Here is a 56985-nt window from a genome sequence, read left to right on the forward strand (position 1 = left end):
CCAGTTGGACGGCTTGGGGGCCGCGGCCACGTCCCACTGGTCCTTGCCGGCGGCACCCGCCTTGTCCTGGATGTAGCCGAGCATCCACGCCGGGCAGGACACGGTGGCGAAGGAGGCGTTGGCGAAGCCCTGGTCCCAGGTCGGCTGGAACTGCTGGAGCTTGGCGGTGAGCCCGCCGGCCGCGAACGCGCTCGCGATGTCCCAGGCCTGCTTCACCGCCGGGTTGTCCTTGTAGACGACCTTGCCGGAGGCGTCGTAATAGCGGGTGGCGCTGGACCCGGTGATCGAGTTCAGCACTCCGGAGGCGGAGTCCACGAACGCGGTGCCCGCCGGGGCCTTCGCCTTGTACTGCCGCCCCGCCTCCAGATACCTGTTCCAGTCGCCCGCCCACAGCTTGCCCACGGCATCCCGGTCGGTGGGCAGACCGGCCTTGGCGAACAGGTCCTTGCGGTAGCAGATGCCGGTCGGCCCGGTGTCGGTGCCGAGCCCCACCGTCTTGTTGTCCTTGGCGGTTCCCTCGGCCCACTTCCACGGCAGGAAGTCGGCCTTGTTCACGCCGGGCGCCCTGGACAGGTCCTCCAGCTTGCCGCTCTGGGTGGCGGTGACCTCGGCGATGTTGCTGACCTCGACGGCCTGGATGTCGGCGAGCCCGCTGCCCGAGCCGAGGTGGGTCAGGAGCTGCGGGTAGTAGTTCTCGTTCCGCTCGATCGAGGTCTGTTTGATCTCGATGTCCGGGTGGAGCTTCATGTACGCGTCGTAGAGCCCGGCCTCCTTCAGGCCGAACGCGCCGAAGACGCCGACGGTGAGGGTGGTCTTCGCGCCGCCCCCACCGCCTCCTCCCGCCGTCGAGCCGTCGGCCGCCGAGGTGCCGTCGTCGGCGCAACCGGCGAGCACCCCGGTGCCGAGCGCGGCCACGGCCGCGAGGGCCGCGAGCCGCCTGGACATACGTGTACGCGTGCGCATGGCTTCCTCCAACTGTCGTCCGGGCCACGCCGGTTGAGGCGCGTCGGCGCGGGCGGAAGGGATGCGAAAGGTGTAGGGACATACTAGGGTGGGAGCGCTCCCAGCCGTGATGTGTTGAAGGGTTGCGGCTCCCTGTTGGACTGTCAAGGGACCGCGCAATGGCAGAGGATGACGTTCCCCGCCCGGCCGGGGCTGTTACTTTCACCGGAGTTGCGCGAGTTGGGGAGGCAGACGTGACAGCAGCCCGCACGGCCAAGGGGCGCGGCGCCGGACGGCCCACGCTCGAAGAAGTGGCGGCCAGGGCCGGAGTCGGCCGGGGCACCGTGTCCCGGGTGGTCAACGGCTCGCCCCGGGTCAGCGACGAGACCCGGGCCGCCGTCGAAGCCGCCGTCGCCGAACTCGGCTACGTACCCAACCGGGCCGCCCGCGCCCTCGCCGCCAACCGCACCGACGCCATAGCCCTGGTCGTCCCCGAGCCCGAGGCCCGCTTCTTCGCCGAGCCGTACTTCTCCGACATCGTGCGCGGGGTGGGCGCGGCCCTGGCCGACACCGAGATGCAGCTCCTGCTGACCCTGGTCAGCGGCGACCGCGAGCGGCGCAGGCTCGCCCAGTACCTCGCCTCGCACCGCGTCGACGGCGTCCTGCTCGTCTCCGTGCACGCCGACGACCCGCTGCCCGAGCTGCTCGAACAGCTCGGCATCCCCGTCGTCATCAGCGGCCGCCGCCGCGAGGACGAGCCGCTCGCCTCGGTCGACTCCGACAATTACGAGGGCGCCCGCGCCGCCGTCGCCCACCTCGTCGCCCGGGGCCGGCGCTCCATAGCGACGATCACCGGACCGCTCGACGTGTACGGAGCCCGCCGCCGCCTCGACGGCTACCGGGCGGCCCTGGCGGAGGCGGGCCTCGGCGAACTGGCCGCGCACGGCGACTTCACCGAGGAGGGCGGCCGCCGCGCGATGACCGAGCTCCTGCAACGCGCCCCGCACCTCGACGCCGTCTTCGCCGCATCCGACGTCATGGCCTCCGGCGCCCGCCAGATCCTGCGCGAGGACGGCCGCCGCATCCCCGAGGACACGGCCCTGGTCGGCTTCGACGACTCGGTGATAGCCCGCCACATGGACCCGCCGCTGACCAGCGTGCGCCAGCCGATAGAGGAGATGGGCCGCGCGATGGCCGAACTGCTCCTCGCCGAGATCACCGCCACCGAACCGGCCCGCCCGAGCCTGGTCCTGCCCACGGAACTCGTCGTACGGGCCTCGTCGTGAAAAGGGGTGCCGAAAAAAGAAGCGTCGAAGGGCCGGAACATGCAGACCGGAACATGAAAGAAGGCCCGAACCGCTTGCGCGGCCCGGGCCTTCTTTCATCAGGGTGAGTAACGGGACTCGAACCCGCGACATCCTGGACCACAACCAGGTGCTCTACCAGCTGAGCTATACCCACCATGCATGACCGGACTGTTGTGGTCTTGGGAAGTCCCTGGGGGCTTCCCTACCGGCCGAGAAAAAGTGTACAGGGTCCGGGAGGGTGCTCGCGCACATGTTTCGGGGCACCCTCCCGGACCCCCTGCGAAGGGCTACTCCGCAGGCAGGACGTACTTCGCCGCGATGGCCTTCGCGGTGTCCGAATCCGGGCCCGGCTGCGGCACGAAGACCGCCTCCCGGTAGTAGCGGAGCTCCGCGATGGATTCACGGATGTCCGCGAGCGCCCGGTGGTTCCCGTTCTTGTCCGGGCTGTTGAAGTACGCCCGCGGATACCAGCGGCGGGCGAGCTCCTTCACGGAGGAGACGTCCACGATCCGGTAGTGGAGGTGCGACTCCAGCTTCGGCATGTCCCGCAGCAGGAATCCGCGGTCGGTGCCGACCGAGTTTCCGCACAGCGGCGCCTTGCCCGGCTCCTTGACGTGCTCACGTACGTACGCGAGGACCTGCTCCTCGGCGTCGGCCAGCGTGGTGCCGCCGGCCAGCTCGTCGAGGAGCCCGGAGGCGGTGTGCATGGTGCGCACCACCTCCGGCATGGTCTCCAGCGCGGCGTCCGGGGGACGGATCACGATGTCCACCCCTTCGCCGAGTACGTTCAGCTCCGAGTCGGTGACCAGTGCGGCCACCTCGATGAGTGCGTCGTCCGTCAGCGAGAGCCCGGTCATCTCGCAGTCGATCCACACCATGCGGTCGTTCATGTGTCTTACCCTACGGGGCGCTCCGCTGACCGGGCAGACTCGGACGGCCACCGGTGTAGCCGGAGGCGTACAGATCGGAGCTGGGTTTTCCCGGCTCCGCCGTGGTGTGCGAGGTCGCACCCGGCCCCAGCACCGCGCTGGCCGCCGCCGTCCGCCGGGCCTGGGGGAGCGCCTGGGGCGGAACGGTTTCCGGCACCGGAGCCGGCATGGGCACCGCGATGGGGCCCGCGCTGGGTTCCGGTTGCGGCCGCCGTGCCCGGTAGGCCGCCCGGTAGGACGCCGGGGACGAGCCGAGCTGGCGGCGGAAGTGCCCGCGCAGCGCGACCGGGGAGCGGAAGCCGCAGCGGCCCGCCACCTCGTCCACGGAGTAGTCGGACGTCTCCAGCAGGCGCTGGGCCTGCAGGACCCGCTGGGTGATCAGCCACTGGAGGGGGGCCGATCCGGTCAGCGAGCGGAAACGACGGTCGAAGGTGCGGCGGCTCATGTACGCCCGCGCGGCCAGGGTCTCCACGTCGAACTGCTCGTGGAGGTGCTCCAGCGCCCAGGCGACGACCTCGGCCAGCGGGTCGGAGCCGATCTCCTCAGGTAAAGACCTGTCGAGATAGCGCTCCTGCCCGCCGCTGCGGCGCGGCGGCACGACCAGCCGGCGGGCCAGCGCGCCGGCCGCCTCACTGCCGTGGTCCGTCCGCACGATGTGGAGACAGAGATCGATTCCGGCCGCGGTTCCGGCCGAGGTGAGGACGTCCCCGTCGTCGACGAAGAGCTCCCTCGGGTCCACATGTACTGATGGATAGCGTTTGGCCAGTGTCGGCGCGTACATCCAGTGCGTCGTCGCCGGACGGCCGTCCAGAAGACCGGCCGCGGCGAGCACGAACGCGCCGGTGCACAGCCCGACGATCCTTGCCCCTTCCTCGTGTGCCCGGCGCAGCGCCTCAAGCGCGGCTGCCGGGGGCGGCGAGGTGATGGAACGCCACGCGGGCACCACCACTGTTCCCGCCCTGCTGATTGCTTCCAGACCGTAGGGCGCGGTGAGTTCGAGTCCCCCTGTGGTCCGCAGGGGTCCTTCCTCACCGGCACACACCAGCAGTCTGTAACGCGGAACTCCCGCGTCCTGACGGTCGATTCCGAACACGGAGAGCGGAATGGAACTTTCGAAGATGGGGCCGCCACTGAACAGCAGTACGGCGACGACTTCCCGGCGTCGGCGGCCGGCCAGCTTCCTTGCGGTCTCCGGTGATGCGGCAGCGGAGTCCTGGCTCATGGCGCTAAGCCCCCCTCGGTGTTCGCGGCTCCCCGTTCTTGTCGGGCCTGTCGCTCCTGCACTTTTCCCCTCGGTTTTGCACGAGTCCCCAGCCTTCGATACGCATGATCGAATCTACTGCGTCCCGTGGCGCCGGCGTGACAAGTCCGGCACCCAGCGCTATGTCGACAAGGCAACTTGGCGCGAAGCTTTCGATCACGAAGCGTTTCACCCGCGGGCCCCGCAGGGGAAGTGCGCCTCATGGGGATGGCCCGTACCCGTATGGTGCCAGAGGCCGCAATGGTCCTTTCTTCCCTGGTGGCAAGGGGGTTGGCAGGCCATTTGGCCAAGGAATCCGCCACCGGGGGAAGTTGGCCGAAAACATACGGGTCCTGGTGTGCGAACGACTCACCCCTCGGGTGTACATCCCCCTCGGTGACGCCCGCCGCGATGCGGCGCGGGAGCCGGCCGGGCGTGCCGTCCGGACGGCGGAAGCGGCGGCCGCGCCCGTTCCTCGGCGGCCGCCCGCTCGGACTGGCGGAGCAGCAGCCGGCACACCGCGGTCACGGCCGTCAGGCCCAGGGCGGAGCCCGCCGCCCCCGCGAACGAGGACCCGTACACGATGAGCACCACGGGTACGAGGACACAGCTGAAGGCGGCCCAGCGGACGACGTCGCCCGCCGGGTCGGCCGGGGGCCGGGCGGCGGCCCAGAGTGGTTCGGTGTTCACGGACCGGTTGGTACGTACGGATTCAGCCGGGGACGATACTCCGGGCGGGCGGTGACGGGGGCCGGGCGGCGCGGCCGGGGGAGCGGGCACGAGGGGGTGCTTCCTGATCGGGGTCGGGCGAGATCACGCCTCTAACGCGGAAGCGGTCGGTCCAGTAACTGAAAGATCATCGGTGCGGCGGCGGAGACCGGCCGCGGGGACCGCTGTAGAGGGCACCGGGCATTGCCATCCGGGGCGGGCTCGTGCATGCTCCGGGGAACGCCGAGTAGGTTCGGCGGCTCTGGGCAGGAGAGGAGTGTCGCCGTACCCTTGGGGGTATGGGGTTGGGAAGATGATTCCCGGACACAGCTCCGCCGCCGACTCGTTGTTGCTCACTTGTCCCCGCTGTCCCCCGACTGAGGACCTCCTTCGCCGAGACACCCATGGCCGGTCACGAATTCTCCGAACCCGCGGACCGCAAGCAGGTAGCCGACCCCACGTCGGACCTCCAAGCGGCGACAGAACCACGACACTCCTGCGATCCCGCATTCCGGCACGGCGTCGTCGTCGGCTTCGACGGCTCGACGTCCAGTGAACGGGCTCTCGCCTACGCCATCGGCATGGCCAAGCGGTCCGGCTCAGGGCTGATCATCGTCCATGTCGCCAACCGGCTCCCCACCACGGTGTGGGCGGGCTGTGAGCCGCCGGTCTTCGTCGATGTCCCCGACCACCGCACCGAGGTGCTCGGGCTCGAACTCGCCTGTGCCGACTATCTCGCCGAGGTCCCCTGGATCCTCGTCGAGCGCGGTGGCGACATCTGCCACGAACTGGAAGAAGTCGGGCGCGAGTATGCAGCGGACGCCATCGTCGTCGGCTCCACGCACGGCATCGTCGGGCGGATCTTCGGCTCGGTCGCCGGCCGCCTCGCGCGGCGTGCGCAGCGCCCCGTCGTCGTCATCCCGTAATCGGGCGTTGTCCCAGTTGAGACCGGCGTGATGTTTCGCTGATGAAGCGTCAACTCCCTTTGTGCGCAGGCGAATCTACCGATGCGTAGGGGTGGATTGTGCCCTTGTGAAGGGTAGATAAAGGTCGCTGGGAAGCAGCACAACTGCACATGAAGGGAGCCCGCCGTGGACAACGAAGTTCCCGCGGGAAGCACCACCTCCACTCTCGGTCACCTCGCACTCGGACTCACTCTGCTGGCCTTCGGCCTCGGCAACACCCGTGTGATCGACGGCGTGACGGTGGCCGACTCGGTCTCGATCGCGACCTACGTCGGCGGCATCGGCCTGTTCGTCCTCGGCGTCCTCGCCTTCCGCGATCAGGACGCGTTCACCGGCACCGCCTTCGCCGGCCTGGGCGCCTTCTGGTTCACCTGGGCCGCGGGCGCGAACACCAAGTTCTCGGCCAACGCGGCCGGCCTCTTCCTGGTCCTCTTCGCACTCCTGGCGCTGAGCCTGGCGGCGGGTTCGGCAGGCACCGGACTCTTCAGGCAGGGCACGTACGGACTGCTCTTCCTCGCCCTGGTGCTCATGGCCATCGGCCAGTTCGCCGACAGCTCCTCGCTCGGCAAGGTGGCCGGCTGGGTGGCCACGGTCGCGGGCGCCGCGGCCTGGTACGGGGCGACGGCCTCGCTCGCCAAATGGCCCACCGCCCTGCCCCGACGCGCTGCCGGCCGGGGGGTGACGGCCACCGGCTGAACGGCAGCCGCAGGCCGGTGCCTGGGCAGCACCGGCACGCAGAAGGGCGACCCCCGCCGATGAGCAGGGGTCGCCCTTTTCTGTGCGCAGGGACTACTCGACCGTGACCGACTTGGCCAGGTTGCGCGGCTTGTCGATGTCGCGGCCCATCGCCAACGCCGTGTGGTAGGCGAAGAGTTGGAGCGGGATGCCCATGAGGATCGGGTCCAGCTCGTTCTCGTTCTTCGGTACGACGATGGTGTGGTCGGCCTTCTCCTGGTTCTGGTGCGCGACCGCGAGGATGCGGCCGCTGCGGGCCTTGATCTCCTCCAGGGCGGCGCGGTTCTTCTCCAGGAGGTCGTCGTCCGGGACGATGGCGACCGTCGGCAGCGCGGGCTCGATCAGCGCGAGCGGGCCGTGCTTCAGCTCGGAGGCGGGGTAGGCCTCGGCGTGGATGTAGGAGATCTCCTTGAGCTTCAGGGAGGCCTCCAGGGCGACCGGGTAGCCGCGCACGCGCCCGATGAACATCATCGACTGGGCGCCCGCGTACTCCTTGGCCAGCTTCTCGATCTCCGGCTCCATGGCCAGGATCTCCTCGATCTGGCCGGGCAGCTTGCGCAGGCCCTCGATGATCCGCTTGCCGTCGGCCACCGACAGGTCGCGGATCCGGCCGAGGTGCAGCGCGAGCAGCGCGAACGCGACGACCGTGTTGGTGAAGCACTTGGTGGAGACGACGCAGACCTCGGGCCCGGCGTGCACGTAGGTGCCGCCGTCCGCCTCGCGGGCGATCGCCGAACCGACCACGTTCACGACGCCGAGCACGCGGGCGCCCTTGCGCTTGAGCTCCTGCACCGCCGCGAGCACGTCGTACGTCTCACCGGACTGGGAGACCGCGATGTACAGGGTGTCGGGGTCCACGACCGGGTTGCGGTAGCGGAACTCGGAGGCCGGCTCGGCGTCCGCGGGGATGCGGGCCAGCTCCTCGATGAGGCCGGCGCCGATCAGACCCGCGTGGTACGAGGTGCCACAGCCGAGGATCTTGATGCGGCGCACACCGCGCGCCTCGCGGGCGTCCAGGTTCAGGCCACCGAGGTGAACGGTGGAGAACCGGTCGTCGATGCGGCCGCGAAGGACGCGGTCGACGGCCTCGGCCTGCTCGCTCATCTCCTTGTGCATGTACGTGTCGTGGCCGCCCATGTCGTAGGAGGCGGCCTCCCACTCGACGGTCTCGGGGGTGGTGTTGGTGAGCGTGCCCGAGGTCGTGTACGTCCGGAAGTCGTCGGCCTTCAGGGTCGCCATCTCGCCGTCGTTGAGGGTGACGACCTGGCGGGTATGGGCGATCAGCGCGGCGACGTCGGAGGCGACGAGCATCTCCTTCTCGCCAATGCCGAGGATGACCGGGGAGCCGTTGCGGGCGACCACGATGCGGTCGGCGAAGTCGGCGTGCATCACGGCGATGCCGTAGGTGCCCTCGATGACCTTGAGCGCCTCGCGGACCTTCTCCTCCAGGGAGTCGGCCTGGGAGCGGGCGATCAGGTGGGTGATGACCTCGGTGTCGGTCTCGGAGGCGAAGACGACGCCCTCGGCCTCCAGCTTGGCGCGCAGCTCGGCGGCGTTGTCGACGATGCCGTTGTGGACGACCGCGACCTTGTTCTCGGGGTCGAGGTGCGGGTGCGAGTTCAGGTCGGAGGGGGCGCCGTGGGTGGCCCAGCGGGTGTGGGCGATGCCCGTGGTGCCGGCGAAGCGCTTGGGGACGCGGGCCTCCAGGTCGCGGACGCGGCCCTTGGCCTTGACCATCTTCAGGGCCCCGGACTTGGGGGTGTTGACGACCATGCCCGCGGAGTCGTAACCCCGGTACTCCAGTCGCTGCAGGCCTTCCAGCAGCAGCGGAGCCACGTCACGCTTGCCGATATAACCAACGATTCCGCACATAGAGTCTCTGCCCCTCCATCAATGTACAAAAGTTTCCGCGGTGCTGCGAAGCCTGCTCAGCCGTAGACGATGCGGCGCAGCTGCCGGAGCGAGAGCTCCGGTGGCGCCACGGCGCGGTGCGGCAGCTCTGCCGCGATCCGCTCGAAGATCTCCGCGTTCACCGCGCCCCCGGACTGCAGTTCACGGTGGCGCCGGCGGACGAATTCCTCGCACGTCTCGTCGAAGTACGCCAGCACCTCAAGAACCACCCGGGCCGCTTCACCGCGCTGGAGCGCGGTGCTGCGCACCAGATGATCTACGAGGTCGTCGTGGGACGACGGGTTGCGGCGTTCGAGCACCCGTCGATATTGCGGGCTATCGGAGCCGTACGCAAGAATCCTGCCCGATTCCGGGCAGGATTCTCATGATCACGCGCCTGGTCTGGACCAGAAGGAGCCAATCCCGGTCACCGCGTGGGCTTCACAGGCGCTTGAGGACCGCCTGCTTGGCCGCCGAGAACTCCTCGTCCGTCAGGATGCCGCCCTGGTGCAGCTCGCCGAGCTCGCGCAGGCGGCGCAGCAGTACGTCATGGTCCTCGGCCGGCGCGGCCTCCAGGGACTTGGGGGAGGCGGGCGCCGGTTCCCGGTGCGGGGCGTGCGGGTGCGGCATCCGCACCACCACCGCCGAGGCGAGCAGCGCCATCAGCGGATCCTTCTTGAAACCGTTCAGCTCGACCGCCATCGGGTCGTGCTTGGGGTCGAGCCGCGGGGCGTTCGGGCTGGTGACGAAGCGCAGATAGCCGTCGCTCAGGCCACGCGCGGGCTGCCAGGACACCCCCGTCAGCTCGTCGAGGGGCAGGCTGACCGGCCCGGCCGCCGTCTTCCGGTCGTCGGTGTGCCAGGTCCACTCCAGGTGCACGGTGCGCCCGTCGAAGGTGACCGTGGCGTCGCCCGCGCCCACCGTCATCGGCAGCGAGGGCCCCGGCAGCAGATAGGTGTCGACGGGACCGTCCGGCACCTCGTCGAGCAGCAGGGCGTTGCGCACCTCGTCCACCATGTATTCGGCCACGCCCGCCGTCCGGGTCTCCACGGTCAGGGCGTACGGGTCCGCGGCGTCCGGCAGCTTTCCGCCGGTGACCTGGAGCAGCGGATCCGCCCCGTCCCGCAGCCGCAGCCTGAGCCGCCCCGTCTTGCGCCCCGGCTCGTACGCGATGCCCGCCACCGCCCGCAGCGGCACCGCTATCTCCCCGAGCGTCCGCTGGAGCAGGCCGACCGACTTGTCGCTGCCCGGCACGATCCGCAGGGTCTCGCCGTCGAAGACCCAGGTGCCGTCCTTCTGGATGATTTCCGCCATACGGGGATTGTTTCATCGGCCTCCGCCGTGATGATCGACTTGCGGACACCGGGCGGTTCCGGTACTCCCCGCGGTGCCGCTCTTCACCTTGACCCCGGATGGGATCCCCGGTCCCATGGGAGGTGTTCGGTTGCTCAGCCCCCACAGTTGCGCGACCCCTTGGAAGGGAACCGCTTGTGAGACAGAGACAGCGCAGGACACTCGCCCGGCTCCTCGGCTCCCTGGTCCTCGTGGCGGCCGCCGGGTTCGCCGGCATCGGAGCCTCCGCGGCCCCCGCGGCGGCGGGCGCACCCCGCCCGCTCGGCCAGATCGTGCCGGCCCCCGCCTCCGTATCCGCCGGCGGCACCGCGTACACCATCGGCTCGGCCACCAGGATCAGGGTCGCCCCCGGCTCGCCCGACGCCCAGCGCATCGGCGACTACCTGGCAGGCGTGCTCCGCCCCTCCACCGGGTATGGGCTGCCCGTCACCAGCGACGCGGGCAGCGACGGGATCCGGCTGCTGCTCGGCGCCGGTGACCAGAGCCTCGGTGACGAGGGCTACCGGCTCGTCTCGGGCGGCGGCTCGCTCACCATCACCGCCAACAAACCCGCCGGGCTCTTCCATGGTGTGCAGACGCTGCGGCAGCTGCTGCCCGCGGCCGTGGAGAAGCGGACGAAGCAGACCGGCCCCTGGAAGATCGCGGGTGGCACCGTCATCGACTCCCCGCGCTATGCCTACCGGGGCGCGATGATCGACGTCTCGCGGCACTTCTTCACCGTCGACCAGGTCAAGCGGTACATCGACCAGCTCGCCCTCTACAAGATCAATGAGCTGCATCTGCACCTCAGCGACGACCAGGGCTGGCGCATCGCCGTCGACTCCTGGCCCAGGCTCGCCACGTACGGCGGCCAGACGCAGGTCGGCGGCGGCAAGGGCGGCTACTACACCAAGGCCGACTACCAGGCGATCGTCGCCTACGCCTCCTCCCGCTATCTGGAGGTCGTCCCCGAGATCGACACCCCGGGACACACCAACGCGGCCCTCGCCTCCTACGCCGAGCTCAACTGCAACGGCGTCGCGCCCCCGCTGTACACCGGCACCAACGTGGGCTTCAGCTCGCTGTGCGTGCCCAAGGACGTGACGTACAAGTTCCTCGACGACGTGGTGCGCGAGGTCGCCGCCCTCACGCCCGGGCGGTACGTCCACATCGGCGGCGACGAGGCGCACTCCACCTCGCACGCCGACTACGTCACCTTCATGGACAAGGCCCAGCCGGTCGTCGGCAAGTACGGCAAGACCGTGATGGCCTGGCACCAGATCGCCGGGGCCACACCGGTGAAGGGAGCCGTCGCCCAGTACTGGGGCACGCTCGGCAACGAGACGGACGTCGCCGCGGCGGCGCAGGCCGGCACCCGCCTTGTCATGTCCCCCGCCAACCACGCCTACCTCGACATGAAGTACGACGCCAAGTCTCCGCTCGGGACCAGCTGGGCCGGGTACGTCGACGTCGACAAGTCGTACGCGTGGGATCCGGACACCTTCATCGCGGGGGTGCCGGCGAAGGCCGTGCTGGGAGTCGAGGCGCCGATCTGGTCGGAGACGCTGACGAATTCCTCGCAGATCGAGTACATGGCGTTCCCCCGGCTGCAGGGGATCGCGGAGATCGGGTGGTCGCCGGCGGTCACGCACGACTGGGCGTCGTACAAGACCCGGCTCGCACAGCAGGGGCCGCGGATGGCGGCGCTGGGGATCAACTTCTACCGGTCGCCTGTGGTGCCCTGGGTCTGAGTCTCCTGAGACGGAGGGGCCGGATCGTGGCCGAGCCACCGTCCGGCCCCTGCGTCGCGCGGCGCGTCAGGCGACCTTCTTCGCCTTCTCGACGGCCTGGGCGAGCGCGTCGACGATGGGTGCGACGCGCGCGTAGGAGTAGATCGGCTCGGTCAGGCGCGGCACGACCTGGCCGGCCTTGACCGCGGGCAGCTGCCCCCAGGTCGGCTTGTTGCCGAGGTCGCCGGGCTGAAGCGTGCCGGTGCGGTTGTCCATGAGGATCAGGTCGGCCGGGTACTTGGCGACGTTCTCCCAGCTGAGCGACTCGAAGAAGCCCTGCGAGTCGACCTTCGGGGTGACGAACTCGACGCCCAGCTCCTGGAAGTACCGGGTGTCGCAGCTGCGCTTGGCCTCGGAGACGTAGAACAGGTCCGGGCTCGCCGAGCCGAGCAGCACTCGGATCCCGGGGTTGGCCTTCGCGGCGGCGCGCAGCCGGGCGGAGGCCTTCTCGAAGGCGGCCTTCGTGTCGGTGACCTTCTTCGCGTTCACGTCGGCGCCCAGGGACTTGGCGAGGTCCACGCGGCGCTGAAGGGCCGCGGGCATGCTCTGGTCGGCCGCCCACAGGGCCACGCTCGGCGCCAGCTTGAGGATCTTGTCCTTGCTGTTGTCCGGCACGTACCAGAGGACGTCCTTCTGCCACATGTCCGTGATCAGCACGTCCGGCTGGAGCGCCGCGTACTTCTCGACGCCGAACTCGCCGTAGGTGTTGCCGATGATCTCGACCTTGGTGATGTCGAGGTCGCCGGCCTGCACATCGGCCTTGCCGTCCTTCGTCTTCGTCGGTCCGAAGACGCCCTTGACCTCGATCCCGTAGTCGAACAGCGCGGCCGCGGTGCCGGTGAAGGCGACGATGTTCTTCGGCAGGGACTTGGTCTCGGCGGTCCGGCCGCGGTCGTCCTTGAACGACCAGGGGCCGGACTTGGCCGTCGTGCCGCCGTCCGCCGAGCCGCTCTTCTTGCCGCCGCCGCACGCGGTCAGCGCGGCACCGATACCGATCGCGCCGCCCATGGCCAGCAGGCCGCGACGGGTGGGCAGGGACGCTCGGGCGAGGGGCATGACGGTGTCCGCTTTCATACGTACGTGCCGGGAACCGGCCACTGGCTGGTGCGAAGATAGGTTAGCCTAACCTCATCCTCTGTTCAGCGGCCGGTTCCGAGTGGCCCACCGAGCACCGGACGGTCCTGTACGACCGGTCGTGTCGAAGGCCGTTGTCCCGGTAGCCGAGGCGCCGAGAGGCGCCGGGGGAGCGCGGTTCATGCGCCGGCTGTGCCGGGAGGGCCCGGCCCTGTCGATCGATTTCGCTACGTCATCGGTGCTACCGCCCGAGCAGCGAGGTCTGCCGGGCCAGCGGCGCGTAGGTGAACCGCACCTTGTGCGAGGGGCTCGGCTCGTACGTCCGCAGACACGCCACGCAGTGCCAGTGCCAGCGGTCGGCGGCGCCCGGCGCCGTGGCCGAGGTGTCCTTCCACAGCGAGGGACGGGTCGCGCAGCTGGGGCAGTTCGGGGGGTTCACCCTGACAGGGTGCAGCCCCGGGCACCCGAGGGCGGGGACGGCGCGAGCGTCACCACTCCTTCGGGGGACCCGGGGCACAAAGGTCAGGAGGACAGCCCCAGTTCACGCGCGATCAGCATCCGCTGCACCTCGCTCGTGCCCTCGCCGATCTCCAGGATCTTGGAGTCGCGCCACATGCGGGCCACCGGGTACTCGTTCATGAAGCCGTAGCCGCCGAAGATCTGCGTGCCCTCGCGGGCGTTGTCGACCGCCACCGTCGAGGAGTACAGCTTCGCGAGCGCCGCCTCCTTCTTGAACGGCTCGCCGTGCACCAGGCGGGACGCGGCGTCGCGCCAGCCGACCCGCGCCATGTGGGCCCGCAACTCCATGTCGGCGATCTTGAACTGGATGGCCTGGTTGTCGCCGATCGGCCGGCCGAAGGCGTGCCGCTCCTTCGCGTACTTCACCGACTCGTCCACACAGCCCTGGGCCAGGCCCGTCGCGAGCGCCGAGATCGCGATGCGGCCCTCGTCCAGGATGCGCAGGAACTGGGCGTACCCGCGGCCCTCTTCGCCCAGCAGGTTCGCCACCGGGACGCGTACGTCCGAGAAGGCCAGCTCACGGGTGTCCGAGGCGTTCCAGCCGACCTTCGAGTACGGGGCCGCGACCGTGAAGCCCGGGGTGCCGGACGGGACGATGATCGAGGAGATCAGCGGGCGGCCGTCCTCCTTGCGGCCGGTGACCGCGGTGACGGTGACCAGGCCCGTGATGTCCGTACCGGAGTTGGTGATGAAGCACTTCGAGCCGTTGATGACCCACTCGTCGCCGTCGCGCACCGCGGTGGTGCGGGTGCCGCCCGCGTCCGAGCCGCAGTCCGGTTCGGTCAGGCCGAACGCGCCGAGCATGTCCCCGGAGCAGAGCTTCGGCAGCCACTCCCGCTTCTGCTCCTCCGTACCGAACCGGAAGATCGGCATCGCGCCCAGCGAGACGCCCGCCTCCAGCGTGATGGCCACCGACGAGTCGACGCGGGCCAGCTCCTCCAGGGCGATGCCGAGCGCGAGGTAGTCGCCGCCCATGCCCCCGTACTCCTCGGGGAAGGGCAGCCCGAACAGGCCCATGCGGCCCATCTCGCGGATGATCTCGTACGGGAACTCGTGGCGCTCGTAGAAGTCGCCGATCTTCGGGGCGACGACGTCGTGCGCGAACTCCTCGACGGTACGGCGGAGTTCCTCGTGCTCGGGGGTGAGACGGTGGTCGAGGGGCATGGCTACGACTCCTGGTGGGAGAGGGCACGTACGGTGCGGGAGGGGCTGGGGCGGCCCAGCTGTTCGGCCATCCACACGCTGGTGGCGGTGAGCAGGCCGAGGTCGACCCCGGTGTCGATACCGAGGCCCTGGAGCATCCACACGAGGTCTTCGGTGGCGAGGTTTCCGGTGGCGGACTTGGCGTAGGGGCAGCCGCCGAGGCCGCCGGCCGAGGCGTCCACGGTGCTCACGCCGTGCTGGAGGGCGGCGAACGTGTTGGACAGGGCCTGGCCGTAGGTGTCGTGGAAGTGCACCCCGATGGCGCTGGTGGGCACACCCTCCTCGTTGAGCTCGGCGAGCAGGGTCTGGACGTGGGCGGGGGTGGCCACGCCGATGGTGTCGCCCAGGCTCAGCTCGTCGCAGCCCATGCCGATGAGGGCCTTGGCGACGCGGACCACCTGGTGCACGGGCACCGCGCCTTCCCACGGGTCGCCGAAGCACATCGACAGATAGCCCCGCACATGCGCCCGGTCGGCCTTGGCACGGGCGACGACCGGCTCGAACATGGCGAGCGACTCGTCGACGGTGCGGTTCAGGTTGGCCTTGGCGAAGGACTCGGTGGCGCTGGCGAACACCGCGATCCGGCGGGCGCCGAGCGCGAGCGCCCGGTCCAGACCCCGCTCGTTCGGCACGAGGACGGGGAGCGCCACGCCCACCAGATCGCCGAGCATGGGGAACAGCTGCTCCGCGTCGGCGAGTTGGGGCACCCACTTGGGGTGCACGAAGCTCGTCGCCTCGACGGTGGTCAGGCCCGCCGCGGCCAGGCGGTGCACGAACTCGGCCTTGACCTCGGTCGGCACGACCGACTTCTCGTTCTGCAGCCCGTCGCGCGCCCCGACCTCGTGGATGCGGACACGGGCCGGGAGGTCCTGCGCCGGTACGACCATGGGGAGCGTCATGAGGTCTTCTCCTCGGGGGTCTCCTGGACTGTCTCCTGCGCGGCGGGCGTGACGACGGCCAGGACCTGGTCCATGGCCACGGTCGAGCCGGGGGCGACGTCGAGTTCGGTGACCGTGCCCGCGTGCGGGGCCGAGATGACGTGCTCCATCTTCATCGCCTCGACCACCAGCAGGCTCTGCCCGGCGTCCACTTCGTCACCGACCGCCACCTTGACGACGGTGACCGTGCCCGGCATGGGCGCGGCCAGGGTGTCGGCGCCGCCGTGGACCTTGCCGGTCAGGGCGGCCTCGACGGGGTCGTGGTCGGTGACGTGCCAGCTGTCGCCGTCCCGGCCGAGCCAGGCGCCGGCCCGGTGGAAGGTGTGGGTGACGCCGTCGAGCTCGACGGTGACCCGGTCCCGCTCGACCCGGCCGGACCCGAAGGCGCGTACCGGCTCGTTGCCGGGCACCCTCAACCAGTGGGCGAGCGGCGCGGGCTCGCCGCCCATCCGCCACCCGCTCGGCACGGAGAACGGGTCGGTCCAGCCGTCGACCGGGGCGGGCCGCAGCGCGTCGAGCCGTACGGCCGCGGCCGCCGTGTACACCTCGTCCGGTACGCCGTCCGGGACGAGCGCATCCGCCTCGCGCTCGACCAGTCCCGTGTCCAACTCGCCCGCCACCACGGCCGGATGGGCCAGGAGGCGGCGCAGGAACCCGGCGTTCGTGGGCACGCCGAGCGTCACCGTGTCGGCGAGCGCCGCGCGCAGCTTGCGCAGCGCCGTCGCGCGGTCGGGCCCGTACGCGACGACCTTGGACAGCATCGGGTCGTACAGGCTGCCGACCTCGGTGCCCTCGCTCAGCCCCGAGTCCGTACGGATGCCGTCGCCCTGCGGCTCGCGCAGGCTCAGGACCGTACCGCCGGACGGCAGGAACCCGCGCGAGCCCTCTTTGATGAACACAGTCTCGGCGCAGATGCGGGCCTCGATGGCGTGGCCGGTGAGGGTGATGTCCTTCTGCTCGTACGGGAGTTGTTCGCCCGCGGCCACCCTGAGCTGCCACTCCACCAGGTCGATGCCCGTGATGAGCTCGGTGACCGGGTGCTCGACCTGGAGGCGGGTGTTCATCTCCATGAAGTAGTACGAGGCGGGATCGTTGCCCGGCACGATGAACTCGACCGTGCCCGCGCCCGAGTAGCCGCACGAGCGGGCCGCCTGGACGGCCGCCTCGCCCATCGCGGCGCGGGTCGCCTCGTCGAGCAGGACGCTGGGCGCCTCCTCGATGATCTTCTGGTGGCGGCGCTGGAGCGAGCACTCGCGCTCGCCGAGGTGGATCACATGGCCGTGGCCGTCGGCCAGGATCTGGATCTCGATGTGGCGCGGCCGGTCGATCCACCGCTCGACGAGCAGCGTGTCGTCGCCGAACGAGGCGCGGGCCTCGCGGCGGGCGGCCGCGATCTCGTCGCCGATCAGCGTCTCGTCGCGGACCAGGCGCATGCCCTTGCCGCCGCCGCCCGCACTCGGCTTGAGAAGCACGGGCATGCCGATCTCCCGTGCCGCGTCGGCGAGTTGACTGTCCGTCAGTCCGCTGCCCGACGAGCCCGGCACGACCGGGACCCCGGCCGCCTGGACGGTCTCCTTGGCGCGGATCTTGTCGCCCATCAGGGAGATCGCCTCGGCGGGCGGGCCGATGAAGACCAGGCCGGCCTCGGTGCAGGCGTGGGCGAACGCCGCGTTCTCGGCGAGGAAGCCGTAGCCCGGGTGGACGGCCTGGGCGCCGGTGCGCAGTGCCGCCTCGACGATCCGCTCGGGGCGCAGATAGCTCTCGGACGCCGTGGCGGGGCCGATGCGCACGGCCGTGTCCGCCTCCCGGACGTGGCGCGCGTCGGCGTCCGCGTCGGAGAAGACGGCGACCGAGCGGATGCCCAGCCGGCGCAGCGTGCGGATGACGCGGACCGCGATCTCGCCCCGGTTGGCGACGAGCACGGTTGTGAACAGGGGAGCCATGGGAGCCCTCACCGTAGAAGTCGACAGGGACGTCGTCATATCCGTCACGTCCGTCACATCCGGAAGACGCCGAAGGCGGGGTCGGCGAGCGGGGCGTTGGCGCAGGCGGTCAGGGCCAGGCCCAGGACCTGGCGGGTGTCGACCGGGTCGATCACCCCGTCGTCCCAGAGCCGGGCCGTGGCGTAATAGGCGTTGCCCTGGGTCTCGTACTGCTCGCGGATGGGAGCCTTGAAGGCTTCCTCGTCCTCCGTGCTCCAGTCGTCGCCCAACTGGTCGCGCTTGACGGTCGCGAGGACGGACGCGGCCTGTTCGCCGCCCATCACCGAGATCTTGGCGTTGGGCCACATCCACAGGAAGCGGGGGCTGTAGGCCCGGCCGCACATCGAGTAGTTGCCCGCGCCGTACGAGCCGCCGACGACTACGGTCAGCTTCGGCACCCGGGTGCAGGCGACCGCCGTCACCATCTTCGCGCCGTGCTTGGCGATGCCGCCCGCCTCGTAGGTGCGACCGACCATGAAGCCCGAGATGTTCTGGAGGAACACCAGCGGGATGCCGCGCTGGTCGCACAGCTCGATGAAGTGGGCGCCCTTCTGGGCGGATTCGGAGAACAGGATGCCGTTGTTGGCGACGATCCCGACCGGGTGGCCGTGGATCCGCGCGAACCCGGTGACCAGCGTCTGCCCGAACTCCGACTTGAACTCCTGGAAGCGCGAGCCGTCGACGACCCGGGCGATCACTTCCCGTACGTCATAGGGCGTGCGCGAGTCGACCGGCACCGCGCCGTACAGACCGAACGGGTCGGCCTTCGGCTCCTCGGCAGGCTCGACCGACCAGGGCAGCGGGCCGCGGTCGGGGAGGGTGGCTACGATGTTGCGGACGATCCTCAGCGCGTGCGCGTCGTCCTCGGCCAGGTGGTCGGTGACGCCGGAGACGCGCGAGTGGACCTCGCCGCCGCCGAGCTCCTCGGCCGTGACGACCTCGCCGGTCGCCGCCTTCACCAGCGGGGGGCCGCCCAGGAAGATCGTGCCCTGGTTGCGGACGATCACGGCCTCGTCGCTCATCGCCGGGACGTACGCACCGCCCGCCGTGCACGAGCCGAGGACGGCCGCGATCTGCGGGATGCCGGCGCCGGACATCCGGGCCTGGTTGTAGAAGATCCGCCCGAAGTGCTCGCGGTCGGGGAAGACCTCGTCCTGCATCGGCAGGAACGCGCCGCCCGAGTCGACCAGGTAGAGGCAGGGGAGGCGGTTCTCCAGGGCCACCTCCTGGGCCCTCAGGTGCTTCTTCACCGTCATCGGGTAGTACGTGCCGCCCTTGACCGTGGCGTCATTGGCGACGATCACGCACTCGCGGCCGCTGACCCGGCCGATCCCGGCGATCACCCCGGCGGCCGGCGCCTGCCCGCCGTACATGCCCTCGGCGGCCAGCGGGGCCAGCTCCAGGAAGGGCGAGCCGGGGTCGAGGAGGGTGTCGACGCGGTCCCTCGGCAGCAGCTTGCCGCGCGCGACATGCCGCTCGCGGGACCGCTCACCCCCGCCGAGCCGGGCCGCGGCGAGCTTCGCCCGCAGCTCCTCGCCGAGCGCGCGGTGCGCCGCCTCATTGGCCCGCCAGGCCTCGGAGGCGGGATCCGCCGCACTCCCCAGGACCGGTGCCTGCTGCATCGTGTCGAGCCCCCTTGCCCGTACGCGGCGACGTCAACGGATGTTAATGACCGTTAACTCGTTTCCCTCAGGTTAACGAGCGCTAACCGCATTGTCTAGAATGAATTCCCATGAGCACCCGTACCGACGCCCCTACCCGCCGCGAGCAGATCCTGCGCGAGGCCGCCCGGCTCTTCGCCGAGCGCGGCTTCCACGGCGTCGGCGTCGACGAGATAGGGGCCGCGGTCGGCATCAGCGGCCCCGGTCTGTACCGGCACTTCGCGGGCAAGGACGCGATGCTGGCCGAACTGCTCGTCGGCATCAGCGGGCGGCTGTACGACGGCGGGCGCAAGCGGGTCACCGAGGCCGCGGGCGACCCCGAGCGCCTCCTCGGCGCGCTCATCGACGGGCACATCGACTTCGCGCTCGACGACCGGGCACTGATCACCCTGCACGACCGCGAGCTCGACCGGCTCCGCGACAGCGACCGCAAACTGGTGCGCCAGCTGCAGCGGCAGTACGTCGAGCTGTGGGTCGGCGTCGTACGCGAGCTGTACCCGCCGGTGCCCGAGGCCGAGGTGCGCGGGGCGGTGCACGCGGTGTTCGGCCTGCTCAACTCGACGCCGCACCTGGGGACTTACGGCACCGGTCTGCCCGGCCGCGCCGCCACCGAGGCCCTGCTGCGCCGCCTGGCGCACGGCGCCTTCGCCTCCCTGGACGCGCGCTGAGCCTCTTCCGCCGCGCCGGAAGGCCCCGTCCGGTGCGCGGAACGGCCCGGCCGGGGGCGGCGTCGGCGGGGCAGAATGGCCGCATGCCGATACCCAGCCGTGCCGCCCTTGTCGACCACCTAGTCCGCACCCGTATCGCCGGTGACGTCGCGACGCCCCGCGACAACAACCTCGACCACTACCGCAAGCTCGCCAATGGCGACCGCCACTACTGGCTGGGCCTGGAGCTGGGGGAGCGCTGGAGCGACGAGCAGGACGTGCTTGCCGTCATGGCCGAGCGCTGCGGGGTCGTCGACGACCCGGAGCACCGCACCGGCCAGGACACCATCGACCCCGAGCTGACGGTGGACGCCCTGGACCGGATGGCGGCGCGGCTGCGGAAGGCGGCGGCGGGGCGGGAGCGGGTGCTGTTCGCCACCGGGCACCCGGGGGCGCTCATCGACGTGCACAGCCGTACGGCCGCGGGGCTGCGGGCGGCGGGGTGTGAGATCGTACGGATTCCTGGCGGGCTCACGGCGGACGAGGGCTACGTCGTCCAGTTCGCCGACGTGGCCGTCTTCGAGCGGGGTGCGTCGCTGTGGCACACCCACTCGCCGGAGCCGATGCGGGCGATCCTGTCGGCCCTTGAGACCCCGCCGGACCTCGTGGTCGCCGACCACGGCTGGGCGGGGTGTGCGGGGCAGTACGGGGTGGACGCGATGGGGTATGCGGACTGCAACGACCCCGCGCTGTTCATCGGGGAGGCGGAGGGGACGCTCCAGGTGACAGTTCCCCTGGACGACCACGTCCTGGACCCGCGCTTCTACGAGCCGATGACGGCGTATCTGCTGGACGCGGCGGGCCTGGAAGCCTGAGCCCTGCCCTGGGGCTCCGCCCCGGACCCCGGGGGGTTCGCCCACCCGCCCGCCCGTGCAGGGGGTTGGATGGCCCGGCCCCTGGGGGCTGCGCCCCCAGACCCCCCTGCGGGGGCTCTGCCCCCTGCGCCCCCGGGGCGCTGGCCCACCCTCCCGCCCGTGACGGGGGTTGAGAAGGTTGAGCCCTGGGGCTGCGCCCCAGACCCCCTGCGGGGACTCCGTCCCCTGCACCCCTTTCGGGGCTCCGCCCCGGACCCCGTTCGCGCCTGAACGGCGCTCGTCCTCAATCTCCCCCAAGGCTTTAAGGGCCAGGGGGGACCCCCATGACAGGCTGGGAATGCCTGCGGGGCGGCGCGCGAAAGCGAGGGCCCTGCCAGGAACGACCCTGCCAGGGGCGCGGGGAACTGCGCGACCAGCCATGCACGGTCTGCAGTCGAAGGCGGGTTTGGGGGCGCGGGGAACTGCGCGAGTGGCTACGCGCGGTCTGAGGGTGAAGGGCGTTGGTGGGTTCGGGCCACGGGCCGGGGTGCTCGCGTCGCATGCCGCTAGGGGCGCGGGGAACTGCGCGAGCAACCACCCGTGGTCCGCGGTCGAGGGGCGGTGCGGTTGGGGCAGCGGCCCAGGGAGGCCGCATTGCATGCTGCTAGGGGCGTGGGGAACTGCGCGAGTGGCCGCCCGCCGTCCGCGGGTGAAGGGTGGAGCCGGTTCGGGGCGCGGCCAGGGGGCACCGTGCCGCACCCCCTACACCTTCGCGGTGTCAGCGCGGAACCCGCACCACGCCCTCCTGGATGACCGTGATCGCCAGGCGGCCGTCCTGCGTGTAGATACGGGCCTGGCCGAGGCCGCGCCCGCCGGACGCCGACGGGGACTCCTGGTCGTACAGGAGCCATTCGTCGGCGCGGAAGGGGCGGTGGAACCACATCGCGTGGTCCAGCGAGGCGCCCACCACGTCGCCGACCGCCCAGCCGCCCCGCCCGTGGGCGAGCAGCACCGAGTCGAGCAGCGTCATGTCCGAGACGTACGTCGCCAGGCACACGTGCAGCAGCGGGTCGTCGGCCAGCTTGCCGTTCGTGCGGAACCACACCTGCGAGCGCGGCTCGCGCGGCGTGCCGACGGTGCCCCACGGCGGCGCGTCCACGTACCGCAGATCCACGGCCGCTCGGGCCTCGATGAGCCGGTCCACCACACCCGGTTCGTGGAAGGCGTCCGCGTACCGCGGCAGCATCTCGGCGGCCGTCGGCAGCGACTCCGGGTCCGGCGCCGGCGGCATGCCGGCCTGGTGCTCCATGCCCTCCTCGTACGTCTGGAACGACGCGGAGAGGTGGAAGATCGGCTGGCCGTGCTGGATCGCGACGACGCGGCGGGTGGTGAACGAGGCCCCGTCGCGGATGCGGTCGACCGTGTAGACGATCGGCGCGCCCGGGTCGCCCATGCGCAGGAAGTACGCGTGGAGGGAGTGGGCCATCCGGTCCGCGGGCACGGTGCGGCCCGCGGCGACCAGCGCCTGGGCCGCGACCTGGCCGCCGAAGACGCGCGGCACGAGCGCCGAGCGCGACTGGCCGCGGAAGATGTCCTCCTCGATCCGCTCCAGGTCGAGCAGAGCGAGGAGGCTCTCAAGTGCCTTGTGCATGAAGGTAGTTGTACAGGTCGGTGTGGCCGGCCCCTACAGCCCCATGTCCTTGGCGATGATCGACTTCATGATCTCGCTGGTGCCGCCGTAGATCCGGTTCACGCGGTTGTCGGCGTACAGACGGGCGATCGGGTACTCGTTCATGAAGCCGTAGCCGCCGTGCAGCTGGAGGCAGCGGTCGATGACGCGGTGCGCGACCTCGGTGCAGAACAGCTTCGCGGACGCGGCCTCGGCCGGGGTCAGCTCGCCCGCGTCCAGGGCTTCGAGGGCGCGGTCGGCGACCGCCTCGGCGGCGTCCACCTCGGCCTGGCAGGCGGCCAGCTCGAACTTGGTGTTCTGGAAGGACGCGACCGGCTTGCCGAAGACGGTGCGGTCCTGCACGTACTCCTTGGCGAACCGGACGGCCGCCTTGGCCTGCGCGTACGCGCCGAACGCGATGCCCCAGCGCTCGGAGGCGAGGTTGTGGCCGAGGTAGTAGAAGCCCTTGTTCTCCTCGCCGAGCAGGTCCTCGACGGGCACCTTGACGTCGACGAAGGCCAGCTCGGCGGTGTCGGAGGTCTTCAGGCCGAGCTTGTCGAGCTTGCGGCCGATCGAGTAGCCCTCGGACTTGGTGTCCACCGCGAAGAGGGAGATGCCGTGGCGGCGGTCCTCGGCGGAGGGGGCGTCGGTGCGGGCGCAGACGATCACGCGGTCGGCGTGCACGCCACCCGTGATGAAGGTCTTGGAGCCGTTGAGGACGTAGTGCGAGCCGTCCTCGGAGAGCTTGGCGGTGGTCTTCATGCCCGCGAGGTCGGAGCCGGTGCCCGGCTCGGTCATCGCCAGCGCCCACATCTCCTCGCCGGAGACGAACTTCGGCAGGAAGCGCTTCTTCTGCTCGTCGGTGGCGAGCATCTTGATGTACGGCAGGCCGAGCAGCACGTGCACGCCGGAGCCGCCGAACTGGACGCCCGCGCGGGCCGTCTCCTCGTACATCACGGCCTCGAACTTGTACGAGTCGATGCCGGCGCCGCCGAACTCCTCGTCCACGCGGATGCCGAAGATGCCGAGCTCGGCGAGCTTGTAGTAGAACTCGCGCGGCACGATGCCCTGCGCGAACCACTCGTCGTAGACCGGGACGACCTCGGCCTCGATGAAGGCACGCAGGGTCTCCCGGAACGCCTCGTGGTCTTCGTTGAATACCGTACGGCGCACGGACGCCCTCCTCGGCTCGCAAATTTGGCTAAGCGCTTGCTCAGGTTGAAATATGAAGTTACCCGGCAGTCACTCTCGATGTCCAGAGTGAGACTCAGCACTTCTGAGCGCCAGCCAGAGCTCCGTGCGCACGTCCATGTCGTCGAGGTCTACGCCGAGGAGTGCTGCCGCGCGGCCGATCCGCTGGCGCACGGTGTTGCGGTGCACCCCCAGGGCGACGGCGCTGCGGTCCCAACTCCCGTGCAGTGAGAGCCAGGTGCGCAGGGTGGTGCGCAAGGGGTCGCTGAGCGGGGCGAGCATGTGGAGTGCGTACGCGGCGGCCTCCTCCGGGTTCATCAGCGCCCCGAATCCGGCGGGGCGGTGCCGGGCGAAGGGGGCGCGGGTCGCTTCGGCGCGTTCCAGGGCCCTGGCTGCCTGGGCGTCGGCGACGGCCAGCCCTTCGAGCCCGGCGGGTGCGCTGACGCCGAGCGTCCAGCCGGGGTGCGCCGTGACCTCGCGGTCGGCGGGTACGAGGGCGCGTACGTGCTCCTCGCCCGCGTCGACCAGGGGAGTCCCGAGGTCGGGCGGGGCGCCTTGGCCCCGGGCGTGCACGACGACCCACGGCCCTTCCCCGAGCAGCGGTCCGGCCTCCTCGGGGGTGCCGCCGAGGAGGAGTCGCACCAGTGCGGCCGAACGGGCGGCTTCGTCCGCGCCCTGCCGCTCCGCGGTGAGCAGGGTGAGGAGTACGGCCGCGACGCCGGCGATGGTGTGGTCGCCGGGGGCGCGGTGGGGGGTGGCGAGAGCCAGCACGCGGGGGCCTGCGAGGGCGTAGGCGGCGAGGTGGGTGCCGCCGAGGGTGTCGGTGGCGGTAAGGGCCTGCGCCTTCGGCCCCTCCGGCGTTTGAGGAGCGTGGTCCGGGGCGGGGTGGGGAGACTCCGCCGGAGGCGCCACCACCCGCACCAGCCCCCGCACCCCCTCCAGCGCGGCACCCTGCGGCTCACCCCCCGCCGCATCCAGCACCGACCCCACCGGGGTCACCAGAGCCGCCCACCCCCCGAGCCGGGCCGCGAGCACCCGCAGCACCGACCCCACCGGGTCCGAACGGGACGCCCCCGCCGCCAGCGCCCGCTGCGCCTCGCTCACCCGGCGCAGCTCGTCCTCGCGGGCCCGGGCCATCAGGAGCCACACCGCCCGCGCCACCCCGGAGAACGTCGTGCGCGGCGGCACCTCAAGCAAGGGGAGGCCGTGGCGTGCGCAGGCCTCCACCAGGGCGGCCGGCACCGAGTCGTACACCGGGGCGAGCCCGAAGCCCAGCGCCGCCGCCCCCGCCGCGACCACCCGGGACACGTACAGCTCGGGGTCGGCGAGCTGCACCCCCGCCGTCATCAGGAGCTCCCCGCCCAGCAGATACGGGTACGGGTCGGCCATCTCCGAGGTGTGCACCCAGCGGATGGAGGCATCGGCAGGCCCGGCGATCTGGCGCAGGCCCAGGTCCGCGCGGGCCAGCAGCGCGGCAAGGGCGATGGGCGGAGTGGGCGGAGCGGTCGGTTCCGGCATGGTGGACGATCCATCCATCAGCAGCATCAGGAGTAGAGGAAACGTACACTTCAGTGTGGCTGCCCGCCTGCCTAAGGTCGTGCCGACCGACGGGCCCGCGGGGGCGGGACCAGGGCCCGGCCCGACGTTCTGCCGGGCCGGGGTCGCCACAACACGCTGAAAACGAAGGGCACTTCACATGAGCAGCAACGAAACGCCGCGCGGTCCGATCGACTCGTCCCGCATCCCGCGGTACGCCGGGCCCGCGACCTTCGCCCGGCTGCCCCGCCTCGACGAGGTCGGCACCGCCGATGTCGCCGTCGTCGGTGTGCCCTTCGACAGCGGTGTCTCCTACCGGCCCGGCGCCCGCTTCGGCGGCAACGCCATCCGCGAGGCCTCGCGCCTGCTTCGCCCGTACAACCCGGCGCAGGACGCCTCGCCCTTCGCGCTCGCCCAGGTCGCCGACGCCGGTGACATCGCGGCCAACCCGTTCAACATCAACGAGGCCGTCGAGACCATCGAGGCGGCCGCGGACGACCTGCTCGGCACCGGCGCCCGCATGATGACGCTCGGCGGCGACCACACCATCGCGCTGCCGCTGCTCCGCTCGGTCGCCAAGAAGCACGGCCCGGTCGCGCTGCTCCACTTCGACGCGCACCTCGACACCTGGGACACCTACTTCGGCGCCGAGTACACCCACGGCACCCCGTTCCGCCGGGCCGTCGAGGAGGGCATCCTCGACACCGAGGCGCTGTCCCACGTCGGTACGCGCGGCCCGCTGTACGGCAAGCAGGACCTGACCGACGACGAGAAGATGGGCTTCGGCATCGTCACCTCCGCCGACGTCTACCGGCGCGGCGCCGACGAGGTCGCCGACCAGCTCCGCCAGCGCATCGGCGACCGCCCGCTCTACATCTCCATCGACATCGACTGCCTCGACCCGGCCCACGCGCCCGGCACCGGCACCCCCGAGGCCGGCGGCATGACCTCGCGCGAGCTCCTGGAGATCCTGCGGGGCCTCGCCTCCTGCAACCTGGTCTCCGCGGACGTCGTCGAGGTCGCCCCGGCCTACGACCACGCCGAGATCACCAGCGTGGCCGCCTCGCACACCGCCTACGAGCTGACGACGATCATGTCCCGCCAGATCGCGGCGAGCCGCGCCTCCGGCGCGTAAGAGCCGGATTGGAAATGTCGTGATTCGGCTGCGGGCCGCCTGTGGCTGGTCGCGCAGTTCCCCGCGCCCCTTTAGGGGGCGCAGGCCGCTCGGAGAGGACTTCAGGTGCACGACCACGACCTCGTTCTGCGCCCCAGCCGGGCGCAGGTGCAGGCCGCCCTCAACCCGCCCCCCGGCCGCAACGGCGGTGACCTGGTCGTCGAGACCCTCGCGGGGCTCGGCGCCACCACCGTGTTCGGCCTGCCCGGCCAGCACGCGCTCGGCATGTTCGACGCGCTGCGCCGCTCGGACCTCCGCTATGTCGGGCTGCGGGTCGAGAACAACGCGGGCTTCGCGGCCGACGCGTACGGCCGGATCACCGGCGAGGCGGCCCCGCTGCTGCTCTCGACCGGCCCCGGCGCGCTGACCTCGCTGGCCGCCCTCCAGGAGGCGGCGGCCGCCTCGTCCCCGGTGATCGCGATCTCAAGTCAGGTCCCCACGGCGGGACTCGGCGGCGGACGGCACGGCTATCTGCACGAGCTGCGCGACCAGCAGGCGTCCTTCCGCGACGTCGTGAAGTCCGTCCACACCGTGCGCAGCCAGTCCCAGATCCCGTCGGCGATCGCGGCCGCCTGGGAGTCGGCGCTGACCGCGCCGCACGGGCCGGTATGGGTGGAGATCCCGCAGGACGTCCTCCTCGCGGAGACGGCGCTGCCGGTGGTCACCCCCATGGACGCCTTTCCCGAGGACATCGTCCCGCGCCCCGAACTGACCGCCGTAGCGGCCGAGTTGCTCGCCAGTGCCGCCCGCCCGGTGATCGTCGCGGGCGGCGGGGTCGTACGCGCCGACGCCTCGGGCAAGCTCCTCGCGCTCGCCGAGAAGCTGGACGCGCCGGTCGTGACGACCTTCGGAGGCAAGGGCGCCTTCCCGTGGGAGCACCCGCTCTCGCTCCAGTCCTGGCTGGAGGACCGGCACACCACGGATTTCCTGGAGGACGCGGACGTCCTGCTCGTGGTCGGCTCCGGGCTCGGCGAGCTGTCGTCGAACTACCACACGTTCCAGCCGCGCGGCCGGATCGTCCAGATCGAGGCCGACCTCGGCAAGCTGGAGTCCAACCACCCGGCGCTCGGCATCCACGCGGACGCCCGCATCGCCCTCCAGGCCCTGCTCGAAACGGTTCCGGAGCGTACGGACGGGGCAGCGGCCGAGCGGGTACGGACCGTCCTGGCGAAGGTACGGGCCCGTATCGACGCGCAGGACCTCGGCGAGGAGCAGCGCATCCTCGCCGCGGTGCGCGAGGCCCTGCCCGCGGGGGCGCCCAGCTTCTGGGACATGACGATCCTCGCGTACTGGGCCTGGTCCGCCTGGCCCGGCGCGATGCACTCGGCGCAGGGCGCGGGGGGCCTCGGCTACGGCTTCCCGGCGGCGCTCGGCGCGGCCGTCGCCGACCCCAGCCACCCGGTCCTCGCGGTGTCCGGCGACGGCGGGGCCATGTACTCGATCGCCGAGCTCGCCACCGCCAGGCAGTACGACCTGCCGGTCACCTGGCTCATCGTCGACGACGGCGGCTACGGCATCCTGCGCGAGTACATGACGGACACGTTCGGCGAGGCCACGGCCACGGAACTGGTCCGCCCGGACTTCGTCGCCCTCGCCGAGTCCTTCGGCGTCCCGGCGGTCCGGACGAGCGCGGACACCCTGACCGCCGACCTGTCCAAGGCGCTGGCCACCCCCGGCCCCTCGGTCGTCGTGCTGCCCGCCCTCCTGAAGATGTTCGCGCCGACGCACCTGTAGCACGCCTCGTGTGGTCCTAGTCCTTACGTCCCGTATTTGTTGCGGCGGGATGAAATCCGCAGGCCCCCGTGTTGGGGCTTGCGGCAGGACAGGTACCAACGGGAGGAATCACGTGACGCAGGGTGCGCAACAGGGGTGGGCGCGCAGGCTGACCGGGTACGCCTGGCGGTACCGGCGCAATGTCGTGCTTGCCCTCGGCTCGTCGCTCGGCGGCATGGCCGTCATGGCCCTCGTCCCGCTGGTCACCAAGGTGATCATCGACGACGTCATCGGCCACCACACCCGCTCCCTCGCCGTCTGGACCGGGCTCCTCATAGCCTCCGCCGTCGTGGTGTACGGGCTCACCTACATACGGCGGTACTACGGAGGGCGGCTCGCCCTCGACGTCCAGCACGACCTGCGCACCGAGATGTACGGCACGATCACCCGGCTCGACGGGCGGCGCCAGGACGAGCTGTCCACCGGTCAGGTCGTCGGGCGCGCCACCAGCGATCTCCAGCTGATCCAGGGCCTGCTCTTCATGCTGCCGATGACCATCGGCAACATCCTGCTCTTCATCATCTCGATCGTGATCATGGCGTGGCTCTCGCCGCTGCTGACCCTGGTCGCCCTCGCCGTCGCCCCCGCCCTCTGGTTCATCGCCAAGCGCAGCCGCACCCGTCTGTTCCCCGCCACCTGGTACGCCCAGGCCCAGGCCGCCGCCGTCGCCGGGGTCGTCGACGGCGCCGTGTCCGGGGTCCGGGTCGTCAAGGGCTTCGGCCAGGAGGACCAGGAGACCGGCAAACTGAGGGAGGTCGGGCGGCGCCTCTTCGCCGGCCGGCTTCGCACGATCAAGCTGAACTCGCGCTACACCCCCGCTCTCCAGGCCGTCCCCGCGCTCGGCCAGGTCGCCATGCTGGCGCTCGGCGGCTGGCTCGCCACACGCGGTGAGATCACCCTCGGCACCTTCGTCGCGTTCTCCACCTACCTCGCCCAGCTCGTCGGGCCCGTCCGCATGCTCGCCATGGTGCTCACCGTCGGCCAGCAGGCACGGGCCGGCGTCGAGCGCGTCCTGGAGCTCATCGACACCGAGCCCTCCATCGACGACGGCAGGAAGCAGCTGTCGCCGGACGCCCCCGCGACCGTCGAATTCGACGACGTGAGCTTCGGCTACGACGCCGAGCGGCTCGTCCTGAAGGGCTTCTCCCTCGACATCCGGCCTGGTGAGACCGTCGCCGTGGTCGGCTCGTCCGGCTCCGGCAAGTCCACCGTCTCGCTGCTCCTGCCCCGCTTCTACGACGTCTCGCACGGCGCCGTCCTCGTCGGCGGCCACGACGTGCGCGAGCTGACCCTCGCCTCGCTGCGCGCCGCCATCGGACTCGTACCGGAGGACTCCTTCCTCTTCTCCGACACCGTCCGCGCCAACATCGCGTACGGAAAGCCGGACGCCACCCAGGAAGAGATCGAGAAGGCCGCGCGCGCCGCCCAGGCCGACCGGTTCATCGCCGAGCTGCCGGGCGGCTACGACACCACCGTCGGCGAGCAGGGCCTCACCCTCTCCGGCGGCCAGCGCCAGCGCATCGCGCTCGCCCGCGCCATCCTCACCGACCCCCGCCTGCTCGTCCTGGACGACGCGACCTCGGCCGTCGACGCCCGCGTCGAGCACGAGATCCACGAGGCCCTGAAGTCGGTCATGGCGGGCCGCACCACGCTGCTCATCGCGCACCGCCGCTCCACCCTCGGCCTCGCCGACCGCATCGCCGTCCTGGACGGCGGGCGCCTCGCCGCGATCGGCACCCACGAGGAACTCCAGCGCGACAGCGCCCTGTACCGCCGCCTGCTGACCGACCCGGACGAGCTGGGCGGAGTCTCCCCGGGCCGCATCCCGCCGGTCGCCGAACCCCTGGAGGACCACTCCGTACGGGACGAACTGGACGCGGAGTTCGATGCCGAGCGCGGCATCACCCCGCCGCTGTGGGTGAGGCAGGAGAAGGCGGAGTCGGCCGCTCCGGGCGGCATGCCGTTCCCCAAGCTCTCAACTTCGTTCGAGCAGGGGAGGCCCCAATCCCCCGAACTGCTCGCCCAGGTGGAGGCGCTGCCGCCCGCCACCGACACCCCCGGCATAGACGAGGCGAAGGCCGTCGGGGCCGAGGACTCCTACGGCCTGCGCAGGCTGCTGCGCGGCTTCGGCCTTCCCCTGCTCGTCTCGCTCCTCCTCGTCGCGATCGACGCAGGCGGCTCGCTGGTCCTGCCGGTCCTGATCCGGCACGGCATCGACCAGGGCGTCACCCAGCTCGCGCTCGGCGCGGTCTGGGCCGCCTCCGGGCTCGCCCTCGTCACCGTCGCCATCCAGTGGCTCGCCCAGACCGGCGAGACCCGGATGACCGGCCGCACCGGCGAACGCGTCCTCTACACCCTGCGCCTGAAGATCTTCGCCCAGCTCCAGCGGCTCGGACTCGACTACTACGAGCGGGAGTTGACCGGCCGGATCATGACCCGCATGACGACGGACGTGGACGCCCTGTCCACGTTCCTCCAGACGGGCCTGGTCACCGCGTTCGTCTCCGTCGTCACCTTCTTCGGCATCATGGTGGCGCTGCTCGTCATCGACATCGAGCTCGCCCTCGTCGTCTTCGCGACGCTTCCGCTGCTGATCGTCGGCACGTACTTCTTCCGCAAGAAGAGCGTGCAGGCCTACGAGCTCGCCCGCGAGCGGGTCAGCACTGTCAACGCCGACCTCCAGGAGTCGGTGTCCGGGCTGCGCATCGTGCAGGCGTTCCGGCGCGAGCACGACGGAGCCGGACGGTTCGCGGACCGCAGCGACCACTACCGCCAGGCGCGGGTGCGCGGCCAGTGGCTGATCTCGGTGTACTTCCCGTTCGTGCAGCTCCTGTCGTCGGTGGCCGCGGCCGCCGTGCTGATCGTGGGCGCGGGCCGGGTCGACAACGGCACCCTCACCACGGGCGCCCTTGTCGCGTACCTGCTGTACATCGACCTGTTCTTCGCCCCCGTACAGCAGCTCTCGCAGGTCTTCGACGGCTACCAGCAGGCGGCCGTCTCCCTCAAGCGCATCCAGGAACTGCTCCAGGAGAAGACCTCCACCGAGGCGGCCGCCGAGCCGCTGGACGTCCTGTCGCTGCGCGGCGAGATCGCCTTCGAGAACGTCGACTTCGCGTACGGCGACGAGGAAGAGGCGCTGAGCGGGGTCGACATCCGCATACCGGCCGGCCAGACTGTCGCGTTCGTCGGCGAGACCGGCGCCGGGAAGTCCACCCTCGTCAAGCTGGTCGCGCGGTTCTACGACCCGACGGGCGGCCGGGTCACCGCCGACGGCACGGACCTGCGCGACCTCGACATCACCGCCTACCGGCACCGGCTCGGCGTCGTCCCGCAGGAGGCGTACCTCTTCGAGGGCACGGTCCGCGACGCCATCGCGTACGGGCGCCCCGACGCGAGCGACGCCCAGGTGGAGGCGGCGGCCCGCGCGGTCGGCGCCCACGACATGATCGCCACGCTCGACGGCGGCTACCTCCACGAGGTCGCCGAGCGCGGCCGCAACCTCTCCGCGGGGCAGCGGCAGCTGATCGCGCTGGCCCGCGCCGAGCTCGTCGACCCGGACATCCTGCTGCTCGACGAGGCGACGGCCGCCCTCGACCTTGCCACGGAGGCCCAGGTCAACCAGGCCACCGAACGCCTCACCGGCCGCCGAACGACGCTGGTCGTCGCGCACCGTCTGACCACGGCGGCCCGTGCGGACCGGGTGATCGTGATGGACCACGGCCGGGTCGCCGAGGACGGCACGCACGACGAGCTCCTCGCCCTGGACGGCCAGTACGCCCGGCTGTGGCGCACGTTCATCGGCGAGGCGGAGGCCGACGCCGTGGCCGTCTGACGGCCGTCCCACCCTGTGAGACGCCCGGAGAACCATTCGGACGGCCGGGTGCGTCCATCCCCACATACGCTCAAGTGGCGGAAGGATGCAAGCGTGTTCGGTGGGGTCGGAAACAGGGGGCTCGCGGGGCTGGCGGTGGCCGCGGCGGCGGGCGGCCTGGTCGTGTTCGGGCCGGGCGGCGGCAGCGCGGACGCGGCGGCCGCGTGTGCGGGGCGGCCGGTGAAGACGGTCGGGTTCAGCACGGGTGAGCTGCGGCTGTACAAGGGCAATGGGTACGCGTGCGCGGTGACCGCGGCGAAGAACCCGGGCGCGCGGCGCCAGATGTCGGTGACGCTCCAGGCCCGGGGCAGCGCTCCGGCCGGCGACTCGGGCTCGTACACGAGGATGGCGGGGCCGGTCACCGTGCACTCGGGCAGCCGGTGCGTGCGGGCGACGGGGGCGATAGCGGGGAGCGCGGCGGAGACGGGCTGGGTGTGCTGAGCGGGGGCTTCTGAGCCGGGGGCACCACGTACGCGACCCGTGCGAAGGTCAACTGTGGAGCTCAACCGGGGCTGGCGGGGCGGGTGTTGCCCCCGCTAGGTTCGCGGGGCCACGTTCGTGCCCACAGGGGCCCCACAGGGGAGTGTGAATGCGCAAGGCGCTCAGATGGCTGCTGTCGCTCGTCGTGCTGATAGGCACGATGACCGCGACGGGAGCCGCGGCAGGGGCGGCCACCGCCGCCGAGCCGGACATCAAGGACCGCATCCTGGCGATACCCGGGATGAGCCTCATAGAAGAGAAGCCGTACAGCGGCTACCGCTATTTCGTACTGAACTTCACGCAGCCCGTAGACCACGCCAATCCGTACAGCAGGGCCACCTTCCAGCAGCGCATCACCCTGCTGCACAAGGATGTCGACCGCCCGACGGTTATGTACACGAGCGGCTACTCGGTCTCCACGACGCCGAGCCGCACCGAGCCGACGCAGATCGTCGACGGCAACCAGGTCTCCGTCGAGTACCGGTTCTTCGCGCCGTCGCGGCCGACGCCCGCCGACTGGTCCAAGGACGACATCTGGCAGGCGGCCAGCGACCAGCACGCCATATTCCAGGCCCTGAAGCCGGTCTACACCAAGAACTGGCTGACCACGGGCGCCTCGAAGGGCGGCATGACGGCCACGTACTACAAGCGGTTCTACCCGCGCGACATGGACGGCGTCGTCTCGTACGTGGCCCCCAACGACGTGGTGAACAACGAGGATTCGGCCTACGACCGGTTCTTCCGGACGGTCGGCACCAAGGAGTGCCGCGACAAGCTGGAGGGCGTGCAGCGCGAGGCGCTGGTGCGGCGGGACTCCCTGGAGAAGAAGTACCAGGAATACGCGACCGCGAACGGCTACACCTTCACGACGGTGGGCACCCTGGACAAGGCGTACGAGGCGGTCGTACTCGACTACGTCTGGGGCTTCTGGCAGTACCACCTGCTGGCCGACTGCCCGACCATCCCGGCGGACGCGGCGCACGCCACCGACCAGGCGATCTGGGACTCGGTCGACACGATCTCCGGCTTCTCCTTCTACACCGACCAGGGTCTGTCCCCGTACACGGCGTACTACTACCAGGCCGGTACACAGCTGGGCTCGCCCACGATCAAGCAGCCCTGGCTCGGCAAGCTGAGCCGCTACGGCTACCAGCCGCCGCGGAACTTCGTGCCGCGGGACATCCCGATGCGGTTCCAGCCGTGGGCGATGCGGGACGTCGACACGTGGGTCAAGCACCACGCGGACCACATGCTGTACGTGTACGGCCAGAACGACCCGTGGGGCGCGGAGCGGTTCTCCCTGGGCGCGGGGGCACACGACTCCTACGTCTACACGGTGGCGGGCGGCAACCACGGCTCGAAGGTGGCCCTGCTGGCGGCCGACCAGAAGGCGTCGGCCACGGCTTCCATCCTCCGCTGGGCGGGCCTGAGCGGAGCCCCGGTGAAGCCGCAGGCGTCGTTCGACGCGAAGCTGGACGCGGCACCGCTGGACCGGGAGCCGGCGCTGCGCCCGTAGCCCCGGTGGGCGGGGTGGGCCACCTGGGGCTCTGCCCCAGACCCCGGGAGGCCCCACCCCGCCCCTTCCCTGAACCCGCCGGGGGTGCTGATGGTTCGCTGCGGGCCGTCGGTGGCTGGTCGCGCAGTTCCCCGCGCCCCTAGCAGCGCCGGGTACAGGCATCTTCAGCCTGTCCGGCGATTGAGGACGAGCGCCCTTCAGGCGCGAACGGGGTCTGGGGCAGAGCCCCAGGAACACCTTCAACCCCCGGAGGGGCTCGGGAAGGGGCGGAGTGGGGGAATCACACCCGCCGAGCGCACCCCACCGCCCCCTGACCCCCCGTCAGCTGTACGTACAGCCGCGTCGAAGACGGGCAGTCCGAGCGCGTCGGCACCGCCGACACCACCCGGTACTGGGGGGCATGCGGGCCCGAGCCGTCGCATGCCGTTTCCTTCACCTGGTCCTCGCCCGCCGCGTACACGCAGTCCCCCACCACCGTGTACGGCCCGCCCCCCATCCCGGGGTCGCCCGGATGCGGCGGCTCCAGGTTGCGCATGCAGGCGTGGCCCCGCGACACGCTTCCGTCCCCGCTCGCCGCCGCCGACGGCACGCTCTCGGACACGTACAGGACGAAGTCCGTGTACAAGGGGCAGTCCACGGCCGCCCCCTTGGCTGCCGCCCCGTTCCGGCGGGCCAGCACCTTCGCCACCGCCCGCTCGCTCGTGCACGGCACCTCGTGGAAGTCCTTCGTGTCGCCCACCGCCCCCTCGCGCGACGCGCACCCACCCATGGCGAGGAACGGCGATGGCGAAGACGCTGGCGAAGGTGATGCAGGTGAAGGTGATGACGTTCCCGTCGACAGCTCCGTCGCCGAGCCGCCGCCCGCCGCCTCCCGGCACCCCAACGCCGTGAGCAGCAGCAGGCACACCAAACACGCCAAACGGTACGTACGCATACGACCCCCCAGAACCCCCCGGATACGACCCAAGCGTGACCCGCCGGAGCGGTTGCACGCCAGGTGTCCGGGGGGCTTTGCGCTACTTGGGGGTGGTGCGCCGGGGGTGCGGCGTACGGCTAGTACGACAGGCCGTGGCCGATCGGATAGAGATCTTGCGTAGGGTCGTCGGCGCGGGGGACCGCGACCGGGAGGCGGCCGCGGGGACCGACCCGTCCGGCCAACACCCGTGCCGCAGCCCGGAGTTCGACGTCCGTCCAGCAGTACGTCGCCAGCGAGGCCGCGTACCCGGCCGCCAAGTGTGCGACGTCGTACGGGTTGCGGAGGGCGAGGTGGATCACTGGCACCCCGGTCGCGACCAGCGCCGCCACCAGTCTGCTCTGCGCGCCGCCCGCCCCCGCGTTGTACGTTCCCACGATCACCGCGTCCTGCCCGGCCGCCGCCCTCACCGCCGCCTCGATCTGCGCCTGCGAGGGGAGCGTTCCCGTGGGCAACTTCGTTGTCCGGAAACCCAGTTCGGACAGCGCCCCGGCCAGAACTGTCGTCGGCGGGCCCGTCGTGCCTGATGGAGAGTCCGGGTCCGTGCCCGTGATCAGGAGGTGCTGGCCGCGGGTGAGGGGGAGCAAGCCCTGCGGGTTGGCCAGCAGGGTGGTGGTGCGCTCCGCCACGGAGGCGGCCGCGGCCAGGTGCGCCCGGGTGCCGACCGTCCGGTCCACGCCCCGCGCGGTCACGTACGGGCGGGCGAACAGGCCCCGTCGGTCCTTGAGGCGAAGGATGCGGAGGAGCGATTCGTCCAGGCGGGATTGCGGCAGTTCGCCGCTTGCCACGGCCGCGCGCACCCCGTTGAACGCCACGTCCAGCTTCGGCGGGTCCAGGAGTTGGTCCACGCCCGCCTTCAGGGCGAGCACCGGGACACGGTCGTCGCCGTACTTGTCGCGTACGCCCTGCATGCCGAGCGAGTCCGTGATCACGACCCCGTCGAAGCCGAGCTGTTCGCGCAGGATGCCGGTCAGGATCGGGTGGGAGAGGGTCGCCGGGTCGTTGCTCGGGTCCAGGGCCGGGAACTGGATGTGAGCCGTCATGATCGCGTCGATCCCGGCGTCGATCGCGGCCCTGAACGGCGGCGCGTCCAACTGCTCCCACTGCTCCCGGGTGTGCGTGATCACCGGGATGCCGGTGTGGCTGTCGACGCTGGTGTCGCCGTGCCCCGGGAAGTGCTTGGCGGTCGCGGCGACCGAGGAGTCCTGGTACCCGCGCACCTCGGCCGCGACCATGCGGGCCACTGCCGCGGGATCCGCGCCGAAGGACCGTACGCCGATCACCGGGTTGGCCGGGTTGATGTTCACGTCGGCGTCGGGGGAGTAGTCCTGCCGGATGCCGATCGCCGCGAGCTCCGCGCCCGAGATGCGGCCCAGCGTGCGGGCGTCCCCGGTCGAGCCGCCCGCGCCCATCGCCATCGCGCCCGGGAAGAGTGTGGCCGGTTTCCCGACCCGGCACACCGCGCCGTGCTCCTGGTCGGTCGCGATGAGCAGCGGCAGCGGTACGCGCTGGGCGAGGCCGGCGGCCTGGATGCCGTTGGAGAGGCCGGCGATCTGGTGCGGGTCGCGGGTGTTGTGCGCCCAGGTGAAGTAGATGATGCCGCCGACGTGGTACTTCGCGATCAGCTCGGCGGCGTCGCGCACCCCGAGCTCGCGGAGGTTGGCGTCGATGTCCGCCTGGTCGGGGGCGGTCGCGGAGTGCCCGTACACCCGCATCACGAAGAGCTGGCCGATCTTCTCCTCGACCGACATACGGGCGATGATCGCGCGAAGCCTGCGGTCCGGCTCTGCGGTGCCCGAGGAGGCCTGCACGGGGGACGGGGAGCCGAGGGCGGTCATGGCGGCCACTGCGGCGGTGGTGGTGAGGAGGCTGCGTCTTGAGGTGCGGTGCTGCACGTGCGCTCCTTCCGGCGGTGTCGCCCAGGGAAGTGGGTGACTTCCTGAGCGGAAGAGACTTCCGAAGAGGAAGCGGCTTCCCGAGGGGAAGAGACCTCCCGAGTGGAAGAAACTTCCAAAGCGAACCGTTATCCGGAAAATAATTGCCAGTCAAGGCTATGCGCACGAGGCCGTACGGCGTGGCTCCTGCCGTCAGGGAGAGGGGCCGCCACCGGTGCAGTCGGAGGGGGGCGCACCGGTGGCGGCATGCTGCCGGCCGCAGGCGGCTGGAGAGGGAGTCGACGCTCGTGGCCAGCAGCGATGTCGACACCGCTCTGCGGAGACTCACCGGCAGTACGTACATTGGACGGGGGCGGCCCCGGGCGGGTTCCATAAGACCGCCAATTCGTCGAATTGGTGCGGGAGTTGACGAGGTGGCGGGCGGTGGTCAGTCGGCCAGACCCACGGTCTGCCCGATCGGCGCGGCACTGATCGCGACGATGCGGCGCACCCCCGTGGCGCGCATCGCCTCGCACATCGCCGCCGTGCCGCGCTCGGCGACCGCCCGGAACAGGGCGAGGCGGCCGATTCCGCCGCTCGCCGCGACGATGGTGAGTTTCATCCCTGCCGCTACCAGGTCCCCCCGGCGATCTGCCGGGTGCTCGCGTTGAGCCGGTTGAAGAGGTTGGTCACGCCGATCATGAGGACCAGCGAGGCGAGCCCCTTCTCGTCGTAGTGCCGGGCCGCCTCGTCCCACACCTCGTCGGACACCGCGTCCGGGCGGTCGGCGAGCCGGGTGGCGGCCTCGGCCAGCGCGAGCGCCGCCCGCTCGGCGTCGCTGAAGTACGGCGCCTCCCGCCATGTGACGACGGTGGCCAGCTGGTCCTCGCTCACCCCGTTCTTGCGGGCGCTCGTGATGCCGCCGTAGACGCACGGCGCGCACCCGTTGATCTGGCTGGCCCGCAGGTGCACCAGCTCCAGGGTGGACTCGTCCACCCCGCCTTCCTTGGCGGCCTTGATCACGCTCAGAATGGCCGGCATCGCGCTGGGGATGACCTGTGCGGGGTTCGGCATACGTGCCTGCATGGCTGCGACTCCTGTGTCTGGTGGGCCTGCTTCGTCCTTCGCTTTCACTGCCCTGACACCCGGGGGCACGGGGATGTGACAGCCGTGCCGCATTTCTTTTTCGGGCACCTTCGTGACCGGCTCGCCTGGTGCGGCCTCCTGCCCGGGGCGCGGCATGACGTACGGCTCCCACGTCCGCCCGCCGTCCCGCGACACCCGCAACGCCAGCGCGGGGCCCGCTACCAGTTGCCCCCATGCCGGACGGCCTTCTCCCTCAGCCATGCGCGTACTTCCCCTTCTTCCTGCGGAGAGGCCGTGCGCAGATCGCCCACGGCGACGGTCGCGACGAAGTGCACGAACCGGACGCGCCGCCAGTCACCGTCCGTGCCGATCACCTTGCCGGGTCCGTACACGTCCGTACCGGTGTGGGCGACGAACGCCCCCATGGCGTGGGCTCTCATACGACTGCCTCTCACTGTGTGTGGTGTTCCGCTTACAGCGTGGGGTCACGTTCCGTACGCTGACTAGTGCACACAGCGTGACAACGCAGCCTGCACGTAAGGGAGTTGGTGTCGTGGCGATCGAGGACAATCCCGTTTCCCGCATCAAGTACGGCGAGGAACTCAGGGCCCGGAGGGAAGCGGCCGGGCTCACGCAGGAGGGGCTCAGCGAGCGTGCGGTGATGTCGCGCACGCATATTGCCCACATCGAGGCGGGGCGGAGGCGGCCGACTCTGGACGATGCGCGCCGGCTGGACAAGGTGCTGGGGACTGATGGGTTCTTTGAGCGGTTCCTGCCGACGCTGGATGGCCGCAAGGTAGCTGAACACTTCGAGGAGGTGCTGGAGTTCGAGCAGCAGGCGATAATGATTCGCCAGTACGCACCCAAGCTGGTTCCGGGATTTCTGCAGACGGAGGCGTACGCGTGCGAGGTGCTCAGCTCGGGCTATCCACCCAAGAGTGACGAGGAACGTGACCGGCTCCTCGGAGCGCGGCTGGAACGCGCGCGGGTTCTCCAAGACTTCGACAAGCCCGTGGTGTGGACAATGCTCGACGAGGCGGTGTTGCGACGCCCCATTGGCGGCCCGCTCGTGATGTGCGAACAGCTTCGGCACCTGCTGGCGCTGGGTGAAAGCCGTCGCGTCCGCTTCCACGTGCTTCCGTACGAGGCAGGTGCGCACGCCCTGTTGGAGGGACACGTCTCGCTGCTGTGGTTCAGCGACCTTCCGCCCATCGCGTACGTCGAAGGCCTGAAGACCGGCAGGGTTTGGGAACTTCCGTCCGTGGTGCGGCAGTGTCAGGAGGTCTATGACCACGCCCTGGGTGACGCGTTGTCGCACCAAAGGTCCCTAGCGCTGATGCGGTCCGTGGCGGAGGATTACGAGCATGAAGCGCAGTGAGTACATCGTGTCCGACGCCTCGGTCCTGACCGGTTGGCGGAAGTCCAGCTACAGCGGCGGCGACAGCGGCGAATGCCTCGAAGTCAGCGAGGTGTATGCGTCTTGGCGGAAGTCGACGTACAGCGGTGAAAGCGGAGGTAGTTGCCTCGAAGTGAACGACGCGTGCGCGACCTGGCGGAAGTCCTCGTACAGCGGTGCAAGTGGCGGCGACTGCCTGGAGTTCAGCGACTCCTGCTCGGGGTGCATACCGGTGCGGGACAGCAAGAACCCGACCGGGCCCGCCGTGGTGTTCGGGGCGGGGGCCTGGACCTCGTTCGTGGAGGCGGTCAAGACCGACGGGCTCAGCGGCTGAGGTCCGCCCAGGCTTCCCGGAGGGCGTGAACCGTTGCCGTAATCGCCGGGCGGCGGGCCGCACCGGTGCGCCACAGGGCGTACAGGTGGCGGGTCGGTACCGGGTCGAGGTGTAGGGCGACGACGCCCTCGGGGAGCGGGCCCCGGCCAAGTCGGGGGATCAGGGCAATACCCAAACCGGCTGCCACCAGGGCGAGTTGGGTGTGGTACTCGGCCGCCTGGTGGCGCAGATCCGGCTCGTGGCCGTCGGCGCGCAGGGTGCGTACGAGCCAGTCGTGACAGACCGAGCCGGGCGGCTGGCAGATCCACGGCTCGTGGGCGAGGTCGGCGCGGCGGATCGCGGGGCGGGCTGCCAGGGGGTGGCCCGCCGGGACCAGTACGTCGCAGTGGTCGTCGCCGATGGGTGCCTGCTCGACCCCCTCGGGGGCGGGCAGCGGCGCGATGTCCCAGTCGTGCGCGACGGCCAGATCGATGACGCCCTTGGCCACCAGGTCGACCGAGACGTGCGGGTCGACTTCGGACAACCTCGTGTCCAGGGCGGGGTGTCGGCGGGCGAGCGAGGCGAGGGCGGCCGGGAGGAGTCCGCGCGCGGCCGTGGCGAAGGCGCCTATGGAGAGTTGCCCGGTGGGCAGGCCGCGCCGCTCTTCGAGCGTGGTCTCCGTACGCTCGACGATGTCCATCAACTCCCGTGCTGCGGAAGCGAGATGGAGTGCGTCCTCGGTGAGCGCGATGCCCCGGCCGCGTCGCTCCAGGAGGGTCGTACGGGTCTCCCGTTCCAGCTTGGTGATCTGCTGGGAGATCGCGGAGGGGGTGTAGCCGAGCGCGGCGGCAGCGGCGGCGACGGAACCGTGGACGTGGACCGCGTGCAGTGCGCGCAGTCGGGCCAGATCGAGCACGAGCCCCTCCTGGGATTAAGTATTGCTTCATCCCATCATCAAGGAATCCGCGCTGGTGCTGAATGGTCGGGGGCGGTGATCCTCGACGCATGCGTCCCGTACACATCGCGCTCGCCGTGCTCGTCACCGCCGTCTGGGGGGTCAACTTCGTCGTCATCGACGTGGGACTCGGCCACTTCCCGCCGCTGCTGTTCTCCGCCCTGCGCTTCCTGGTCGCGGCGCTGCCCGCCGTGTTCTTCGTGGGGCGGCCCAAGGTCGCCTGGAAGTGGATCGTGGCGGTGGGGCTGGTGCTCGGGGTGGCGAAGTTCGGGCTGCTGTTCATCGGGATGAGCCAGGGGATGCCGGCCGGGCTGTCCTCCCTCGTCCTTCAGATCCAGGCGGTGTTCACGGCGGTCGTGGCGATGGCGGTACTGGGTGAACGACCGGGCGGCGTACGGCTGTTGGGGATGGGCGTGGCCCTTGCGGGGATCGTGGTGGCGGGGGTGGACGAGGGGTCGGGCGGCCCGCTGTTCGCCTTCGCGCTGACGGTGGGGGCGGCGGCATGCTGGGGCGTGTCGAACGTACTGACCCGCAAGGCGGCCCCGCCGGACGCGCTGAACTTCATGGTCTGGGTGTCGGTGGTCCCCGTACTCCCGCTGCTGGCCCTTTCGTTGCTCTTCGAGGGGCCGGGGAGGGACGCGGAGGCGCTGGAGGGGTTCGACTGGGGCGGTGCCGGGGCGCTGGTGTACGTGGCGTGGATCAGTACGGTGTTCGGGTTCGGGGCGTGGGGGATGCTGCTGCGCCGCTACCCGGCGTCGTCGGTCGCGCCGTTCAGCCTGCTGGTGCCGGTGTTCGGGATGTCGTCCGCGGCGGTGCTGCTCGGGGAGTCGGTGACGCCGCTGCGGTGGTGTGCGGCGGCGCTGCTCGTCGGCGGGGTGGGCCTTACTTCGCTGTCCCGGCCGGCAGTCGCGTCAAGTACTCCCGTCCGGCTTGGAGCAGCTCCGGGAGGGGGGCGGCCTCGGGATACCAGCGCTTCTCGTACTCCCAGCACACCCAGCCGTCCGGCGGCAGCAGAGCGAGGCACTCGCTGAGGGGGAGTACGCCCTTGCCGAGGGGGAGGGGGGTGGTGTCGCTCGCCGAGGCGATGTCCTTCACCTGGGTGTAGCCGAGGTGGGGGGCGAGGTGCCGGTAGGACTCGGCGGGGGTCTCGCCGCCGAGCCAGGTGTGCATGACGTCCCAGAGGGCGCCGATGTTGTCTTTGCCGTCCTTGTCTCCGACGCGGTTCAGGACTCTGGCGGTTGCTTCGCCTGTGCGATGGGAGTCGTGGGTTTCCAGGAGGATGCGGATGCCGGTGCCAGCTGCGTACTGGGCGGCGTTGGCCAGCCGGTGGACGGCCGTGTCGTCGGCGTGGGGGTTGTCGGCGCCGCCGGGGAAGACGCGGAGGTGGCTGGCTCCCAAGTCCCTTGCGAGGTCGATGAGTTGGGGGATGTCGGTGTTGTCGGTCGGGTCTGCTACTCGGGCGTAGCCGGCGATGGAGAGGATTTCGATGCCGGACGCTTTGAACTCGGCGGTGATTGCTTTGCGTTGGGCGGGGTCGAGGTGGGGGTGGATGTGGGCCTCGGGGTGGGCGCGGAGTTCGATGCCGGTGTAGCCCGTGCGGGCGGCCAGGTGGGCGACCTCGGGGAGGGGCATGCCGGGGAGGCCGAGGGTGGATAGGGCGAATTTCATGGGGGTGGGGTCCTTTCGGCTCGGGGGGGATCATTCCCCACCCCGCCCCTTCCCGCTGCGACACTCTGCGGCTCCGCCGCGTGGCCTCCGGGGGTAGAAAGGGGTGAGCCAGTTTTCCTGGGGCTCCGCCCCAGACCCCGTTCGCGCCTTAAGGGCGCTCGTCCTCAAACTCCCCCAAGGCCTTAAGGGCCAGGGGGGACCCCCATGACAGGCTGAAATGCCTCGATGCGGGCCAGCACCAACGCTGCCAGGGGCGCGGGGAACGGCGCGAGCAGCCACGTGCGGCCTGCGGTCGATGGCGGGGTTGGGGGCGCGGGGAACTGCGCGAGCGGCCGCCTGCGGCTCGTGGGCGAGGGGTGTGCAACGGGCCCCGCCGCTTACGCGATGGGGCCCGGGATCAACGTCGTCCTGGGTCAGTCGCCCTGGCCCGCGCTTCCGATGGGGCCCACCTTCACCGGGGAGCCCGTGCCGTCCGTGACCGGCAGCGTGGCGGCGCCCGGCCAGGCGAGGGTGACCGTCTTCGTCTCGTTCGGCGGGGTCACCAGGAGGCCGGTGATGCGGACGCCGGAGCCGCCCGACTTGTTGAGCGGGTAGGTGATGCCGAACGACACCGACTTCCCGCTCTTGAGGACGCCCGGGCTGGGCTTCTCCGCGGTGCGCTTCGCGGACAGCGACCCCGCGTTGGTCTTCAGGTCGACGCCCGCGAACCCGGATATCGCACAGTCGTGGCCGCCGATGTTCTTCAGCGTCACCGCGACGGTGCCGTCCGGGTCGCCGGTGATGGTGCTGTCCTGCGCCGTGATCTTCAGGTCGGCGGTACGGCAGTTGCCGCCGGACTTTCCGTTCCCGCCGGAGCCGGTCCCTGCGGACGTCCCCTGCCCGCCGGAGCTCTTCCCGCCACCCTGGCTGCCGCCGCCCGTGGCCGACGAGCCGGACGTGGAGGCTTCCTTGCCGCCTGGCGTGGCCGTGGAGGGAGCCTGCGTGGCACCCGAGTTCGCGTCCGAGTCCTGGCACGCCGTCATCAGCATGGCGCCGCCGACGATGACTGCGGAGACGAGAAAGGCCTTGCGACGGTTGCCGGACATGAAAGAGCCCCTTGTTATCCAGTGGTTGAGGCCGAAGCGGGTTCGGCTCCTCGGTACTTGCTCGATCACTATGAGGGGGCTGTGAGCCGGAGGGATACGGGCGTTGGCGTTCCACGACATCGCTGTCACGGACTGGTGACATGATCACGACGTGAGGGGGGCGGGGGCCGGTGTGGGCCCTGGCGCGCTTGCGGCTGCGGGCCGTGGGTGCCTTTTTGCGCAGTTCCCCGCGCCCCTAACAGGGTTGGTGCTGGCCCGCATCAAGGCATTTCAGCCTGTCCGGCGATTGAGGACGAGCGCCCTTTAGGCGCGAACGGGGTCTGGGGCGGAGCCCCAGGAAAACTGGCTCACCCCTTCCAACCCCCGGAGGGTCTCGGGAAGGGGCGGGGTGGGGGCAACCGGGCCCGCTCGCACCCCCCGCCGCGCGGAATTCGCGCGGCCCCACCCCGTACGCCGCCTTGAAGGACCGGCTGAAGTGGGCCAAGTTCAGGAACCCCCAGCGCGCCGCAATCGCCCCCACCGTGCGATCCGCCCCGTACGGCCCGGACAACTCCCGCCGGCACCCCTCCAGCCGCCGCGCCCTGATCCACCCCGTCACCGTCGTCCCCTCCTCGGCGAACAGCTTCTGCAGGTGGCGGAGGGAGACGTGGTGCGCCCGCGCGATCTGCTCCGGGGACAGACCGGGGTCCGCCAGGTTCTGGTCGATGTAGGCGCGGACCCGCAGCAGCGTGGTGCGGCGGGCGGTCTGCCGGCCGTCGCCCGGCGGGCGGACCCGCTCGGCCAGCAGCGTGGCGAGCAGGTCGCCGGCGGTCTGGGAGAGCGCGGCCGCACTGTCCGCATAGTCGCAGGAGTGCCTGGCCAGGCGGGTCAGGAACGGTGAGACCAGCGCGCCCACCCCCTCGCTCGCGGAGAAGCGCGTCGCCGTCACCTCGCCGGTCCGGCCGCTGTCCAGGTGGGCCAGACGGTGCGGAAGCATGAACTCCAGCATCGAGAAGTCCTCCCCGCACACGAGGGTGTAGGGCCGGGAGGTGTCGTAACAGGCCATGTCCCCGGCGCGCAGCACCGCCTCGCGGCCGTCCTGCCGAACCACCGCGCTGCCGCCCTGAACCAGGCCCACCAGCAGGTACTCCGCCTCCGAGCGCGCGATCAGCCGGGGCGTACGGTCGACCCGGCTCGGGTCGGCCGAGATCTCGGAGAACTGGACCGCGCCGAGCCGGTCCGCCGTGATCTCCCCGCGGAACGGATCGTCGTGCAGCGGCCTGACATGCACCGGCACGAAGCTGTCGCACACCACGTCCTGCCAGAATGCGCGCCGCTCCGCCGCGGCATGGTCCTGCGTCCGCAGACGTACGGTCACGACGCCTCGCCCCTCCTTCGCTTGCCCAGGGGGGAACGCCAGGGCCTCGGTGGCGGATTCCCGTGCGCGTGCGCGTACGGACAAACGGGTGTGCGCGCACGGGCAAACCGGCCCCGTTCCCGCCGGGCACGGTGGAGTCCGTTCCCGAGGGCCGTTCCCGATTCGACGAGCGGCTCTCGATACCGATCCCGACAGGAGAAGGCGCATGCCCTACGCATCCGTCAATGGTCAGCAGCTGTACTTCGAGGACACGGGCGGCGACGGCCCGGTGGTCGTCTTCAGCCACGGCAACCTCATGAACCGCCGGATGTGGGAGCCCCAAGTCCGGGCGTTGAGTGGGGAGTTCAGGTGTGTGGTGTGGGACGCCCGGCTGCACGGCCGCACCGAGGACGACGGCGATCTGTACACGTACTGGGATTCCGCCGACGACCTGCTGGGCCTGCTCGACCATCTCGGTGTCGAGCAGGCGACTCTGGTCGGCCACTCCCAGGGCGGCTTCCTGTCGCTTCGCGCGGCCCTGCGCGCGCCGGAACGGGTCGGATCCCTCGTCCTGATCGACACCGCGGCGGTGTCCTGGCCCGGGGAGGCGCTGGCTCAGATGGGCGGGGTCAGCGAGGGCTTCCGCGCGGGCGGCCCGGACGCGGTGGCTCCGGTTCTTCTCGATCTGCTGCTCGGCAGGCCGGATGTCCATGAGGAGTGGCTGCGGGAGTGGCGAGCCCAGCCGCGGGAACGGCTGGCCGATGCGGTGGCCGTGCTGATGGGCGTGGACGACGTCTCCGCCCGCCTCGGGGAGATCACGCAGCCCGCCCTGATCGTGCACGGGGAGGCCGACCTTCCGGTGCCGTTGCCGCTGGGGCGGATGCTCCGTGATCGCCTGCCCGGCGCGGTGGACCTGGCGGTGATTCCGGGCGCGGGTCACACCCCGAGCCTGACGCACCCCGCGGAGGTGAACGCCTCTTTGGCCGCCTTTCTGCGACGCGGAGCCGCATCGGCAGCACCGCCCGTCGACGATCCGGCGCTGCTGCCGCGCGCCTTCCAGGACGCGCTGAATGCACACGATGCCGACCGGGTTCTGGCGCTGTACGGGGAGGGGGCGGTGATGCGTACGGTCGCGGGGGAGGTCGTTCGGGGAACTGCGGCGCTGAGGGCGGAAGTTGAGGGGTTGATCGCGGCGGACCCGTGCATCGCGAACTCCGTTCGCCATGTGGTGGCGGGGGAGGGTACGGCGCTGGTGGTCGTGGACTGGAGCCTGTCCCTGGCGGGGGTGGATGGGGAGCGGGTCGGTGCGTGCGGCACGGCTGTGAATGTGGCGGCCCGGGCCCACGACGGAACCTGGCGGTTCACGATCCTGAACCCGGGGGGTGTGAGCCCCTCCTGAGCGTCGCGCTCGGCCGCGGGCCGGTGGGGGGCTGGTCGCGCAGTTCCCCGCGCCCCTGGCAGGGTCGGCGCTGGCCCGCACCGGCATCTTCAGCCTGTCATGGGGGTCCCCCCCCGGCCCTTAAGGCCTTGGGGGAGTTTGAGGACGAGCGCCCTTTAGGCGCGATACGGGGTCTGGGGCGGAGCCCCAGTGCACCCCGGGATGCCCCCCGATCCCCCCACCCCGGAAGGGCTACGCAGGCGTCATCTTCGGCACATCCCCCACCCGCGTCCCCATGTCAATGACCGCAAACGCCGCCCCCTGCTGATCCGCAAGCGCCGCCATCCGCCCGAACGGGCTGTCCATCGGCCCGAAGTGGAGCCGGCCACCCAGCTTCTGCGCCTTGGCGACCGCCTCGTCGCAGTCCGGCACCCCGAAGAAGACCTGGATGTACGCCGGGATCTCCGGCGGGAACTCGGAGCCCATGGCCATCCGCCCCAGCGCCGGATGCCCGCCACCCTCGCCCAGGCTGAAGACCTTGTAGTCCATGGCCGCGCCCTCCCCGGCCTCGCTCATGTCCATCTTCTGGGCCTGGAAGGGGAAGACCTTCGGCAGGAACCCGTCCACCTTCGCCACGTCCCGCGTGAAGACCTCCGCCCAGGCGAACGACCCCGGCTCGCCTGCCTTCTCGAAGCCCCTGTGCTCGCCCGGCTGCCAGACGCCGAAGACCGCGCCGCTCGGCTCCTTCGCGATCAGCATCGTGCCGAACGCACCGACCTGCATCGGCTCCATCATCAGCTCGCCGCCGGCCGCCTTGATCTTCTCGCCGGTGGCCGCCGCGTCCGGCGACGCGAAGTACAGGCACCACTGCGACGGGGCGTCGGCGCCCGGCATCGGCGGGACGACGGCCGCGACCGCCTTGCCGTCGGAGTAGGCCTGCGTGTAGTTGCCGAACTCGCTGGCCGCCTCACCGAACGTCCAGCCCAGCACTTCCGCGTAGAAGGTCTTGGCGCCTTCCACGTCGGTGAACATCGCGTCCACCCAACAAGGGGCGCCTTCGGGGTACTCGGTCATGTCGATCGACTCCTCTGTCCTGTCCTGTGCGACGGCCGGGCCCTTCGCGACGGCACTCTACGTGCGCGCTCGATCACACCCAGGCAGTGACTTCGCGACACGTACCGCACGGGCTAAGCCGGCGTCTCGGCAAACCGCCGGACCGTTTCCTCCAGTAGAGCCACCCCGTCCCCCGCCCACAACTCCTCGTTGAACAGCTCCACCTCGATCCGGCCTGAATACCCCGCCGACTCGACCAGGGAGCGCCACCGCGCGATGTCGATCGAGCCGTCGCCCAACTGGCCGCGCCCATGCAGGACCCCCGCCGGCAACGGCGTGACCCAGTCCGCCAGTTGGAAGGTGTGGATGCGGCCCGCGGCGCCCGCTCGGGCCACCGCCGCGGGCGCCGTGTCGTCCCACCACACGTGGTACGTGTCCACCACCACCCCCACCTGCGACGCGGGAAAGGGCGAAGCCAGCGCCAGCGCCTGGTCCAGGGTCGACACCACACACCGGTCCGAGGCGAACATCGGATGCAGCGGCTCGATCGCCAGCCGCACGCCCCGTGACGCGGCGTACGGGGCGAGGGAGGACAGCGCGTCGGCCACCCGCTCCCTCGCGCCCGCGAGGTCCTTCGACCCGGCCGGAAGCCCGCCCGAGACCAGCACCAGCGTGTCCGTGCCCAGGGTCGCCGCCTCGTCGATCGCCGCCCGGTTGTCGGCGAGGGCGGCGGCCCGCCCGGCCGGGTCGATGGCCGTGAGGAAGCCGCCGCGGCACAGCGAGGTCACCTCAAGTCTCGCTCCCCGCACCAGCTTTGCCGCGGCATCGAGGCCGTAGGAGGCGACCGGCTCGCGCCACAGGCCGACCCCGCGCACCCCGAGCCGTACGCACGCGTCCACCAGCTCCGGCAGGGAGAGCTGCTTCACCGTCATCTGGTTGATGCTGAAGCGGGAGGAGGTCGAAGGATTCGGCGTCGTCGGCATCGTCGTCATTGGGGTACTCCGTACACGTTCAGGAGGGACTTCATGCGCGTCTCGGCCAGCCCCGGGTCCGGGAACAGGCCGATCCCGTCGGCCAGTTCGTACGCCCGCGCCAAGTGCGGCAGCGACCGCGCCGACTGCAGTCCGCCGACCATCGTGAAGTGCGACTGGTGTCCCGCCAGCCACGCCAGGAACACCACCCCCGTCTTGTAGAAGCGGGTCGGGGTCTCGAAGAGGTGCCGGGACAGTTCGACGGTGGGGTCGAGGAGGGCGCGGAAGGCGTCGGTGTCGCCCTTGTCCAGGACGCGTACCGCTTCCGCCGCCAGTGGGCCGAGCGGATCGAAGATGCCCAACAGGGCGTGGCTGAAGCCGATTCGGTCGCCCGCGATCAGTTCGGGGTAGTTGAAGTCGTCGCCCGTGTAGCACCGTACGCCGTCCGGAAGGCGGCGCCTCAGCTCCACCTCGCGGCGGGCGTCGAGGAGGGAGATCTTGATGCCGTCGACCTTGTCGGGGTGGGCGGCGACGACCTCCAGGAAGGTCTCCGTCGCCGCGTCCAGGTCGGCCGACCCCCAGTAGCCGTCGAGGGCGGGGTCAAACATGGGCCCCAGCCAGTGCAGGATCACCGGCCCGGAGGCCTGGCGGAGCAGGTCCGTATAGAGCGAGAGATAGTCCTCGGGGCCCCGGGCCGCAGCCGCGAGCGCCCTCGACGCCATCAGGATCGGCTGCGCTCCCGCCTCCTCGACGACCCCGAGCTGCTCCTCGTACGCCGCCTTCACTTCGGCCGCATTCCCCGAGCCGATCTGGTCCGTGCCGACCCCGCAGGCGATGCGCCCGCCAACTGCCTTCGCCTCTGCGGTACTTCGGCGGATCAGCTCCGCCGCCGTCGGCCAGTCCAGGCCCGTCCCGCGCTGGGCCGTGTCCATCGCCTCCGCGACGCCGAGGCCGTGCGACCACAGGTGGCGGCGGAAGGCGAGCGTGGCGTCCCAGTCGATCGCGGCGGGAGAGCCGGGCGAGGTGTCCGCGTACGGGTCGGCGACGACGTGGGCGGCCGAGAAGACCGTACGGGAGGCGGGAGGCGGCCCCGGGGGCAGGGTGAGTGGGGTCGCGCGGGGTTCGTACGCCCGCGTCGTGCCGTCGGGGCGGGGCAGCAGGAGGCTCACAGCGCGATCTCCGGCACGTCGAGGCGGCGGCCCTCGGCGGAGGAGCGCAGGCCGAGCTCGGCGAGCTGGACTCCGCGTGCGCCGGCGAGCAGGTCCCAGTGGTACGGCTCGTCGAGTGCGACGTGGCGCAGGAACAGCTCCCACTGCGCCTTGAACCCGTTGTCGAACGTGTCGTTGTCGGGCACCTCCTGCCACTGCTCGCGGAAGGACTCGGTGACCGGCAGGTCCGGGTTCCAGACCGGCTTGGGGGTCGAACTGCGGTGCTGGACACGGCAGTTGCGCAGGCCCGCGACCGCCGATCCCTCGGTGCCGTCGACCTGGAACTCGACGAGTTCGTCGCGGTTCACGCGTACCGCCCAGGAGGAGTTGATCTGCGCGACCGCGCCGCCCTCCAACTGGAAGATCCCGTACGCGGCGTCGTCGGCGGTCGCCGCGTACGGCCTGCCGTGCTCGTCCCAGCGCTGCGGGATGTGGGTGGCGGCGTGTGCGGTCACGGAGGTGACCCGGCCGAACAGCTCGTGCAGGACGTACTCCCAGTGCGGGAACATGTCCACGACGATGCCGCCGCCGTCCTCGCGGCGGTAGTTCCACGACGGGCGCTGGGCGGACTGCCAGTCGCCCTCGAACACCCAGTAGCCGAACTCGCCCCGCACGGACAGGACTTGGCCGAAGAATCCGCCGTCGATCAGGCGCTTCAGCTTCAGCAGGCCCGGCAGGAAGAGCTTGTCCTGGACGACGCCGTGCTTGACGCCCGCGCCGCGTGCGCGCCGGGCGAGACGGAGCGCGCCGGCCAGGCCGGTCGCGGTGGGCTTCTCGGTGTAGATATGCTTCCGGGCCGCGATGGCCTTCGCGATCGCCTCCTCGCGGGCGGACGTCACCTGGGCGTCGAAGTAGATGTCGATGCCGGGGTCGGCGAGGACGGTGTCGAGGTCGGTCGACCACTCGGTGAGGCCGTGCCGGCCGGCCATCGCCTTCAGGGCGTGCTCGCGACGGCCGACGAGGACCGGCTCGGGCCACAGCGTGGTGCCGTCGCCGAGGTCGAGTCCGCCCTGTTCGCGCAGCGCGAGGAGGGAGCGTACGAGGTGCTGGCGGTAGCCCATGCGTCCGGTGACGCCGTTCATGGCGATCCGCACGGTCCTGCGTTCCGTCATGTGATCCCTCCGGGAGCGGGTGCGAGTGGGGCGAGCGGGGTGGAGCAGAAGCCGGTGGAACCTGCATAGCAAGCGCTTTCTACAGGGCAGGACGCTAGCCTGCGCACAGCGCCTCGGACAAGAGGCCGGAAGCTTGAACGGCGCGATCACGGCCCGAGCGTTTCGGAGGCAGAGATGACAGCGACCCTGGCGGATGTGGCGGCCCGGGCCCAGGTGTCCCCGGCGACGGTCTCGCGGGTCCTGAACGGCAACTATCCGGTGGCCGCGGCCACTCGGGAGCGGGTGCTGCGCGCGGTCGACGAGCTGGACTACGTCCTGAACGGGCCCGCGAGTTCGCTGGCCGCGGCCACGTCGGACCTGGTCGGCATCCTGGTCAACGACATCGCCGACCCTTTCTTCGGCATCATGGCGGGCGCGGCCCAGGCGGCGATCGGCGAGGAGCGCGGCGCCCGCGAGAAGCTCTCCGTCATCTGCAACACCGGCGGCTCGCCGGAGCGCGAACTCACCTATCTGACGCTGCTTCAGCGCCAGCGCGCGGCCGCCGTCATCCTCACCGGGGGCGCCCTTGAGGACCCGGAGCACGCGGCAGCGGTCGGCGCGAAGCTCGCGCGGCTCGCGGACGCGGGCACCCGCATCGTGCTGTGCGGCCGGCCGCCGCTGCCCGGCGACAGCGTCACCGCGACCCTCGCCTTCGACAACCGGGGCGGGAGCAGGCGCCTGACGGACCACGTCATCGGCCTCGGCCACCGCAGGATCGGTTACGTCGCCGGCCCCGCGGAGCGCACGACGACCCGGCACCGCCTGGAGGGCCACCGCTCCGCCCTGGCGGCGGCCGGCCTCCGCCAGGGCGACCTGGTGGTCCACGGCTCCTACGACCGCCGCTCGGGCTACGACGCGACGCTTGAACTCCTGCGCAGGGAGCCGGAGTTGACGGCTGTGGTGGCCGCGAACGACACGGTGGCGCTGGGGGCGTGTGCGGCGCTGCGCGACCGGGGGCTCTCCGTCCCCGGGGACGTCTCGGTGGCGGGCTTCGTGGACCTCCCCTTCAGCGCGGATGCCGTCCCGGCGCTGACGACGGTCCGTCTGCCGCTGTCCGAGGCGGGCGCGAGGGCGGGCCGCCTCGCCCTCGGCCTGGAACCGGCACCGCCCGGGGGGATTGCGACGGTGCACGGGGAGCTGATGGTTCGGGGGTCTACGGGGGCGGTGCGGGTGGGGGGTTGAGGGGGGTGGGCGCCTGTTTGCGCAGTTCCTCGCGCCCCTGGCAGGGTCGGTGCTGGCCCGCACCGGCATCTTCAGCCTGTCCGGCGTTTGAGGACGAGCGCCCTTTAGGCGCGAACGGGGTCTGGGGCGGAGCCCCAGGAAACCCGGCTTCACCCCTTTCCAACCCCCGGCGGGTCTAGGGAAGGGGCGGGGTGGGGGCATCCGGGGTCTGGGGCGGAGCCCCAGCGCACCCCCCCCACCCCGCAGCCAATCGGGCGTACGCCTGGGCATGCGCCGCAGCGATGGGGGAAGTGATCCCGGAACACGATCGGAGGCAGTCAATGGCAGGTTTTCTCGACCGGGCCAAGGAGCAGGCCCAGAGCGCCCTGAACCAGGGCAAGCAGAAGGTGGACGAAGTCCAGCAGCAGCGCGCCGGAAACGACCTGCTGAAGAAACTCGGCGCGGCGTACTACGCCGAGCGACGCGGCAGCGGCACGCCGGACGCCACGCAGCAGGCCCTCTCCGCCCTGGAGGCCCACATCGCCACTCATGGGGACGGGTTTCTGCGCGGCTGAGCCCCTACTCCCGTACGGGCCCGGGCACGGCGTCCGTGCGGGAGTGCGGCATTCTCGGCGGTGGTGGCTACTTCTTCGCGCCGCCCAGGATCTGGGTCAGGAGCTCACCCAGGCCGCCCCCACCCGCGCCGGGTGCCGTACCCTCCGCCGCACCCGGGGCCGCCGACTTCGACGCCGCCCGCTTTGTCAGCACCGCCAGCGCCACCGGCAGCAGCACCTCCAGGGCCCTCGCCACCGTCGCCGGCGGCAACCCCGTCTTCTTGGCCACCGCGTTCGCGACCGGCCGGGCCGCCTTCGCGAGCACCCCGGCCGCAAGACCGCCGCTCAGCATCCCGCCGAGTCCGCCGCCGAGCGTGGCCACGCCCTGCAAGGGGGCCTCCTCCGGAGGTGGTTCCGGTGGGGACTCGGCCACCGCCTGGCGGACCTCCTGCGTGGTCTCCGGCGGCAGCCCGCCCGCCAGCGTCGACATCGTCGTACCGACCACGTCCTGCGCGCCCGCCGCATCCGTACCGAGCAGCCCGGCGATCCGCTGGAGCCCGTCGTCCCCCAGCTCGTTCAGCACGTCCTGCTCGAAGGAATTGTCGCTCATGCGGCAAACGCTACGTTCACCCCGCTACGTCAGCACCTCGGAGGCCGGGAAAAATTACTGCCCGCAGTCGTGCAACCCTTCCGGGGTGACGGAGGTCTAAGGGGCGTCAGTGCTTCAGGGGAGGGATCCGGGGGGATTTCGGGAAGCGCTGACGGGGAGGGAAAACAAGGGGCCCGGTCGACGGACCGGGCCCCCTTGAATTTCCCTCCGCAAAGCGCCCCGGGCCCTGACTCCCGTTGTCCACAGCCGTGTTGTCCGCACTGTCAGTGCGGGACGGTAGCGTCGGGGCATGTCGAGTCTCACGGGTACGGCGGTGGTGGAGGGGGTCCTTGAGCGGATCACGTACGCCAATGAGGAGAGCGGCTACACCGTCGCGCGCGTCGACACCGGCCGGGGCAGCAACGACCTCCTCACGGTGGTCGGCTCGCTGCTCGGCGCGCAGCCGGGGGAGTCGCTGCGGATGGAGGGGCGCTGGGGCTCCCATCCCCAGTACGGCAAGCAGTTCACCGTCGAGAACTACACGACGGTGCTGCCCGCCACCATCCAGGGCATCCGACGCTACCTCGGCTCCGGCCTGATCAAGGGCATCGGCCCGGTCTTCGCCGACCGCATCACCCAGCACTTCGGCGCCGACACCCTCGACATCATCGAGCAGGACCCGGGGCGCCTGATCGAGGTTCCGGGCCTCGGGCCCAAGCGGACCAAGAAGATCGCCGCCGCCTGGGAGGAGCAGAAGGCCATCAAGGAGGTCATGGTCTTTCTGCAGGGGGTCGGCGTCTCCACTTCCATCGCCGTCCGCATCTACAAGAAGTACGAAGACGCCTCGATCTCCGTCGTCAAGAACCAGCCCTACCGGCTCGCCGCTGACGTCTGGGGGATCGGGTTCCTCACCGCCGACCGGATCGCCCAGGCCGTCGGCATCCCGCACGACAGCCCGGAGCGCGTGAAGGCGGGCCTGCAGTACGCGCTGTCCCAGTCCACCGACCAGGGCCACTGCTTCCTCCCCGAGGAGCGCCTGATCGCCGACTCGGTGAAGCTGCTCCAGGTCGACACCGGGCTCGTCATCGACTGTCTTGCCGAGCTCATCGCCGAAGAGGGTGCGGTGAAGGAGAAGGTGCCGGGGCCGGACGGGGGCGAGCCCGTCGCCGCTGTCTACCTCGTGCCCTTCCACCGGGCCGAGCTGTCGCTGGCCGCCCAGGTCGGGCGGCTGCTGCGGACCGGCGAGGACCGGATGCCGTCCTTCGCCGGAGTCGACTGGGGCAAGGCGCTCGGCTGGCTCGCCGGGCGCACCGGAGCCGAGCTCGCGCCCGAGCAGCAGGAGGCCGTCAAGCTGGCCCTGACCAGCAAGGTCGCGGTCCTCACCGGCGGCCCGGGCTGCGGCAAGTCCTTCACGGTCCGCTCGGTCGTGGAGCTCGCCCGCGCCAAGAAGGCCAAGGTCGTGCTCGCCGCCCCGACCGGCCGGGCCGCCAAGCGCCTGGCCGAGCTGACCGGCGCCGAGGCCTCCACCGTGCACCGCCTGCTGGAACTGAAACCGGGCGGCGACGCGGCGTACGACAAGGACCGGCCGCTGGACGCGGACCTGGTCGTCGTCGACGAGGCCTCCATGCTCGACCTGCTGCTCGCCAACAAGCTGGTCAAGGCGGTGGCACCAGGTGCCCATCTGCTGATGGTGGGCGATGTGGACCAGCTGCCCTCGGTCGGCGCCGGGGAGGTGCTGCGCGATCTGCTCGCCGAGGGCGGTCCCGTCCCGAGCGTGCGGCTGACCCGGATCTTCCGGCAGGCCCAGCAGTCCGGCGTAGTCACCAACGCCCATCGCATCAACTCCGGTACGCAGCCCATCACTTCGGGCCTGGACGACTTCTTCCTCTTCGTGGAGGACGAGACGGAGGACGCGGGCCGGCTCACCGTCGACGTCGCGGCCCGGCGCATCCCGGCGAAGTTCGGGCTCGACCCGCGCCGCGACATCCAGGTGCTCGCCCCGATGCACCGGGGCCCGGCCGGCGCCGGCACCCTCAACGGTCTGCTCCAGCAGGCGATCACCCCCGCCCGGCCGGACCTGCCGGAGAAAAGGTTCGGTGGAAGGGTGTTCCGCGTCGGCGACAAGGTCACCCAGATTCGCAACAATTACGAGAAGGGCAAGAACGGCGTCTTCAACGGCACCGTCGGCGTGGTCACCGCGCTCAACCTCGACGACCAGCGCCTGACGGTCCTGACGGACGAGGACGAGGAGGTGCCGTACGACTTCGACGAGCTGGACGAGCTGGCCCACGCCTACGCCGTGACGATCCACCGCTCCCAGGGCAGCGAGTACCCGGCCGTCGTCATCCCCGTCACCACCGGCGCCTGGATGATGCTCCAGCGCAATCTGCTCTACACGGCGGTGACGCGCGCCAAGAAGCTCGTCGTCCTGGTGGGGTCCCGCAAGGCCATCGGCCAGGCGGTGCGTACCGTTTCCGCAGGCAGACGCTTTACCGCACTCGCTCACCGGCTGGCAGGGGGCACTTTGGTGTGAAAGATCACCCAGGGCTTTCGTAACTGGGGCGAACGGGGCAGGATGAGCAGGTTGAGCGGCACTGAGTGCCGTGAATAAGCCCAATGGGCGACCCCGAGTGCACTCTGCTGAGCCAAATGGGGGATGGTAGAGACAGTCAGGGCACCTCGAAGAAGAGGCACTACGTCGGTGAGGGATGACGTGAGCGAGAACGCGAACAACGCTGTAGTACTGCGGTTCGGCGATGGCGAGTACACCTACCCGGTGATCGACAGCACCGTCGGCGACAAGGGCTTCGACATCGGGAAGCTCCGAGCCCAGACCGGACTGGTCACCCTCGACAGCGGATACGGCAACACGGCCGCCTATAAATCCGCCATTACCTACCTGGACGGTGAGCAGGGCATCCTGCGCTACCGCGGGTACCCCATCGAGCAGCTGGCGGAGCGCTCGACCTTCGTCGAGGTCGCATACCTGCTGATCAACGGCGAGCTTCCGACCGTCGACCAGCTCTCCAGCTTCAAGAGCGAGATCACCGGGCACACGCTGCTGCACGAGGACGTCAAGCGGTTCTTCGACGGCTTCCCGCGTGACGCCCACCCGATGGCGATGCTGTCCTCGGTGGTCTCCGCGCTGTCCACCTTCTACCAGGACAGCCACAACCCGTTCGACGAGAAGCAGCGCAACCTCTCCACGATCCGGCTGCTCGCCAAGCTGCCGACGATCGCGGCGTACGCGTACAAGAAGTCGATCGGCCACCCCTTCGTCTACCCGCGCAACGACCTCGGCTACGTCGAGAACTTCCTGCGCATGACGTTCTCGGTGCCGGCCCAGGAGTACGAGCTGGACCCGGTTGTCGTCTCGGCCCTTGACAAGCTGCTGATCCTGCACGCGGACCACGAGCAGAACTGCTCGACCTCCACCGTGCGTCTGGTCGGCTCCTCGCAGGCCAACATGTTCGCGTCGATCTCGGCCGGCATCTCGGCGCTGTGGGGCCCGCTGCACGGCGGTGCCAACCAGTCCGTCCTGGAGATGCTGGAAGGCATCCAGGCCAACGGCGGCGACGTGGACTCCTTCATCCGCAAGGTGAAGAACAAGGAGGACGGCGTCCGCCTGATGGGCTTCGGCCACCGGGTGTACAAGTCCTTCGACCCGCGCGCCAAGATCATCAAGGCTGCCGCGCACGACGTCCTGTCGGCGCTCGGCAAGTCCGACGAGCTGCTCGACATCGCGCTGAAGCTCGAAGAGCACGCGCTGAGCGACGAGTACTTCGTCTCGCGCAACCTGTACCCGAACGTGGACTTCTACACGGGTCTGATCTACCGCGCCATGGGCTTCCCGACCGAGATGTTCACGGTCCTGTTCGCGCTCGGCCGTCTCCCGGGCTGGATCGCCCAGTGGCACGAGATGATCAAGGAGCCCGGCTCCCGCATCGGCCGCCCGCGCCAGATCTACACGGGCGAGGTTCTCCGGGACTTCGTGCCGGTCGAGGCCCGCTGAGCATCCTGTACGAGCTGAACTCCCGGTAGCTGCCGGGCAGTTCGGCGTCAGAAGTCGGAAAGCGCCCCGCTGCCGATCCCCCCACGGGTCGGCAATCGGGGCGCTTCCCTGTTTCCCGGTGCGGATTCCCCCCACGGGATCCGAGCCGGGGGTCTAGGCGGTCTGCCGGGGTACGTACCTGTCGGGTGGGCCGCTCAAAGCTCCCGACGTACGTGCCCCGGCCAACGCGTTGCCTGGAACGTCCCCCAAGACATTCCATGGACGTCCCCCAAGACGTCCTCGGCATCGCCCACTTA

General features: G+C 70.8%; 48 protein-coding genes, 1 tRNA gene and 1 pseudogene (1 of these 50 cut by a window edge). 19 read left to right on the plus strand and 31 right to left on the minus strand.

Annotated features, from left to right (window positions below):
- A protein-coding gene (locus tag ACSHXC_RS24840; protein ID WP_438293705.1) for an ABC transporter substrate-binding protein crosses the window boundary here: on the minus strand, positions 1-963 show its 5' portion. 375 nt of this gene lie to the left of the window's left edge; 963 of the gene's 1338 nt are visible here — the first part of the coding sequence; its start codon is at positions 961-963; its stop codon lies off the left edge, out of view.
- Between the two features lie 233 nt (positions 964-1196).
- On the opposite strand from ACSHXC_RS24840, the gene ACSHXC_RS24845 reads away from it, so the two are divergent.
- The gene (locus tag ACSHXC_RS24845; protein WP_438293706.1) at positions 1197-2228 is read left to right on the plus strand and encodes a LacI family DNA-binding transcriptional regulator; all 1032 of its coding nucleotides are present in this window, start codon (positions 1197-1199) and stop codon (positions 2226-2228) included.
- Positions 2229-2330: 102 nt separating this feature from the next.
- On the opposite strand, the gene ACSHXC_RS24850 is transcribed toward ACSHXC_RS24845, so the two are convergent.
- The 4 genes from ACSHXC_RS24850 to ACSHXC_RS24865 all read right to left on the minus strand — a co-directional run bounded on the left by ACSHXC_RS24850 (position 2331) and on the right by ACSHXC_RS24865 (position 5108).
- Positions 2331-2403 (minus strand) — tRNA-His (locus ACSHXC_RS24850).
- Between the two features lie 133 nt (positions 2404-2536).
- Positions 2537-3139 (minus strand): oligoribonuclease, encoded by a 603-nt coding sequence (orn, locus tag ACSHXC_RS24855; RefSeq protein WP_189968426.1) that lies wholly within the window; start codon positions 3137-3139, stop codon positions 2537-2539.
- A 10-nt stretch (positions 3140-3149) separates the two neighbouring features.
- Entirely contained in the window at positions 3150-4400 is a 1251-nt protein-coding gene (locus ACSHXC_RS24860; protein WP_438293707.1) for a helix-turn-helix domain-containing protein, read from the minus strand.
- Between the two features lie 387 nt (positions 4401-4787).
- Positions 4788-5108 (minus strand): hypothetical protein, encoded by a 321-nt coding sequence (locus ACSHXC_RS24865; protein ID WP_438293708.1) that lies wholly within the window; start codon positions 5106-5108, stop codon positions 4788-4790.
- Between the two features lie 422 nt (positions 5109-5530).
- Between ACSHXC_RS24865 and ACSHXC_RS24870 the strand changes: the two genes are divergently transcribed.
- Together ACSHXC_RS24870 and ACSHXC_RS24875 are read left to right on the plus strand one after the other, a co-directional pair.
- A complete protein-coding gene (locus ACSHXC_RS24870; RefSeq protein WP_438293709.1) occupies positions 5531-6052 on the plus strand; it encodes a universal stress protein in 522 nt (173 codons plus the stop codon).
- 165 nt (positions 6053-6217) lie between these two features.
- Positions 6218-6787 (plus strand): GPR1/FUN34/YaaH family transporter, encoded by a 570-nt coding sequence (locus ACSHXC_RS24875; protein WP_438293710.1) that lies wholly within the window; start codon positions 6218-6220, stop codon positions 6785-6787.
- A 93-nt stretch (positions 6788-6880) separates the two neighbouring features.
- Here ACSHXC_RS24875 and glmS read toward each other — a convergent pair whose 3' ends face one another.
- From glmS to ACSHXC_RS24890, 3 genes are all read right to left on the minus strand, one after another.
- Complete coding sequence (gene glmS, locus ACSHXC_RS24880) at positions 6881-8698, minus strand: glutamine--fructose-6-phosphate transaminase (isomerizing) (RefSeq protein WP_399490276.1); 1818 nt, start codon at positions 8696-8698, stop codon at positions 6881-6883.
- A gap of 56 nt (positions 8699-8754) precedes the next feature.
- Positions 8755-9036, minus strand: coding sequence for a hypothetical protein (locus tag ACSHXC_RS24885; RefSeq protein ID WP_053723696.1), 282 nt, complete (start codon positions 9034-9036; stop codon positions 8755-8757).
- Between the two features lie 121 nt (positions 9037-9157).
- Positions 9158-10030 carry a DUF4429 domain-containing protein gene (locus ACSHXC_RS24890; RefSeq protein ID WP_438293711.1) on the minus strand — a complete coding sequence of 291 codons (873 nt, stop codon included), beginning with the start codon at positions 10028-10030 and terminating at the stop codon, positions 9158-9160.
- A 98-nt stretch (positions 10031-10128) separates the two neighbouring features.
- Here ACSHXC_RS24890 and ACSHXC_RS24895 point away from each other — a divergent pair, with 98 nt between their 5' ends.
- Positions 10129-11799 carry a beta-N-acetylhexosaminidase gene (locus tag ACSHXC_RS24895; RefSeq protein ID WP_438293712.1) on the plus strand — a complete coding sequence of 557 codons (1671 nt, stop codon included), beginning with the start codon at positions 10129-10131 and terminating at the stop codon, positions 11797-11799.
- Between the two features lie 66 nt (positions 11800-11865).
- Here the strand turns inward: ACSHXC_RS24895 and ACSHXC_RS24900 are convergent, their stop codons facing one another.
- From ACSHXC_RS24900 to ACSHXC_RS24925, 6 genes are all read right to left on the minus strand, one after another.
- Positions 11866-12894 carry an ABC transporter substrate-binding protein gene (locus ACSHXC_RS24900; RefSeq protein ID WP_438293713.1) on the minus strand — a complete coding sequence of 343 codons (1029 nt, stop codon included), beginning with the start codon at positions 12892-12894 and terminating at the stop codon, positions 11866-11868.
- A gap of 259 nt (positions 12895-13153) precedes the next feature.
- Positions 13154-13351, minus strand: coding sequence for a hypothetical protein (locus tag ACSHXC_RS24905; protein WP_438293714.1), 198 nt, complete (start codon positions 13349-13351; stop codon positions 13154-13156).
- Positions 13352-13434: 83 nt separating this feature from the next.
- Positions 13435-14595 carry an acyl-CoA dehydrogenase family protein gene (locus ACSHXC_RS24910; protein WP_438293715.1) on the minus strand — a complete coding sequence of 387 codons (1161 nt, stop codon included), beginning with the start codon at positions 14593-14595 and terminating at the stop codon, positions 13435-13437.
- A gap of 2 nt (positions 14596-14597) precedes the next feature.
- Positions 14598-15533: a hydroxymethylglutaryl-CoA lyase gene (locus tag ACSHXC_RS24915; RefSeq protein WP_438293716.1), complete on the minus strand. Its 936-nt coding sequence runs from the start codon at positions 15531-15533 to the stop codon at positions 14598-14600.
- Entirely contained in the window at positions 15530-17515 is a 1986-nt protein-coding gene (locus ACSHXC_RS24920) for a biotin carboxylase N-terminal domain-containing protein (RefSeq protein WP_438293717.1), read from the minus strand. The genes ACSHXC_RS24915 and ACSHXC_RS24920 overlap by 4 nt, the downstream gene beginning before the upstream one ends.
- Before the next feature lie 53 nt (positions 17516-17568).
- Positions 17569-19176 carry a carboxyl transferase domain-containing protein gene (locus tag ACSHXC_RS24925; protein WP_438293718.1) on the minus strand — a complete coding sequence of 536 codons (1608 nt, stop codon included), beginning with the start codon at positions 19174-19176 and terminating at the stop codon, positions 17569-17571.
- Between the two features lie 110 nt (positions 19177-19286).
- On the opposite strand from ACSHXC_RS24925, the gene ACSHXC_RS24930 reads away from it, so the two are divergent.
- Both ACSHXC_RS24930 and ACSHXC_RS24935 read left to right on the plus strand, forming a co-directional pair.
- A complete protein-coding gene (locus tag ACSHXC_RS24930) occupies positions 19287-19883 on the plus strand; it encodes an SACE_7040 family transcriptional regulator (protein WP_438293719.1) in 597 nt (198 codons plus the stop codon).
- 83 nt (positions 19884-19966) lie between these two features.
- Positions 19967-20737 (plus strand): phosphatase, encoded by a 771-nt coding sequence (locus ACSHXC_RS24935; RefSeq protein ID WP_438293720.1) that lies wholly within the window; start codon positions 19967-19969, stop codon positions 20735-20737.
- A gap of 757 nt (positions 20738-21494) precedes the next feature.
- Here the strand turns inward: ACSHXC_RS24935 and tesB are convergent.
- The 3 genes from tesB to ACSHXC_RS24950 form a co-directional block, all read right to left on the minus strand.
- Positions 21495-22367 (minus strand): acyl-CoA thioesterase II, encoded by an 873-nt coding sequence (gene tesB / locus ACSHXC_RS24940; RefSeq protein WP_438293721.1) that lies wholly within the window; start codon positions 22365-22367, stop codon positions 21495-21497.
- Positions 22368-22400: 33 nt separating this feature from the next.
- Positions 22401-23558, minus strand: a complete 1158-nt coding sequence (locus ACSHXC_RS24945; RefSeq protein WP_438293722.1) for an acyl-CoA dehydrogenase family protein — start codon at positions 23556-23558, stop codon at positions 22401-22403.
- Between the two features lie 69 nt (positions 23559-23627).
- Positions 23628-25094 (minus strand): PucR family transcriptional regulator ligand-binding domain-containing protein, encoded by a 1467-nt coding sequence (locus ACSHXC_RS24950; RefSeq protein WP_438293723.1) that lies wholly within the window; start codon positions 25092-25094, stop codon positions 23628-23630.
- Between the two features lie 178 nt (positions 25095-25272).
- On the opposite strand from ACSHXC_RS24950, the gene speB reads away from it, so the two are divergent.
- The 5 genes from speB (at position 25273) to ACSHXC_RS24975 (ending at position 33926) form a co-directional block, all read left to right on the plus strand.
- The gene (gene speB / locus ACSHXC_RS24955; RefSeq protein ID WP_386033602.1) at positions 25273-26247 is read left to right on the plus strand and encodes an agmatinase; all 975 of its coding nucleotides are present in this window, start codon (positions 25273-25275) and stop codon (positions 26245-26247) included.
- Between the two features lie 105 nt (positions 26248-26352).
- Positions 26353-28020, plus strand: a complete 1668-nt coding sequence (locus ACSHXC_RS24960) for a thiamine pyrophosphate-binding protein (RefSeq protein WP_438293724.1) — start codon at positions 26353-26355, stop codon at positions 28018-28020.
- Positions 28021-28132: 112 nt separating this feature from the next.
- Positions 28133-31891, plus strand: coding sequence for an ABC transporter ATP-binding protein (locus ACSHXC_RS24965; RefSeq protein ID WP_438293725.1), 3759 nt, complete (start codon positions 28133-28135; stop codon positions 31889-31891).
- Positions 31892-31984: 93 nt separating this feature from the next.
- A complete protein-coding gene (locus ACSHXC_RS24970; protein WP_438293726.1) occupies positions 31985-32371 on the plus strand; it encodes a hypothetical protein in 387 nt (128 codons plus the stop codon).
- 148 nt (positions 32372-32519) lie between these two features.
- Entirely contained in the window at positions 32520-33926 is a 1407-nt protein-coding gene (locus tag ACSHXC_RS24975) for a S28 family serine protease (protein ID WP_438293727.1), read from the plus strand.
- A gap of 280 nt (positions 33927-34206) precedes the next feature.
- Here the strand turns inward: ACSHXC_RS24975 and ACSHXC_RS24980 are convergent, their stop codons facing one another.
- The 5 genes from ACSHXC_RS24980 to ACSHXC_RS25000 all read right to left on the minus strand — a co-directional run bounded on the left by ACSHXC_RS24980 (position 34207) and on the right by ACSHXC_RS25000 (position 38299).
- Positions 34207-34665 carry a hypothetical protein gene (locus ACSHXC_RS24980; protein WP_438293728.1) on the minus strand — a complete coding sequence of 153 codons (459 nt, stop codon included), beginning with the start codon at positions 34663-34665 and terminating at the stop codon, positions 34207-34209.
- Between the two features lie 314 nt (positions 34666-34979).
- Positions 34980-36794: a glycoside hydrolase family 3 protein gene (locus tag ACSHXC_RS24985; RefSeq protein ID WP_438293729.1), complete on the minus strand. Its 1815-nt coding sequence runs from the start codon at positions 36792-36794 to the stop codon at positions 34980-34982.
- A gap of 427 nt (positions 36795-37221) precedes the next feature.
- Positions 37222-37395, minus strand: coding sequence for a hypothetical protein (locus ACSHXC_RS24990; protein WP_438293730.1), 174 nt, complete (start codon positions 37393-37395; stop codon positions 37222-37224).
- Between the two features lie 8 nt (positions 37396-37403).
- Positions 37404-37859 carry a carboxymuconolactone decarboxylase family protein gene (locus ACSHXC_RS24995; protein WP_386009663.1) on the minus strand — a complete coding sequence of 152 codons (456 nt, stop codon included), beginning with the start codon at positions 37857-37859 and terminating at the stop codon, positions 37404-37406.
- Positions 37860-38077: 218 nt separating this feature from the next.
- Positions 38078-38299, minus strand: coding sequence for a hypothetical protein (locus ACSHXC_RS25000; protein WP_438293731.1), 222 nt, complete (start codon positions 38297-38299; stop codon positions 38078-38080).
- Between the two features lie 113 nt (positions 38300-38412).
- Between ACSHXC_RS25000 and ACSHXC_RS25005 the strand changes: the two genes are divergently transcribed.
- Together ACSHXC_RS25005 and ACSHXC_RS25010 are read left to right on the plus strand one after the other, a co-directional pair.
- Complete coding sequence (locus tag ACSHXC_RS25005) at positions 38413-39237, plus strand: helix-turn-helix domain-containing protein (protein ID WP_438293732.1); 825 nt, start codon at positions 38413-38415, stop codon at positions 39235-39237.
- Positions 39224-39589 (plus strand): DUF397 domain-containing protein, encoded by a 366-nt coding sequence (locus ACSHXC_RS25010; protein WP_438293733.1) that lies wholly within the window; start codon positions 39224-39226, stop codon positions 39587-39589. Before ACSHXC_RS25005 ends, ACSHXC_RS25010 begins: the two co-directional genes overlap by 14 nt.
- On the opposite strand, the gene ACSHXC_RS25015 is transcribed toward ACSHXC_RS25010, so the two are convergent.
- Entirely contained in the window at positions 39579-40484 is a 906-nt protein-coding gene (locus ACSHXC_RS25015) for a LysR family transcriptional regulator (RefSeq protein WP_438293734.1), read from the minus strand. The genes ACSHXC_RS25010 and ACSHXC_RS25015 overlap by 11 nt on opposite strands.
- Before the next feature lie 89 nt (positions 40485-40573).
- Between ACSHXC_RS25015 and ACSHXC_RS25020 the strand changes: the two genes are divergently transcribed.
- Positions 40574-41554 carry an EamA family transporter gene (locus ACSHXC_RS25020; protein ID WP_438293735.1) on the plus strand — a complete coding sequence of 327 codons (981 nt, stop codon included), beginning with the start codon at positions 40574-40576 and terminating at the stop codon, positions 41552-41554.
- Here ACSHXC_RS25020 and ACSHXC_RS25025 read toward each other — a convergent pair.
- The 3 genes and pseudogenes from ACSHXC_RS25025 to ACSHXC_RS25035 form a co-directional block, all read right to left on the minus strand.
- Positions 41493-42191, minus strand: a pseudogene (locus ACSHXC_RS25025) (sugar phosphate isomerase/epimerase family protein); the annotation flags it as partial. The gene ACSHXC_RS25020 and the pseudogene ACSHXC_RS25025 sit on opposite strands and share 62 nt — an antisense overlap.
- A gap of 413 nt (positions 42192-42604) precedes the next feature.
- Positions 42605-43276 carry a DUF4232 domain-containing protein gene (locus ACSHXC_RS25030; protein WP_438293736.1) on the minus strand — a complete coding sequence of 224 codons (672 nt, stop codon included), beginning with the start codon at positions 43274-43276 and terminating at the stop codon, positions 42605-42607.
- Positions 43277-43511: 235 nt separating this feature from the next.
- Positions 43512-44633, minus strand: coding sequence for a helix-turn-helix domain-containing protein (locus ACSHXC_RS25035; RefSeq protein WP_438293737.1), 1122 nt, complete (start codon positions 44631-44633; stop codon positions 43512-43514).
- Between the two features lie 205 nt (positions 44634-44838).
- Between ACSHXC_RS25035 and ACSHXC_RS25040 the strand changes: the two genes are divergently transcribed.
- Positions 44839-46011, plus strand: a complete 1173-nt coding sequence (locus ACSHXC_RS25040; RefSeq protein WP_438293738.1) for an alpha/beta fold hydrolase — start codon at positions 44839-44841, stop codon at positions 46009-46011.
- Positions 46012-46242: 231 nt separating this feature from the next.
- Here the strand turns inward: ACSHXC_RS25040 and ACSHXC_RS25045 are convergent, their stop codons facing one another.
- From ACSHXC_RS25045 to ACSHXC_RS25060, 4 genes are all read right to left on the minus strand, one after another.
- Positions 46243-47064, minus strand: coding sequence for a VOC family protein (locus ACSHXC_RS25045; RefSeq protein ID WP_438293739.1), 822 nt, complete (start codon positions 47062-47064; stop codon positions 46243-46245).
- A gap of 113 nt (positions 47065-47177) precedes the next feature.
- Positions 47178-48035 (minus strand): sugar phosphate isomerase/epimerase family protein, encoded by an 858-nt coding sequence (locus ACSHXC_RS25050; protein WP_438293740.1) that lies wholly within the window; start codon positions 48033-48035, stop codon positions 47178-47180.
- On the minus strand, positions 48032-49183 hold the full coding sequence (locus ACSHXC_RS25055; RefSeq protein WP_438293741.1) for a dihydrodipicolinate synthase family protein: 1152 nt from the start codon (positions 49181-49183) through the stop codon (positions 48032-48034). The genes ACSHXC_RS25050 and ACSHXC_RS25055 overlap by 4 nt, the downstream gene beginning before the upstream one ends.
- The gene (locus ACSHXC_RS25060) at positions 49180-50334 is read right to left on the minus strand and encodes a Gfo/Idh/MocA family protein (RefSeq protein WP_438293742.1); all 1155 of its coding nucleotides are present in this window, start codon (positions 50332-50334) and stop codon (positions 49180-49182) included. Before ACSHXC_RS25060 ends, ACSHXC_RS25055 begins: the two co-directional genes overlap by 4 nt.
- A gap of 174 nt (positions 50335-50508) precedes the next feature.
- Here ACSHXC_RS25060 and ACSHXC_RS25065 point away from each other — a divergent pair, with 174 nt between their 5' ends.
- Positions 50509-51555, plus strand: coding sequence for a LacI family DNA-binding transcriptional regulator (locus ACSHXC_RS25065; RefSeq protein ID WP_438293743.1), 1047 nt, complete (start codon positions 50509-50511; stop codon positions 51553-51555).
- A gap of 320 nt (positions 51556-51875) precedes the next feature.
- Positions 51876-52109, plus strand: a complete 234-nt coding sequence (locus ACSHXC_RS25070; RefSeq protein WP_438293744.1) for a hypothetical protein — start codon at positions 51876-51878, stop codon at positions 52107-52109.
- A gap of 67 nt (positions 52110-52176) precedes the next feature.
- Here ACSHXC_RS25070 and ACSHXC_RS25075 read toward each other — a convergent pair whose 3' ends face one another.
- Positions 52177-52698 carry a DUF937 domain-containing protein gene (locus tag ACSHXC_RS25075; RefSeq protein ID WP_438293745.1) on the minus strand — a complete coding sequence of 174 codons (522 nt, stop codon included), beginning with the start codon at positions 52696-52698 and terminating at the stop codon, positions 52177-52179.
- A 289-nt stretch (positions 52699-52987) separates the two neighbouring features.
- Here ACSHXC_RS25075 and recD2 point away from each other — a divergent pair, with 289 nt between their 5' ends.
- Both recD2 and ACSHXC_RS25085 read left to right on the plus strand, forming a co-directional pair.
- The gene (gene recD2, locus ACSHXC_RS25080; protein WP_438293746.1) at positions 52988-55210 is read left to right on the plus strand and encodes an SF1B family DNA helicase RecD2; all 2223 of its coding nucleotides are present in this window, start codon (positions 52988-52990) and stop codon (positions 55208-55210) included.
- A 180-nt stretch (positions 55211-55390) separates the two neighbouring features.
- Positions 55391-56689 carry a citrate synthase gene (locus ACSHXC_RS25085; protein ID WP_438293747.1) on the plus strand — a complete coding sequence of 433 codons (1299 nt, stop codon included), beginning with the start codon at positions 55391-55393 and terminating at the stop codon, positions 56687-56689.
- The last annotated feature ends 296 nt before the right edge of the window (positions 56690-56985 follow it).

Source organism: Streptomyces sp. HUAS TT7, from assembly GCF_051550175.1.
Lineage (GTDB): Bacteria > Actinomycetota > Actinomycetes > Streptomycetales > Streptomycetaceae > Streptomyces.

Coding starts and splice junctions, on each gene's coding strand:
- ACSHXC_RS24900 (WP_438293713.1), bottom strand. CDS start 12,894: ATGCCCCTCGCCCGAGCGTCCCTGCCCACCCGTCGCGGCCTGCTGGCC.
- ACSHXC_RS24910 (WP_438293715.1), bottom strand. CDS start 14,595: ATGCCCCTCGACCACCGTCTCACCCCCGAGCACGAGGAACTCCGCCGT.
- orn (WP_189968426.1), bottom strand. CDS start 3,139: ATGAACGACCGCATGGTGTGGATCGACTGCGAGATGACCGGGCTCTCG.
- ACSHXC_RS24860 (WP_438293707.1), bottom strand. CDS start 4,400: ATGAGCCAGGACTCCGCTGCCGCATCACCGGAGACCGCAAGGAAGCTG.
- ACSHXC_RS24920 (WP_438293717.1), bottom strand. CDS start 17,515: ATGGCTCCCCTGTTCACAACCGTGCTCGTCGCCAACCGGGGCGAGATC.
- ACSHXC_RS24925 (WP_438293718.1), bottom strand. CDS start 19,176: ATGCAGCAGGCACCGGTCCTGGGGAGTGCGGCGGATCCCGCCTCCGAG.
- ACSHXC_RS25040 (WP_438293738.1), top strand. CDS start 44,839: ATGCCCTACGCATCCGTCAATGGTCAGCAGCTGTACTTCGAGGACACG.
- tesB (WP_438293721.1), bottom strand. CDS start 22,367: ATGCACAAGGCACTTGAGAGCCTCCTCGCTCTGCTCGACCTGGAGCGG.
- ACSHXC_RS25020 (WP_438293735.1), top strand. CDS start 40,574: ATGCGTCCCGTACACATCGCGCTCGCCGTGCTCGTCACCGCCGTCTGG.
- speB (WP_386033602.1), top strand. CDS start 25,273: ATGAGCAGCAACGAAACGCCGCGCGGTCCGATCGACTCGTCCCGCATC.
- ACSHXC_RS25045 (WP_438293739.1), bottom strand. CDS start 47,064: ATGACCGAGTACCCCGAAGGCGCCCCTTGTTGGGTGGACGCGATGTTC.
- ACSHXC_RS24995 (WP_386009663.1), bottom strand. CDS start 37,859: ATGCAGGCACGTATGCCGAACCCCGCACAGGTCATCCCCAGCGCGATG.
- ACSHXC_RS24935 (WP_438293720.1), top strand. CDS start 19,967: ATGCCGATACCCAGCCGTGCCGCCCTTGTCGACCACCTAGTCCGCACC.
- ACSHXC_RS25000 (WP_438293731.1), bottom strand. CDS start 38,299: ATGAGAGCCCACGCCATGGGGGCGTTCGTCGCCCACACCGGTACGGAC.
- ACSHXC_RS24990 (WP_438293730.1), bottom strand. CDS start 37,395: ATGAAACTCACCATCGTCGCGGCGAGCGGCGGAATCGGCCGCCTCGCC.
- ACSHXC_RS24950 (WP_438293723.1), bottom strand. CDS start 25,094: ATGCCGGAACCGACCGCTCCGCCCACTCCGCCCATCGCCCTTGCCGCG.
- glmS (WP_399490276.1), bottom strand. CDS start 8,698: ATGTGCGGAATCGTTGGTTATATCGGCAAGCGTGACGTGGCTCCGCTG.
- ACSHXC_RS25060 (WP_438293742.1), bottom strand. CDS start 50,334: ATGACGGAACGCAGGACCGTGCGGATCGCCATGAACGGCGTCACCGGA.
- ACSHXC_RS25075 (WP_438293745.1), bottom strand. CDS start 52,698: ATGAGCGACAATTCCTTCGAGCAGGACGTGCTGAACGAGCTGGGGGAC.
- ACSHXC_RS25065 (WP_438293743.1), top strand. CDS start 50,509: ATGACAGCGACCCTGGCGGATGTGGCGGCCCGGGCCCAGGTGTCCCCG.
- recD2 (WP_438293746.1), top strand. CDS start 52,988: ATGTCGAGTCTCACGGGTACGGCGGTGGTGGAGGGGGTCCTTGAGCGG.
- ACSHXC_RS25030 (WP_438293736.1), bottom strand. CDS start 43,276: ATGTCCGGCAACCGTCGCAAGGCCTTTCTCGTCTCCGCAGTCATCGTC.
- ACSHXC_RS24870 (WP_438293709.1), top strand. CDS start 5,531: ATGGCCGGTCACGAATTCTCCGAACCCGCGGACCGCAAGCAGGTAGCC.
- ACSHXC_RS25050 (WP_438293740.1), bottom strand. CDS start 48,035: ATGACGACGATGCCGACGACGCCGAATCCTTCGACCTCCTCCCGCTTC.
- ACSHXC_RS24975 (WP_438293727.1), top strand. CDS start 32,520: ATGCGCAAGGCGCTCAGATGGCTGCTGTCGCTCGTCGTGCTGATAGGC.
- ACSHXC_RS25010 (WP_438293733.1), top strand. CDS start 39,224: ATGAAGCGCAGTGAGTACATCGTGTCCGACGCCTCGGTCCTGACCGGT.
- ACSHXC_RS24895 (WP_438293712.1), top strand. CDS start 10,129: ATGGGATCCCCGGTCCCATGGGAGGTGTTCGGTTGCTCAGCCCCCACA.
- ACSHXC_RS24890 (WP_438293711.1), bottom strand. CDS start 10,030: ATGGCGGAAATCATCCAGAAGGACGGCACCTGGGTCTTCGACGGCGAG.
- ACSHXC_RS25070 (WP_438293744.1), top strand. CDS start 51,876: ATGGCAGGTTTTCTCGACCGGGCCAAGGAGCAGGCCCAGAGCGCCCTG.
- ACSHXC_RS24930 (WP_438293719.1), top strand. CDS start 19,287: ATGAGCACCCGTACCGACGCCCCTACCCGCCGCGAGCAGATCCTGCGC.
- ACSHXC_RS24915 (WP_438293716.1), bottom strand. CDS start 15,533: ATGACGCTCCCCATGGTCGTACCGGCGCAGGACCTCCCGGCCCGTGTC.